Origin of the sequence: Aquibium sp. ELW1220, assembly GCF_030398385.1 — a bacterium.
GTDB lineage: Bacteria > Pseudomonadota > Alphaproteobacteria > Rhizobiales > Rhizobiaceae > Aquibium.
Genome location: NZ_JAOAOQ010000034.1, coordinates 1 through 54,540 on the forward strand (window position 1 = coordinate 1; position 54,540 = coordinate 54,540).

65 protein-coding genes and 1 tRNA gene (1 of these 66 only partly in view) are annotated in these 54,540 nt (G+C 64.5%); 54 read left to right on the forward strand and 12 right to left on the reverse strand.

Translation table 11 applies throughout. The features are described 5' to 3' along the window. From N1F91_RS23350 to N1F91_RS23365, 4 genes are all read right to left on the reverse strand, one after another. Positions 1–1,721, reverse strand: a 1,721-nt coding sequence (locus N1F91_RS23350; RefSeq protein WP_289995784.1) for an AAA family ATPase, incomplete at its 3' end; no start/stop codon positions are given. Continuing rightward, positions 1,718–1,966: a hypothetical protein gene (locus N1F91_RS23355; protein ID WP_289995785.1), complete on the reverse strand. Its 249-nt coding sequence runs from the start codon at positions 1,964–1,966 to the stop codon at positions 1,718–1,720. The genes N1F91_RS23355 and N1F91_RS23350, both read right to left, overlap by 4 nt. A 192-nt stretch (positions 1,967–2,158) precedes the next feature. Beyond that, complete coding sequence (locus N1F91_RS23360) at positions 2,159–3,079, reverse strand: ImmA/IrrE family metallo-endopeptidase (RefSeq protein WP_289995786.1); 921 nt, start codon at positions 3,077–3,079, stop codon at positions 2,159–2,161. Continuing rightward, positions 3,076–3,396 carry a helix-turn-helix transcriptional regulator gene (locus N1F91_RS23365; RefSeq protein WP_289995787.1) on the reverse strand — a complete coding sequence of 107 codons (321 nt, stop codon included), beginning with the start codon at positions 3,394–3,396 and terminating at the stop codon, positions 3,076–3,078. The genes N1F91_RS23360 and N1F91_RS23365 overlap by 4 nt, the downstream gene beginning before the upstream one ends. A 158-nt stretch (positions 3,397–3,554) precedes the next feature. On the opposite strand from N1F91_RS23365, the gene N1F91_RS23370 reads away from it, so the two are divergent. The 16 genes from N1F91_RS23370 to N1F91_RS23445 all read left to right on the forward strand — a co-directional run bounded on the left by N1F91_RS23370 (position 3,555) and on the right by N1F91_RS23445 (position 17,455). After that, the gene (locus tag N1F91_RS23370; protein WP_289995788.1) at positions 3,555–4,778 is read left to right on the forward strand and encodes a hypothetical protein; all 1,224 of its coding nucleotides are present in this window, start codon (positions 3,555–3,557) and stop codon (positions 4,776–4,778) included. A gap of 16 nt (positions 4,779–4,794) precedes the next feature. Beyond that, positions 4,795–5,700, forward strand: a complete 906-nt coding sequence (locus N1F91_RS23375) for a hypothetical protein (RefSeq protein ID WP_289995789.1) — start codon at positions 4,795–4,797, stop codon at positions 5,698–5,700. Positions 5,701–5,871: 171 nt separating this feature from the next. Next, the gene (locus tag N1F91_RS23380; protein ID WP_289995790.1) at positions 5,872–6,093 is read left to right on the forward strand and encodes a helix-turn-helix domain-containing protein; all 222 of its coding nucleotides are present in this window, start codon (positions 5,872–5,874) and stop codon (positions 6,091–6,093) included. Further along, positions 6,090–6,575 (forward strand): hypothetical protein, encoded by a 486-nt coding sequence (locus N1F91_RS23385; RefSeq protein WP_289995791.1) that lies wholly within the window; start codon positions 6,090–6,092, stop codon positions 6,573–6,575. Before N1F91_RS23380 ends, N1F91_RS23385 begins: the two co-directional genes overlap by 4 nt. Beyond that, positions 6,572–7,462 (forward strand): hypothetical protein, encoded by an 891-nt coding sequence (locus tag N1F91_RS23390; protein ID WP_289995792.1) that lies wholly within the window; start codon positions 6,572–6,574, stop codon positions 7,460–7,462. The genes N1F91_RS23385 and N1F91_RS23390 overlap by 4 nt, the downstream gene beginning before the upstream one ends. Further along, positions 7,440–7,934 carry a hypothetical protein gene (locus N1F91_RS23395; protein WP_289995794.1) on the forward strand — a complete coding sequence of 165 codons (495 nt, stop codon included), beginning with the start codon at positions 7,440–7,442 and terminating at the stop codon, positions 7,932–7,934. The genes N1F91_RS23390 and N1F91_RS23395 overlap by 23 nt, the downstream gene beginning before the upstream one ends. Continuing rightward, a complete protein-coding gene (locus N1F91_RS23400) occupies positions 7,931–8,818 on the forward strand; it encodes an ATP-binding protein (protein ID WP_289995797.1) in 888 nt (295 codons plus the stop codon). Before N1F91_RS23395 ends, N1F91_RS23400 begins: the two co-directional genes overlap by 4 nt. 16 nt (positions 8,819–8,834) lie before the next feature. Next, positions 8,835–9,566, forward strand: coding sequence for a hypothetical protein (locus N1F91_RS23405; protein WP_289995798.1), 732 nt, complete (start codon positions 8,835–8,837; stop codon positions 9,564–9,566). Between the two features lie 8 nt (positions 9,567–9,574). Next, on the forward strand, positions 9,575–11,266 hold the full coding sequence (locus tag N1F91_RS23410; RefSeq protein ID WP_289995801.1) for a DEAD/DEAH box helicase: 1,692 nt from the start codon (positions 9,575–9,577) through the stop codon (positions 11,264–11,266). A gap of 12 nt (positions 11,267–11,278) precedes the next feature. Then, positions 11,279–11,695 (forward strand): DUF6511 domain-containing protein, encoded by a 417-nt coding sequence (locus tag N1F91_RS23415; RefSeq protein ID WP_289995802.1) that lies wholly within the window; start codon positions 11,279–11,281, stop codon positions 11,693–11,695. A gap of 38 nt (positions 11,696–11,733) precedes the next feature. After that, the gene (locus N1F91_RS23420; protein ID WP_289995803.1) at positions 11,734–12,462 is read left to right on the forward strand and encodes a hypothetical protein; all 729 of its coding nucleotides are present in this window, start codon (positions 11,734–11,736) and stop codon (positions 12,460–12,462) included. Then, complete coding sequence (locus N1F91_RS23425) at positions 12,459–14,840, forward strand: AAA family ATPase (RefSeq protein WP_289995806.1); 2,382 nt, start codon at positions 12,459–12,461, stop codon at positions 14,838–14,840. Before N1F91_RS23420 ends, N1F91_RS23425 begins: the two co-directional genes overlap by 4 nt. Positions 14,841–15,309: 469 nt before the next feature. Further along, on the forward strand, positions 15,310–15,858 hold the full coding sequence (locus N1F91_RS23430; protein WP_289995809.1) for a hypothetical protein: 549 nt from the start codon (positions 15,310–15,312) through the stop codon (positions 15,856–15,858). Beyond that, positions 15,858–16,136: a DUF6378 domain-containing protein gene (locus N1F91_RS23435; protein WP_289995811.1), complete on the forward strand. Its 279-nt coding sequence runs from the start codon at positions 15,858–15,860 to the stop codon at positions 16,134–16,136. Before N1F91_RS23430 ends, N1F91_RS23435 begins: the two co-directional genes overlap by 1 nt. A gap of 3 nt (positions 16,137–16,139) precedes the next feature. Further along, positions 16,140–16,700, forward strand: coding sequence for a hypothetical protein (locus tag N1F91_RS23440; protein ID WP_289995812.1), 561 nt, complete (start codon positions 16,140–16,142; stop codon positions 16,698–16,700). Between the two features lie 182 nt (positions 16,701–16,882). Then, a complete protein-coding gene (locus tag N1F91_RS23445; RefSeq protein ID WP_289995813.1) occupies positions 16,883–17,455 on the forward strand; it encodes a hypothetical protein in 573 nt (190 codons plus the stop codon). 470 nt (positions 17,456–17,925) lie between these two features. Here N1F91_RS23445 and N1F91_RS23450 read toward each other — a convergent pair whose 3' ends face one another. Continuing rightward, entirely contained in the window at positions 17,926–18,342 is a 417-nt protein-coding gene (locus N1F91_RS23450; RefSeq protein ID WP_289995815.1) for a MerR family DNA-binding transcriptional regulator, read from the reverse strand. A gap of 212 nt (positions 18,343–18,554) precedes the next feature. On the opposite strand from N1F91_RS23450, the gene N1F91_RS23455 reads away from it, so the two are divergent. After that, positions 18,555–19,892 (forward strand): ParB N-terminal domain-containing protein, encoded by a 1,338-nt coding sequence (locus tag N1F91_RS23455; protein ID WP_289995818.1) that lies wholly within the window; start codon positions 18,555–18,557, stop codon positions 19,890–19,892. Positions 19,893–19,984: 92 nt separating this feature from the next. Here the strand turns inward: N1F91_RS23455 and N1F91_RS23460 are convergent, their stop codons facing one another. After that, positions 19,985–20,512, reverse strand: a complete 528-nt coding sequence (locus N1F91_RS23460) for a DUF3489 domain-containing protein (RefSeq protein ID WP_289995819.1) — start codon at positions 20,510–20,512, stop codon at positions 19,985–19,987. Between the two features lie 111 nt (positions 20,513–20,623). On the opposite strand from N1F91_RS23460, the gene N1F91_RS23465 reads away from it, so the two are divergent. The 10 genes from N1F91_RS23465 to N1F91_RS23510 all read left to right on the forward strand — a co-directional run bounded on the left by N1F91_RS23465 (position 20,624) and on the right by N1F91_RS23510 (position 29,741). After that, a complete protein-coding gene (locus N1F91_RS23465; protein WP_289995820.1) occupies positions 20,624–21,121 on the forward strand; it encodes a hypothetical protein in 498 nt (165 codons plus the stop codon). Beyond that, the gene (locus N1F91_RS23470; RefSeq protein ID WP_289995821.1) at positions 21,021–23,099 is read left to right on the forward strand and encodes a terminase gpA endonuclease subunit; all 2,079 of its coding nucleotides are present in this window, start codon (positions 21,021–21,023) and stop codon (positions 23,097–23,099) included. Before N1F91_RS23465 ends, N1F91_RS23470 begins: the two co-directional genes overlap by 101 nt. Positions 23,100–23,108: 9 nt before the next feature. Beyond that, complete coding sequence (locus N1F91_RS23475) at positions 23,109–24,731, forward strand: phage portal protein (protein WP_289995823.1); 1,623 nt, start codon at positions 23,109–23,111, stop codon at positions 24,729–24,731. Then, positions 24,721–24,975 carry a hypothetical protein gene (locus N1F91_RS23480; protein ID WP_289995826.1) on the forward strand — a complete coding sequence of 85 codons (255 nt, stop codon included), beginning with the start codon at positions 24,721–24,723 and terminating at the stop codon, positions 24,973–24,975. The genes N1F91_RS23475 and N1F91_RS23480 overlap by 11 nt, the downstream gene beginning before the upstream one ends. Further along, entirely contained in the window at positions 24,975–26,291 is a 1,317-nt protein-coding gene (locus tag N1F91_RS23485) for a S49 family peptidase (protein ID WP_289995828.1), read from the forward strand. The genes N1F91_RS23480 and N1F91_RS23485 overlap by 1 nt, the downstream gene beginning before the upstream one ends. A 33-nt stretch (positions 26,292–26,324) precedes the next feature. Then, on the forward strand, positions 26,325–26,696 hold the full coding sequence (locus N1F91_RS23490; RefSeq protein ID WP_289995831.1) for a head decoration protein: 372 nt from the start codon (positions 26,325–26,327) through the stop codon (positions 26,694–26,696). A 169-nt stretch (positions 26,697–26,865) separates the two neighbouring features. Beyond that, complete coding sequence (locus N1F91_RS23495) at positions 26,866–27,897, forward strand: major capsid protein (protein ID WP_289995833.1); 1,032 nt, start codon at positions 26,866–26,868, stop codon at positions 27,895–27,897. 18 nt (positions 27,898–27,915) lie between these two features. Further along, positions 27,916–28,332 carry a hypothetical protein gene (locus tag N1F91_RS23500; RefSeq protein WP_289995834.1) on the forward strand — a complete coding sequence of 139 codons (417 nt, stop codon included), beginning with the start codon at positions 27,916–27,918 and terminating at the stop codon, positions 28,330–28,332. A gap of 91 nt (positions 28,333–28,423) precedes the next feature. Then, positions 28,424–29,218 (forward strand): hypothetical protein, encoded by a 795-nt coding sequence (locus tag N1F91_RS23505; protein ID WP_289995835.1) that lies wholly within the window; start codon positions 28,424–28,426, stop codon positions 29,216–29,218. Next, complete coding sequence (locus tag N1F91_RS23510; RefSeq protein ID WP_289995836.1) at positions 29,211–29,741, forward strand: phage baseplate assembly protein V; 531 nt, start codon at positions 29,211–29,213, stop codon at positions 29,739–29,741. Before N1F91_RS23505 ends, N1F91_RS23510 begins: the two co-directional genes overlap by 8 nt. Positions 29,742–29,759: 18 nt before the next feature. Here N1F91_RS23510 and N1F91_RS23515 read toward each other — a convergent pair whose 3' ends face one another. The 4 genes from N1F91_RS23515 to N1F91_RS23530 all read right to left on the reverse strand — a co-directional run bounded on the left by N1F91_RS23515 (position 29,760) and on the right by N1F91_RS23530 (position 31,016). Continuing rightward, a complete protein-coding gene (locus N1F91_RS23515) occupies positions 29,760–30,023 on the reverse strand; it encodes a hypothetical protein (RefSeq protein WP_289995838.1) in 264 nt (87 codons plus the stop codon). Between the two features lie 115 nt (positions 30,024–30,138). Next, positions 30,139–30,214: transfer RNA gene (locus N1F91_RS23520), tRNA-Ile, on the reverse strand. A gap of 108 nt (positions 30,215–30,322) precedes the next feature. Further along, on the reverse strand, positions 30,323–30,607 hold the full coding sequence (locus N1F91_RS23525; protein ID WP_289995841.1) for a hypothetical protein: 285 nt from the start codon (positions 30,605–30,607) through the stop codon (positions 30,323–30,325). Then, complete coding sequence (locus N1F91_RS23530; protein ID WP_289995843.1) at positions 30,600–31,016, reverse strand: hypothetical protein; 417 nt, start codon at positions 31,014–31,016, stop codon at positions 30,600–30,602. Before N1F91_RS23530 ends, N1F91_RS23525 begins: the two co-directional genes overlap by 8 nt. A gap of 78 nt (positions 31,017–31,094) precedes the next feature. On the opposite strand from N1F91_RS23530, the gene N1F91_RS23535 reads away from it, so the two are divergent. The 12 genes from N1F91_RS23535 to N1F91_RS23590 all read left to right on the forward strand — a co-directional run bounded on the left by N1F91_RS23535 (position 31,095) and on the right by N1F91_RS23590 (position 42,465). Further along, the gene (locus N1F91_RS23535; protein ID WP_289995844.1) at positions 31,095–31,352 is read left to right on the forward strand and encodes a hypothetical protein; all 258 of its coding nucleotides are present in this window, start codon (positions 31,095–31,097) and stop codon (positions 31,350–31,352) included. A 23-nt stretch (positions 31,353–31,375) separates the two neighbouring features. After that, positions 31,376–31,795, forward strand: a complete 420-nt coding sequence (locus N1F91_RS23540; protein ID WP_289995845.1) for a GPW/gp25 family protein — start codon at positions 31,376–31,378, stop codon at positions 31,793–31,795. After that, entirely contained in the window at positions 31,792–32,652 is an 861-nt protein-coding gene (locus tag N1F91_RS23545) for a baseplate J/gp47 family protein (RefSeq protein WP_289995846.1), read from the forward strand. The genes N1F91_RS23540 and N1F91_RS23545 overlap by 4 nt, the downstream gene beginning before the upstream one ends. Before the next feature lie 34 nt (positions 32,653–32,686). Next, positions 32,687–33,943 carry a phage tail protein I gene (locus tag N1F91_RS23550; protein ID WP_289995847.1) on the forward strand — a complete coding sequence of 419 codons (1,257 nt, stop codon included), beginning with the start codon at positions 32,687–32,689 and terminating at the stop codon, positions 33,941–33,943. A gap of 2 nt (positions 33,944–33,945) precedes the next feature. Then, positions 33,946–36,252 (forward strand): hypothetical protein, encoded by a 2,307-nt coding sequence (locus tag N1F91_RS23555; RefSeq protein WP_289995849.1) that lies wholly within the window; start codon positions 33,946–33,948, stop codon positions 36,250–36,252. 48 nt (positions 36,253–36,300) lie between these two features. Beyond that, positions 36,301–36,471 carry a hypothetical protein gene (locus N1F91_RS23560; RefSeq protein WP_289995852.1) on the forward strand — a complete coding sequence of 57 codons (171 nt, stop codon included), beginning with the start codon at positions 36,301–36,303 and terminating at the stop codon, positions 36,469–36,471. A 4-nt stretch (positions 36,472–36,475) separates the two neighbouring features. Next, on the forward strand, positions 36,476–37,285 hold the full coding sequence (locus tag N1F91_RS23565) for a hypothetical protein (RefSeq protein WP_289995853.1): 810 nt from the start codon (positions 36,476–36,478) through the stop codon (positions 37,283–37,285). A gap of 88 nt (positions 37,286–37,373) precedes the next feature. Next, entirely contained in the window at positions 37,374–38,621 is a 1,248-nt protein-coding gene (locus tag N1F91_RS23570; protein ID WP_289995855.1) for a phage tail protein, read from the forward strand. A 28-nt stretch (positions 38,622–38,649) separates the two neighbouring features. Continuing rightward, positions 38,650–39,186, forward strand: a complete 537-nt coding sequence (locus N1F91_RS23575; RefSeq protein WP_289995857.1) for a phage major tail tube protein — start codon at positions 38,650–38,652, stop codon at positions 39,184–39,186. Positions 39,187–39,199: 13 nt separating this feature from the next. Continuing rightward, on the forward strand, positions 39,200–39,487 hold the full coding sequence (locus N1F91_RS23580; protein ID WP_289995858.1) for a phage tail assembly protein: 288 nt from the start codon (positions 39,200–39,202) through the stop codon (positions 39,485–39,487). Positions 39,488–39,670: 183 nt separating this feature from the next. Beyond that, complete coding sequence (locus N1F91_RS23585; RefSeq protein WP_289995859.1) at positions 39,671–42,043, forward strand: phage tail tape measure protein; 2,373 nt, start codon at positions 39,671–39,673, stop codon at positions 42,041–42,043. Further along, the gene (locus N1F91_RS23590) at positions 42,043–42,465 is read left to right on the forward strand and encodes a phage tail protein (protein ID WP_289995861.1); all 423 of its coding nucleotides are present in this window, start codon (positions 42,043–42,045) and stop codon (positions 42,463–42,465) included. Before N1F91_RS23585 ends, N1F91_RS23590 begins: the two co-directional genes overlap by 1 nt. Before the next feature lie 5 nt (positions 42,466–42,470). On the opposite strand, the gene N1F91_RS23595 is transcribed toward N1F91_RS23590, so the two are convergent. After that, positions 42,471–42,920 carry a nuclear transport factor 2 family protein gene (locus N1F91_RS23595; protein ID WP_289995863.1) on the reverse strand — a complete coding sequence of 150 codons (450 nt, stop codon included), beginning with the start codon at positions 42,918–42,920 and terminating at the stop codon, positions 42,471–42,473. Between the two features lie 129 nt (positions 42,921–43,049). Here N1F91_RS23595 and N1F91_RS23600 point away from each other — a divergent pair, with 129 nt between their 5' ends. Then, a complete protein-coding gene (locus N1F91_RS23600; RefSeq protein WP_289995866.1) occupies positions 43,050–43,277 on the forward strand; it encodes a tail protein X in 228 nt (75 codons plus the stop codon). 38 nt (positions 43,278–43,315) lie between these two features. Next, positions 43,316–44,308: a contractile injection system protein, VgrG/Pvc8 family gene (locus N1F91_RS23605; protein WP_289995867.1), complete on the forward strand. Its 993-nt coding sequence runs from the start codon at positions 43,316–43,318 to the stop codon at positions 44,306–44,308. Positions 44,309–44,371: 63 nt separating this feature from the next. On the opposite strand, the gene N1F91_RS23610 is transcribed toward N1F91_RS23605, so the two are convergent. Further along, entirely contained in the window at positions 44,372–44,803 is a 432-nt protein-coding gene (locus N1F91_RS23610; protein WP_289995868.1) for a hypothetical protein, read from the reverse strand. A 184-nt stretch (positions 44,804–44,987) separates the two neighbouring features. On the opposite strand from N1F91_RS23610, the gene N1F91_RS23615 reads away from it, so the two are divergent. The 13 genes from N1F91_RS23615 to N1F91_RS23675 all read left to right on the forward strand — a co-directional run. Further along, a complete protein-coding gene (locus N1F91_RS23615) occupies positions 44,988–45,332 on the forward strand; it encodes a hypothetical protein (protein WP_289995870.1) in 345 nt (114 codons plus the stop codon). After that, a complete protein-coding gene (locus N1F91_RS23620) occupies positions 45,332–45,559 on the forward strand; it encodes a hypothetical protein (protein WP_289995871.1) in 228 nt (75 codons plus the stop codon). Before N1F91_RS23615 ends, N1F91_RS23620 begins: the two co-directional genes overlap by 1 nt. Next, complete coding sequence (locus N1F91_RS23625) at positions 45,559–46,818, forward strand: hypothetical protein (protein WP_289995872.1); 1,260 nt, start codon at positions 45,559–45,561, stop codon at positions 46,816–46,818. Before N1F91_RS23620 ends, N1F91_RS23625 begins: the two co-directional genes overlap by 1 nt. 26 nt (positions 46,819–46,844) lie before the next feature. Then, entirely contained in the window at positions 46,845–47,090 is a 246-nt protein-coding gene (locus N1F91_RS23630) for a hypothetical protein (RefSeq protein WP_289995874.1), read from the forward strand. Continuing rightward, a complete protein-coding gene (locus tag N1F91_RS23635) occupies positions 47,090–47,287 on the forward strand; it encodes a hypothetical protein (protein WP_289995877.1) in 198 nt (65 codons plus the stop codon). Before N1F91_RS23630 ends, N1F91_RS23635 begins: the two co-directional genes overlap by 1 nt. A 63-nt stretch (positions 47,288–47,350) precedes the next feature. Next, positions 47,351–48,118, forward strand: a complete 768-nt coding sequence (locus tag N1F91_RS23640; protein ID WP_289995878.1) for a hypothetical protein — start codon at positions 47,351–47,353, stop codon at positions 48,116–48,118. Continuing rightward, positions 48,115–48,789, forward strand: coding sequence for a hypothetical protein (locus N1F91_RS23645; protein WP_289995881.1), 675 nt, complete (start codon positions 48,115–48,117; stop codon positions 48,787–48,789). Before N1F91_RS23640 ends, N1F91_RS23645 begins: the two co-directional genes overlap by 4 nt. A 2-nt stretch (positions 48,790–48,791) precedes the next feature. Next, entirely contained in the window at positions 48,792–49,241 is a 450-nt protein-coding gene (locus tag N1F91_RS23650; RefSeq protein WP_289995882.1) for a hypothetical protein, read from the forward strand. 397 nt (positions 49,242–49,638) lie between these two features. After that, positions 49,639–50,319, forward strand: a complete 681-nt coding sequence (locus N1F91_RS23655; RefSeq protein WP_289995884.1) for a glycoside hydrolase family 108 protein — start codon at positions 49,639–49,641, stop codon at positions 50,317–50,319. Between the two features lie 2 nt (positions 50,320–50,321). Further along, on the forward strand, positions 50,322–50,555 hold the full coding sequence (locus N1F91_RS23660) for a hypothetical protein (RefSeq protein ID WP_289995885.1): 234 nt from the start codon (positions 50,322–50,324) through the stop codon (positions 50,553–50,555). Next, the gene (locus N1F91_RS23665; protein ID WP_289995889.1) at positions 50,555–50,836 is read left to right on the forward strand and encodes a hypothetical protein; all 282 of its coding nucleotides are present in this window, start codon (positions 50,555–50,557) and stop codon (positions 50,834–50,836) included. Before N1F91_RS23660 ends, N1F91_RS23665 begins: the two co-directional genes overlap by 1 nt. Positions 50,837–51,018: 182 nt before the next feature. Continuing rightward, complete coding sequence (locus N1F91_RS23670) at positions 51,019–54,270, forward strand: caspase family protein (RefSeq protein ID WP_289995890.1); 3,252 nt, start codon at positions 51,019–51,021, stop codon at positions 54,268–54,270. A gap of 179 nt (positions 54,271–54,449) precedes the next feature. Next, on the forward strand, positions 54,450–54,540 hold the 5' portion of the coding sequence (locus N1F91_RS23675; RefSeq protein WP_289995891.1) for a hypothetical protein. The gene runs 191 nt beyond the window's last position; only the first 91 of its 282 coding nucleotides appear in the window; its start codon is at positions 54,450–54,452; its stop codon lies off the right edge, out of view.

Sequence of the window (54,540 nt, forward strand, 5' to 3'; positions counted from 1 at the left end):
GCGGCCTGCAGTTCGACGTTGAGAGAGCGGGCGCCGACGCCGCCCCGGTTCATCGGGCAGAGCACCTGGATGTCCTTGATCGGATCGAGGCCAAAGCGGCTCGGAATGCGTTTGCTGACCAGTTCCACAATCCGCAGCACGGCTTGTTCCGGGTCGGCCGCCGGGACGAAATAGAAGTCTGTTTCACCTTCAGGAGGCGCCAAATCGGGCATGCTCCCGGCGTTGATGGCATGCGCCGTGGTGATGATCTTGCTCTGCGCCGCCTGGCGGAACACCTCGGTCAGCCTTACGACGGGCACGGCGCCCGAGCCGATGATGTCGGCCAGGACCTGGCCAGGACCGACCGACGGCAGTTGGTCGATGTCGCCCACGATCAGCAGTGCGGCTGTGCTCGGCACCGCCTTCAGCAGCGACTGCATCAAGAGCACGTCGACCATCGAACTTTCGTCCACGACCAGCAGATCGCAGTCGAGCGGGTTTTCGTCGCCGCGCTTGAAGCCGGAGGCCTTCGGGTCGAACTCGAGCAGCCGGTGGATGGTTTTCGCCTCCATGCCAGTGGCTTCGGTCATGCGCTTTGCAGCGCGGCCGGTGGGAGCGCAGAGCAGGAGCTTGACGGACTTCGCCGCCAGAATGCGCAGGATCGAGTTCACGATCGTTGTCTTGCCCACGCCGGGGCCGCCGGTGATCACCGTGACCTTTGACTTGAGCGACAGGCGGACGGCGGCGGATTGGCTCGCCGCGAGCGTGAGGCCCGTCTTCTGCTCGATCCATGGCAGCGCCTTGTCGGCGTCGATTTCCGGCCAGGGCAAGGGACCTGTCTGGATCCGCTTGAGCTGCTCCGCGATGGCGCGCTCGGCGAGGTATAACCCGGTCAGGAAGATGCACTCGGCATCGCCAACCGTGTCTGCCGTCACGGTGCCTTCCGCAAGCTCCTCCAGCATGGCGCTCTCGATGAGCGCGGCGGGTACCTCCAGCAGCTTTTCCGCAAGCCCGACCAATTGCGCCCGTGGCAGGCCGCAATGGCCGTCGCCCATCGCCTCGGTCAATGCAAAGGAAATCCCGGCGCGAACGCGGATCATGGCGGTCTTCTCGACGCCGAGCTTCTCGGCGATCGTGTCGGCGGTGCGGAAGCCGATGCCGCGGATGTCCCTGGCCAGGCGGTAGGGGTTCTCGCTCATGATCTGCACGGCGTCTGTGCCATAGGTCTTGAAGATCCTGACCGCACGCGCCGTCCCCACACCATGCTGGTGGAGGAACACCATGATCTCCCGGATCACCTTCTGATCCGCCCAGCCTGCGGTGATCTTGGCGGCTCGGACCGGTCCGATGCCCTCGACCTCGCGCAGACGCGCGGGAGTGGCCTCGATGATGTCGAAGACGTCCGTCCCGAAATGCTTCACCAGGCGCTTGGCATAGACCGGCCCGATGCCCCGGATCATGCCGGAGCCGAGATACTTCTCGATGCCCTCGACGGTCGAGGGCGCAGAGGTCTTCAGAAAATGCGCTTTGAACTGCAGGCCGTGGGTGCGGTCGTTGAGCCAGATGCCCGAGGCCGTGATCCACTCGCCTGCCGAGATCATCGCAGCGTGACCGACGGTGGTCACCAGGTCGCGGTGTCCCCTGGCCTTTACGCGGAGCACGCAGAAGCCGTTGTCCGAGTTGTGGAAGGTGACCCGCTCGACGAGCCCGGCGAGAACTTCCCGCGGCGTCCCGTCCGTCATCGGTTGGTGCCTTGTCCCCGTTTTCTATCTTGCCGCGCGAGGTCTGCCATGGCCTTGCTGAAGAGATGCCGGGGGATGTTCACCAGGAAGAAGCGACGCTTCTCCGCGGGGCGATCCGGATCGTGGGCCTCGATGGCCAGCTCGACAGTTTCGTTGCTGGCATGCAGCGAGACCTTGATCTCGCTCTCATCGAAAGCCACTTCGTGGCGGCGAGCATTGTCGCCGCGGATGATCACATGAGCCATGGTCAGATCTCCTGAGCGAACCAGCCGAGCCGCACGGCAATCTAGCTCGCGTCAATTGCGATATACCAGCCAGGACTTGTGGCTGCGCTGTCCACGGTCTCTCCATGCCGAGCGCTGGAGGGGGGCGGAATGGTCGTGCACGATCCCGTGGGTACTGCACGTCGATCGCCGCAGATGGACCTTCGGAGCGCTTTAGCGAACAGCTTTGCAGTCCATGAACTTGTCGAAGGTATCGGGTGTCGGTTCCTCTTCCAGTTCCGCCAATTCCGATCGCGATGGCGCCCGGTCCGGGTAAAGCAGGAGCGAGATCGTCATCTCGTTGGTCGGCGAGAACACGGTCATTTCGCGAACGGGCTCAGACCCCAGCCAGACGCCGACCGGGTGCAGGTGACCGTGGCGGCCGGTCTCCCCGTCCACTTCCTGCGCGGCGAGAGAGGCCGGTGGCAGCTCGATCACCGACTGCCGGGCAGCGTAGTAGATGCCGGTTCTAATCAGCGGTTCGCTCGACCAGGCCCAGTCGATGAAGCCATCCTTGCCGACTACGACCATGGCCCGCTTGTCGGTGATGGTCAGCCATTTCAGGATCGCGGCGGTCAGCGACACGGCATAACGATCGGCCAGCGCGGTCATCACGTCGATGTCGACGGTGCGGTCCTTGATCTGGGCGCGGAAGTCGTCGAGCGGCATCAGCAGGTAAGAGGCGAAGGTGTTCGCCTCTGCCTCGATCCTGTTCCGGCCCTCATCCCAATCCGCCATGTTGCGGTTGGTGCAGGTCAGGCCGTTGGGGTTATTCCGGCGATGCAGAAGGTAGTGGCCCAGTTCATGGGCCAGGGTGAAGTTGCGTCGGCCTGGCGACCGGATGGTCTCGTTGAAGATGATGCCCCACTCTCCCGATCCGTGGGGGTGGGGCGTCAGCATGCCGTCGACGCCCCGGGAGAGGTTCAGCCCGCGTACCATGGTGATCGGGGCGTTTGGAAAGACCTGCCTGGAGAAATCCTGCGCCAGCGTTGCCACATCGATCGGGAAGCGCGGCAGCCCATGTGTTCCCTGGACCGCGGACAGGATCTGCGTCAGGCGAATCGCCCAGCCCTTTGGCGTCGTCGGCAGGCTCAATCCTTCTTTCCCCACATGTCGATCATCTGGCTGATCTTCTGCTGGTCCTCGACGGCCAGCTTGCTGAACTTGCGAAAGAAGGCCTCCTTCAGGACCTCATCGCCGGGTTCCTCGCTGTCGTCGAGGAGGTAGTCGGTCGTCACTTCGAGGGCCTGCGCGATGCGGGTCAGTTTTTCGCCAGACGGCTTTCGCGCGTCGCGGTTCTCGAGTTCCCAGATGTAACTCTTGCTCGACTCGGTCAGCTCGGCAAGCTTGTCGAGGGAGTATCCCTTCTCCTGGCGGTGGCGCTTGATCTTGGCGCCGAGGGACGTGGTCATCGCATCATCCTTGAGATTCCTGGTTGAGGATTCGTGTTCGCTATGCCGAACAAAATCGTAGCGCGCAAGTAGACGCGATAGCTTGTTCGGTCTATATCGAACGCCGACGTATCGCTTCTCGCTGATTCCCTCATCCCCCCGGCCAAGAAAGGGCTCCCATGACTGCCATTGCCGCGTTTCTCCGCAAGACCCCCGTCATCCGTTTGCAGGACTATTTCGAGGCCGGCGGGTTCACGTCCCTCGCAACGGTCGATTGGACACGGCCCGAGGCGGAGGTGGTCGAACCCCTGATCAAGGCGGTCGACAACATGTCCGACAACGAAAAGCAGCGCGTGGTCCTCGACGCTGGTCGTGTCGAAGCCCTGGCTGATGAGCCGGGCCAGAATGCCCTGCAGAACGTCGTCTTGAACCGAGCTGTGTTCGACTTGCTGGAGGGCGCCAACAACCGCTCGCTCTGGGTTTTCTTGAATGAACCCAATCGGTTCCGCCTGGCCGAAGAGGTACGTTACAATGACGAGCGTCGCCGCGGTCGGTCCTGGAGCGGTTTCGAGGTCCAGAAGGGTTGCGCGGTTCGCCGGGATCCGATGTCCGTTGCGGCCTTCACCAAGGCGATCCGCGACCACTTCGCGACACCCCATGTGCACGTCGACGTCTTCGACCGGCATCGTGTCATTCTGGATGACCAGGAATGTGATCTCGTCCAGGTCGCCGTCTATCGCGAGGGGCGGCCGGAAGACATGCTGGGATTCGATGCGAACAGCAGGCTGTCGCGTCGTATCGTGAAACCGGTGTTCGAGGCGGCCCTGACCTATGAGGCCGACACCGGCGTCGTCGAGGTGGTGGCCAGGACGCGTGAAGACCGGGAGGATCTGACCGCTTTCATGGCGCGCGACCTGCTCGGCATCGATTTCGATGGGAAACACATTCCCGCTCGTGAATACGATCTCAGCATGCTGCTGAAGCCGTTCGACTTTCCGACGGATGACGAAGACGGCATCATGAGCGTCACCGTGAAGGAACTGCGCCTGATGGAGATCGGCGAGCGTGGCGAGCGTATCACGCTCGAGTCCATGTCGGGCGCCGAGCGGTCGATCTGGGAGATGGCCGAGGCGCGGATCGGTCTGGACATCGGGGGCACGGGACATGTCTTGCCGATCGCGACCGAGGTGCCTGAATGGATCATCACGCGGGCCCGGTTCACGATCAAGTTCCATCCAGGTCCGCAGAGAGGGCACGGAAAATCCCTGACGCTGACCGTCACGATGCCGCATGGCTGTAACCTGAAGGACATGACCGCGCATGAGCGTCTGATCGGTGAAAAGTATCTGCGCCGCTGGGGCATCCTGACCGACACGGCCGAAATCGGGGGTCTCCTTGACTAGAGGGGCCGCGGACCTGTTGCTGCAGGTGATGGAAACCCGCACTGCCAGGGTGCAGGGGGCGACGTTGCTGCAAGTTGCGCCCCGGGCAGCTGATCAGCTGCTCGAGGCCAGGCTTCTGGTAGCAAGCGGGCGCATCCCGGTCGTTGCCGCCATGGACGACTATGAAGACGAACCGATCCCGGCCGAGTGGTGCGCGGTTCGCAAACAGCACGGTTACCACGATAGCGTCGGTCGGTGGATCCCCGTTGATTCCATGGAGATTGCCGCCTACGGCGTCGACTACCCGCTTGCCATTGCCAGGATGCTGGTGGCCTTCGAACGCTCCGGGCCGACGCGCCCGGTGCCTTTGATCGACGACCTGGTCCTGGACGTCGGAAGCATCAGGCTTGCCGGGGCAAAAGCCCCCGTTCCGGTCTGGTTTGCCAGGCGGCTCAGCGATCCTTCCGTCTGGGCCAAGGTCGAAGGTCTTTTCGAGCGCAGGCCGCCGGCAGAGAACCGCGTCGTGTTGACGTCGACGCCGGGCGACCGCGTGCCGGCGCCAACAAACAAGCGCAACCCGATCGTCAGCGTGGCGGACGTGGTCGAAGTGCCGGGCAAGCTCGCGATCTCTCCGCAAATCCTCGGGGCACGGGTCTTTCCCGGCGATGTACAGCGCCGTTTTCCGATCGAACATTCCGATGATTGCGGGATCGTGTGGCTTCGTGGTGAGGCAATCCGCTTCGCTGGCGACAAGCAGCGCCGGCTCCTCCAGATGCTGTTTGACGCCTATTGGTCCAAATCGCCAGTCTGCCGAGTGGCGGTTGTCCTCGAAGAGGCCGGCTTCGGGAGCCAGGTGAACAGCCTGAGAAAGGCGTTCGGCCGGCGCGACGACTGGCGTCGCTTCATCAAGTTCGACGATGGCAACTGCTGGATCGAACCCTGATCCGATCCTCCCGATCAAGGTGAAAGGCCGTCCGTTTGGGCGGCCTTTTTGATTTTCCGGACAGCTTTCTTCGCCAACTCCCAGTTTGCCTCCCTCCCGTCTCCCTGATGCCTCCCACGCCCTGGGCGATGGTCCTTCGCAGGCATTCGGCCAAACGCGAAGGAGACGAAGATGTCGGTGACGCATCTCAACCAGGTCGAGCTGGCGGCTCGATGGAAAATCAGCCCGCGCACGCTGGAGCGCTGGCGATGGACGGGCGAGGGGCCCGCTTTCATCAAGATCGGCGGCCGGGTCGTGTACCGCCTCGAGGAAGTCGAGGGTTACGAAAACAAGCGGCAGTGCACCAGCACGGCGAACACGTTCGCCCCGAAGCTGGTGCGAGGGGGAGCATGATGATCCCCAACCAGATCACTCTCGAAGCGCTTGCGCGTCTGCCGATTGGGGCGATCGTCGCCCTGCCCGCTGCGGAACTCGCTCGCCTTCAGCATGACGCCGATCAGGCGCTGCGCAAGTCCAAGCTCACCGTGGCCTGGCTCGATGGCGCGCTGACCCAGAAATACGCCGAGCGTGCCAGGTCGGCGCGTGCGGATGCCGAGAAGGACTTCGGTGTGGCGCGCTTCACTGATGGCGACGTCACGGTCGTGGCCGACCTGCCAAAGAAGGTCGAGTGGGACCAGCGCGACCTCGCCGATCTCGTCGAGCGCATCAAGGCCGAGGGCGAAGATCCCCGCGACTATGTCGAGGTCAGCCTCAAGGTCTCGGAGCGCAAGTACGGCTCCTGGCCGACGCATCTCCGCAAGGCCTTCGATCCCTGCCGCACCGTCCATGCCGGCAAGGAGACGTTCCAGCTGATCGTCTCAGGAGGTGATGCATGAACGCGCTCACCATCACGAACCTGGACACGTCGAGTCTTCCGCGGCTGATCGATCGCGCGGCGGCGATGCTGGCCGGTGCCAAGACCGCCGCCGAAGTGCTCGAAGCGCGTGAGGCGGCCGGGCTGGCGTATGATGTCGCCCGCCGTGCTGCCAGGCTGAAGACGGCCAAGGCCGCGCATGATGAACTGATCGCCGCCGCCCACCGCGCTCAGGCAGATGCGCTCGAGATCGAGGCCGCCGCCAAGCGTCGCCTTGCTGACGAATATGACGCGGCGCAGACCCGGGGCGAGGTCACCGGACACGGCGGAGGCAGGAATTTCAAGGTTGACGACCACAACCTTGAAACCAACCCAGGTAACCATAACCGTATCGGCGACGGCAGCGCGATCGCAACACTGGCAGATCTCGGCCTTCGCCGTGACCAGATCCACGACGCCCGCCTGATCCGCGATGCGGAGACAGCCGATCCCGGCATCGTGCGTCGCACCCTCGATGAGCGGCTTGAACGTGGCGAGGAGCCGACGCGCGCGGCCGTCCGGCGTGCCGCCGAGGCTCGGCTGGAGCGGTCCCTCGATCGGCTGAAGCGCACGCAGGAAAGCGTCCAGCGTCTCGAGGCGGAGAAGGCCGAGCCGCTGACGGCAGAGCAGCGTGCCCGGCAGGTCGCGATCTTCGGCACGATCGAGGACCGGGCGATCTGCGCGCGGATCGACGAGATCGTCGAACTCATCGGCGAGCAACCCGATGCCGCGGAGGCCGTGCGCCGCATTCCGCCCGCGTCGCGCCACGCCATCGACACCGGGCCGATCCGTCGCGCGGCGGCCTGGCTCACCGAATTCAGCACCCTTTACGAACAGGAGGCCCATCATGGGAACCATGCGTTTGAATGACGTCGTCGCCGAGATTGTCGGCAACGTGATCGCCGGCTGCATCATCAACAAGCGGCAGGCCGCCGTCGAACGCTGGGACGACATCGATGCCGATGGCCAGTATCTAGCCGGGATCGACGGTGTCGTCGGCCGGATCGATGGCCGAGCCCGTGCACTGCGGGTCAAGGCCGAGAAGGTCGCCGATACCGCGCAGGCGGAACTGCCCTTCCAGCTGCCCATCGCGGTGGCCATGGACCTCGATGGCACGACGCTGGTCGCGACACGCAGCTTGTCGCGCGAAGGTTTCAAGCGCGCCATCGCGATCCGCAGTCAGCAGATCGCCCATGACCGGCGCGCACTGCGCGAATGGCAGCAGGCGCTGAACCAGGCCGATCGCTTCTGGACGAAGCATCCCGACTGGACCTTCGGTCAGTGCCTCGATGCCATCCTCGGTGCGACGGACAAGGTGGTCGTGACGGAGAAGCTGTCATGAACAGCGCCCTCCCGATCATTCTCGCCGACCAGCGGCTCGCCGAGCGGCGCGGCATCAAGGCCGCCATCTTCGGCAAGAGCGGAATTGGCAAGACGTCGCTTCTCTGGACGCTGAACCCGGAAACGACGCTGTTTTACGATCTCGAGGCAGGCGATCTCGCCATCGAGGGCTGGAGCGGCGACACGATCCGCCCGCGTACCTGGGAGGAATGCCGCGACTTCGCCGTGTTCATCGGCGGCGCCAATCCCGCCATTCCCGATGGCCGTCCCTACAGCCAGCGTCATTACAATGAGGCCTGCGCCAGGTTTGGCGATCCGCGTGCCCTCGACAAGTACGCCACCGTCTTCGTCGACTCGATCACGGTTGCCGGTCGCCTGTGTTTCCAGTGGGCGAAGGAACAGCCCGAAGCCTTCTCCGAAAAGAGCGGCAAGCCCGACATCCGCGGCGCTTACGGCCTGCACGGCCGCGAGATGATCGGCTGGATCACGCATCTCCAGCACACGCGCATGAAGAACGTGTTCTTCGTCGGCATCCTCGACGAGAAGCTCGACGACTTCAACCGCAAGGTCTTCGTGCCGCAGATCGACGGCGCCAAGACCGGCCTCGAGCTTCCCGGCATCGTCGATGAAGTGCTGACGATGACGGAACTGGCCGACGCCGACAAGAAGCTGCACCGGGTCTTCGTCTGCCAGACGCTGAACCGGTGGGGCTATCCCGCCAAGGATCGGTCCGGCCGTCTCGACCTCGTCGAGGAAGCCCATCTCGGGCGACTGATCGCCAGGATCGGCGAGCCCGGCCGCTCTCCCCTCGAACGCCTGACCTTCAGCCGCCCGGCGCCTGTCGCTCCGGACGCTGACGCCTCTCACCCGCAAGCCAAGATCTGAAAGAGGAGACTTTCCCATGACCAACGCATGGAACGATTTCAACGACGCCCGGCAGAACGCCAACCTGATCCCCAAGGGCACGATCGCCAAGGTGCGGCTCACCATCCGCCCGGGCGGATTTGATGATCCCTCGCAGGGCTGGACCGGCGGCTATGCCAAGCGCGGCACGACTGGCGCCGTCTACATCGACGCCGAATACACCGTGCTCGAGGGGAAGTATGCCAGGCGCAAGGTCTGGTCGATGATCGGGCTCTACAGCCCGAAGGGCCCGGATTGGGGCAACATGGGCCGCAGTCTCGTGCGCGGCATTCTGAACTCGGCGCGCGGCCTCTCGGACAAGGACAACTCGCCGGAGGCGCAGAACGCTCGCCGCATCGCGGGCATCGCCGATCTCGATGGCATCGAGTTCGTGGCGCGCATCGATCTCGGCACCGACGCGAATGGCGACGAGAAGAACGACATCCGCCAGGCCGTGACCCGCGACCACAAGGACTATGCGGCCGCCGCGGGGGGGCTTGCGGCGCCGGCGAGCTACGCACCGGCTACGGGCTATGCGCCGCATCAGCCGGCCTATGCAGCCCCGGCCCAGCAACCCGCCTATGCGGCCCCGGCGGAGCAGCAAGGTTACGCACCGCATCACCACCAGCAGCCCACTCACGCCCCCCATGCCCCCCAGCAGCCCGCGCATGCCCCGCAACAGGCGGCACCGGCGCCCGTCGCCGGCGCCCGTCCGACCTGGGCGCGGTGAGGCCGGCCATGCTGTTGCGTCCCCGTCAAAACCTCTTCGTCGAGCGCAGCCTGGCTGCGCTCGACACCCACGACAACACGCTGGGTGTGGCGCCGACCGCATCGGGAAAGACCGTAATGTTGTCGGCAGTCGCGGGCCGGATGGTCGCCGGCGGCGGCAAGGCCTGCGTGCTCGCCCATCGCGATGAGCTGACGGCGCAGAACCGCGCCAAGTTTGCCCGCGTCAATCCGACGATCGGCACCTCGGTCGTCGATGCGACGACCAAGTCCTGGGACGGACAGGTCACCTTCGCCATGGTGCCGACACTGGCGCGCGAGACCACCTTGTCGGCCATGCCTGCACTCGACCTGCTGGTCATCGACGAGGCCCATCATGCGGTCGCCGACAGCTATCGCCGCATCATCGACCGGGTGCGCGAGTCCAATCCCGATGCCCGTATCTTCGGGGTTACGGCGACGCCAAACCGCGGCGACCGGAAGGGGCTGCGCGAGGTCTTCTCCAATGTTGCCGACCAGATCCGCATCGGCGAACTGATCGCCGCCGGTCATCTGGTGCGCCCGCGCAGCTTCGTCATCGACGTCGGTGTGCAGGAGGCACTGAAAAAGGTTCGCAAGACGGCGTCCGACTTCGACATGAGCGAAGTCGACGCCATCATGAACAAGCAGCCCGTCACCGACGCGGTGATCGCGCACTGGAAGGAAAAGGCCGGCGACCGGCAGACGATCGTTTTCTGCTCGACGGTCGATCATGCCGCCAATGTCGTCATGGCTTTCCGCGCGGCCGGCGTCGCTGCTGCTCTCGTCCATGGCGAGATGGGCAGCACCGAGCGCAAGCAGACGCTCAGTGCCTATGACCGCCGCGAGATCCAGGTGATCGCCAATGTCGCCGTGCTGACGGAGGGCTATGACAACCCACCCACCTCCTGCGTCGTGCTGCTGCGGCCGTCCTCCTACAAGTCGACCATGATCCAGATGGTCGGGCGGGGCCTTCGCACCGTCGATCCTGCGGAATACCCCGGTGTCGTCAAGACCGACTGCATCATTCTCGACTTCGGCACCTCGAGCCTGATCCACGGAACGCTGGAACAGGATGTCGATCTCGACGGCAACACCGTGGCCGGCGAGGCGCCGACGAAGACCTGCCCGTCCTGCAAGGGGGAGATCCCGATCGCCGTGACCGAATGCCCGCTCTGCGGCGAGGTTTTTCCGCGCAACGAACCGGAGGCGGGCGAGGGAGCCGACGTCATTCCGCTGTCGGGCTTCATGATGACCGAGATCGATCTCCTGAAGCGATCGAGCTTCGAATGGGTCGACCTGCACGGCGATGGCGCGGCCCTCGTCGCCAACGGCTTCAACGCCTGGGCGGGCGTCTTCGCCCTCAATGGCCGCAGCTACGGCATCGGCGGCGCACAGGGCAAGCGGGCAAGGCTGCTTGCCGTCGGCGAAGCGATGGTGTGCCTCGCGGCGGCCGATGACTGGCTGAACACCAACGAGACCGACGAGAGCGCGCACAAGACCAGGAACTGGCTGCGCCAGCCGGCGACGGAGCGGCAGCTCGCCTACCTGCCGGCCGGGTTCCGACACGACTTCAGCCTGACCCGCTACCAGGCCTCCGCATTGCTGACGTTCCGTTTCAACCGCGATCGGATCCGCAGCCTGGTCTTCGGCGCCGAGGAGGCCGCGCTTGCGGCGGCTGCGTGATGGAGGAGCTTCATGTCGCCATCACCCACATCCGCCAGCGCTCGCTTCAGATGTTGGCATCCGCGCTTCGAACTCTGCGCCGTCTGCCGGCAACCGACGCGTGGCTTTGGCTGGCAGGAGCCGGATCGTGTGAGCCGGCCGCGCCCGTCAGTGTGGTTCTGCTCCATCACCTGTCAGGCCTTCTTCTGGCAACGGGCGCGGAGGTCCTCCGCGATGGTTGATCTCACCGACGCGGAAAAGGCCGCCATGCGCGCCGCCATGAAGATGGTGGCCGAAATCATGGAGGAGATCGGCTGGCAGACCCGGCTGATCGACCTGACCGAGCCCCAGGTCCTCACCCTCATCGAAATCGCCATCGGCGGCTTCCAGGACGCCATGCGCGAGATCGCCGCCGCCAACGAACAACACTCACCGAAGGTACCGTTCTGATGCTGGACTTCAATCGTCGACCGAACGTCGCGGAGCTGTTGAACAGCGCTGTCGATGTTGCCCTCACCACCGAGAACGCTTCACGTCCCCGCCGCGACTATCTCGGCGGCTCGCGCATCGGCCATGCCTGCGAACGCGCCTTGCAGTTCGAGTTCGCCGGCGCGCCCAAGGATGATGGCGCCGAATTCGCGGGCCAGACGCTGCGCATCTTCGCCATGGGCCATGCGCTGGAGGATCTGGCGATCCAATGGCTGCGCGCCGCAGGCATCGATCTCTACACCCGCAAGGGCAACCGCCCCGACAGCGAGCAGTTCGGCTTCTCCGTCGCCGGCGGGCGCATCCGCGGCCATGTCGACGGCATCATCGCCGCGGCCCCCGAGGCGCTGAAGCTCGGTGTTCCCGCGCTATGGGAATGCAAGACCATGAACGCGAAGAACTGGCGGGCCTGCGTCAGGGAGGGCGTCACAAGATCGAAGCCGGTCTACGCCGCCCAGATCGCGCTCTACCAGGCCTACATGGATGCAAGCATCCCGGGACTTGCCTCCAACCCTGCGCTGTTCACCGCCATCAACAAGGACACCGCCGAGCTTCACCACGAGTTGGTAGCGTTCGACGCCGAGCTTGCCCAGCGCATGAGCGACCGGGCGGTGCGCATTCTCAGCGCCACCGATGCCGGCGAGTTGCTGCCGCGGCTCGCCCGCGAGCGCGATCACTTCGAGTGCCGCATGTGCCCTTGGGCCAACCGCTGCTGGGGGTTGCCCGCATGACGGATGAACCTGTTGACCCAGCAGACCTCCAGGATGCGCCGAAGGGGCCTTCTGCAAATGCTGATGACCGCAAGAGCGAACAGACGCCGGAGAACCTGGTCCATTTCAACCCGTGGCGCGACTTCAACGACGCTCCTTCACAGGTCGACGCGTTCGGCGACGATCCCGATCCGCAACTGATCACGGCGTTCCTCGACATGGTCTTTGGCTATTGCGAGGGCCTGGTGCCGATCCGCAGCTTCATCGACAAGGGGCAGGGCTACAACGGCCGACCGCACAACATCTGGGTCGAGGCCAACGAGGCTCTGCCGGACAAGATGGCGACCTTCGCCCACTGGGCGAGCCGCGAGGGTGCGGCCGTCTATGTGATCCCCGGCACCGTGGCCGCCGCCGGCCAGGCCGGCGCCGATCATGTCGTGCAGATGCAGACGGTCGTCGTCGATCTCGACACCGGCGACATCGCGGCCAAGCGCGCGCATCTCGAAAAGCATCTGGGTTTGCCGACCATGGTGGTCGAAAGCGGTGGCATCACGCTGGACGGCCAGCACAAGTGCCATGTCTGGTGGAAGCTGTCCGAGCCCGTCGAGGCCAGTGACATCGCCCGGGTCTGCCGGTTGCGCGGCGACATTGCCGCCAAGGTCGGCGGCGACATGCATTTCCGCTCGGCCCACCAGCCGATCCGTGTCGCCGGCAGCGTCTATTACAAGAACAGCCTGAAGACGCTGGTGCGCATCGTCGAGCCCAATGCGCAGATCGAGTTCCATCTCGACGAGTTCGCGCAGGCTGTCTCCGAGATGCCGCCGGCGCCGGGCATCTCGCTGCAGCCGAACTTCACCGCCTATGACAAGCCGGATGTCGGCGACGTGCTGGTGACGCCGGTGCGCGAGGGCGCGCAGGACGACTGGTCGCGCTTCGAGGGCGCCAGCGCTGCGATCGGTCACTTCATCCGCATGGTCCACGAGGGCCGGATGTCGAAGGACGAGGGCTGGGAAGGCATCTGCGGCTACAACGCCGCCATGCTACGCCCGCAGTGGTCGGTGGAGCGGCTGGCGCGCGAGTCCGAGCGGCTGTGGAACCGGCATGTCGAAAGGCACGGTCCGCCGCTCATCCGCCTCGACAGCGCCGCCCCGGCGCCAAACGAGATGCCCGTCTTCACGCTTGGCGCTCTCATCGACGACGACAGCCCAATGCCGCAGGACATCATCGCGCCGCGCGTGCTGACGCCCGGCGGTCTGCTGGTGCTCGGCGGCGCGCCGAAGGTCGGCAAGTCGGACCTCCTGATCTCGCTCCTGGTGCACATGGCGGCCGGCGAGCCCTTCCTCGGCTTTGCGCCGCCGCGCCCTCTGCGCATCTTTTATCTGCAGGCGGAGATCCAGTACCACTACCTGCGTGAGCGCATGAAGCAGATCGCGCTGCCGTCGGCGCTGCTGCTCAAGGCCCGCGACAATCTGGTTGCCACGCCGAAGCTGAAGATGCTGCTCGACACCGAGGGCAGCCTGCGCGTCGCCGAGGCGATCCGCCGCGCATTCCCCACCGAGCCCGTCGACATCATTTGCATCGACCCGATCCGCAATCTCTTCGACGGCGGTCCCGACGGCGGCGGCGAGAACGACAACGACGCCATGATGTTCTTCCTGAACGACCGCGTGGAGGTCCTGCGCGACCACATCAACCCCGACTGCGGCGTAATCCTGGTCCACCACACGAAGAAGCTCTCGAAGCAGCAGATCAAGGACGATCCGTTCCTGGCGCTGTCGGGCGCCAGTGCGTTGCGCGGCTTCTACACCACCGGCCTGATCCTGCACCGACCCGACGAGGACAGCTCGCAGCGCCGCCTGGAGATCGAACTGCGCAACGGGCCCGCCCTGGACGCCAAGCTGGTCGACAAGGTCAACGGCGAATGGGTCGAGATCAACCCGATGAACGAGCGTCTGGTGCGCGCCGAGGTTGGCGGGAAGTTCGATGCCGAGCGTGTCCGCAAACAGGATGTCATCCTCGGCCTTCTCCTTGATGAGGCTGCCAGGGGCCGGCTCTACACGATCAACCAGTTCGCTGAAACCTTCGAAAACGCGGCCGGACTGGGTGGGAAGGACGCGATCCGCAACCGGATCGGGGTGCAGGCCACCAAGGGCTTCATCAAGTTCCTGCGTGACGGCTCCCCCTATGGGCTTGGTGCATCGCGGTCGCGCTTTGGCTTTCTCTGCGTCGAGGGGATGGTCTTTCCGGTGGAGGGCGAGGAGGTGGATCCGGACACGGGTGAGGTGTCACCGATCAGTATTCCCGTGCTTCCCACCCACTACAAATCCGCCCAGACCGGGGCGCTGCTCGAGGTCGAGAACCCCCTTGTCTGGGTCTATCCCGATGGGGAGCGGCCATGAATACCCCGACAGAGCGATTTTCGCGGAACTTCGTGCTGGTCAGATCAGGTCAGAATCGGGGACTTGCCGCAACTGGCCCGTCACACGGCCGCAGGCCTTCGCACGATCCCGATGTAGCCAGTTTCAGCACGTTTCCGAAACTGCCCCCGCAAGATTGCGCAGGAATTGCTTCCAGTACTCGTCAACCAGTTTGGGCCGTACAGGGAGTTTTGGGCGTCCGAAACTGGAAATTATCCAATCTTCACAATGCGTTGAATGCATCAGCAATACTGGGTGGTGTGAACCCACCCCCTACGGGGGTGGGGGAGAACGCCGCAAGGCGTGTTCTCCCACTCCCACCCCCGGGGGGTTCCGCGCGCGGGGCCTCTTGCCCCCAAAATCTCAATCCGACGACGGCGGCCCCGTACCGCCAAGCACCAGACCACCGTCGTCTTCCACCAGAGCAGCCAACCCTAGAAGGAGACCGTCCATGGCTGTAGCGACTCTGCGCATTGCAAACCGCGATGCAATCCCACCCCTGGTACCGTTGGCCGAGGCCTCGGCGCGCTTCACGACCGCAACCCTCGCCCTCGATCTCGGAACCACCACCGGCTTTGCCATCCGTAACACGTCCGGGCTGATCACCAGCGGCACGGTGTCGTTCCGGCCTGGTCGCTACGAGGGCGGCGGCATGCGTTTCCTGCGCATGACCAATTGGCTGACCGCAACCGAGGAAGCCGCCGATCCGATCGGCGCCATCTTCTTCGAGGAAGTCCGTCGCCATGTCGGCACCGACGCGGCCCACGTCTATGGCGGTCTGCTGGCCGTGATGTCGTCCTGGGCCGAACTGCGTGGCGTGCCCTATCAGGGCGTGCCGGTCGGCACCATCAAGCGGTTCATCGCCGGCAAGGGCAACGCCGACAAGGCAGCCGTCATTGCCGCCGTCCGTGGTCGTGGCTTCCAGCCTGCCGATGACAACGAGGCTGACGCCATCGCAATCCTGCTCTGGGCCATCGAGACCAGGGGAGGCGTGTCGTGATGAACGCGCAAGCTCTGCTCAACGAGGCGGCCCGAGTCGTGTCGGAACGGCGTGTCGCCTATGGCGAACCGGCCTCGACCATGGCGGCGATCGCGGCCCGCTGGTCGGTGACGCTCGCCACGCCCGTGTCGGCCGCCCAGGTCGTGCTCTGCCTGATCGACCTGAAACTCGCCCGCCTGGCGCACGATCCAGCGCACCAGGACTCGATCCTCGACGTGGCCGGCTATGCCGCCGTCCTCCATGAGGTCGTCCATCAACACCAGCAGGAAGGGATCTGAGCCATGGCACGTGGACGCAAACGCAAAGCCGGCAAACGCTATCCCTGTGGCAAGCGCGTGCGCCAGGAGACGGAACGCGAGGCGATGTCTGTCGCCCTCGATGCCCGCGGCCGCCACTACGGCGTGTCGTCGAAGCGGGCCAGGGACGAGCGGCTTGGCTCGGCGCTCGGTCGGCTCGCTTTTTCGGGGCTGATCAGCGATCTGCAGTATCAGGCCGGTGTCACTTTCGCCGCGCTCTACCGCCACCACAACGTGACGGTGGGCTTGCCGATGCCGAGCCCGAGCTCTGTCGCGGGCCTGCTCATCAACGAGGGGATTTTTGGCGCCAGCCCGAGCGAACCCGTGCTGGAGGTCATCGACAAGGTGAAGCGACGGTTCGCCGAGGCCACCGCCGCACTCGACGACTGCGATCGTGAACATCGGTTGTCGTCAGGGCGCCGGCCCACGTTCCTGGTCTACCGGGTGATTTGCGCCGACGAGGACGTGCGGCACACGGACGACGACGACATCGGCAATCTGCGCGTCGCGTTGAACGCCCTGGTACGTGTATTCCGCCTGCGATGATGCTCTCTCACACGACAGCGCTACGCCACGTTTCGCGCAAGCACGAAGGACTTATCATGTTGATATGTTTTGCAAAAAGGCTTGACGATCACACGCGGCGCGGCTAAAAGTTCCGATATTGGAAGCTTGGAATTCCGCCCGGAGATGACCTCTCCGGGCGTTTCTGTTTCGGAGGCTCGCAGATGCGTGTCGTGCTACTCGACGCCGACGATGTTCGCATCCGCTTCGAGGCTGCCTGCCACCGTCTCGGCGACGGCGAAGCCCGTCGTGCCTTCTCGATGGCGCTGAACAAGGAAGGCCGCAAAGCCTTCACGCAGATGCGCCGCACTCTGAGCCGGCAGTCGTCGATCCCTCGCGGTGCGGTCAACGTGGCGATGCGTTTCAAGGGCGCCACGCGTGCCACGCTCGCCACCACCACGTCCGGCTCCGGTCGGCATCTGCCACTGTCGGTCTTCGGCGCAAAGCAGTTCTCCTACGGCGTCCGTGCAAAGGTCTGGGGCAGGGCACAGACCTACCGCTCGGCCTTCCTGGTCAACCGCTTCGGCAACGGCGTGTTCAAGCGCAAGGGCAAGGCTCGCTTCCCGATCGAGCAACTCTGGGGCCCTGCGGTCCCCGTCGAAATGTTGCGCGACGAAGCGCACGCGGCATGGACCGACCAGCACCCTCGCGTCCTGAAAGAATCTACGCGACTGATCGGGTTGATGCTGGCAGGAGCGCAGTTCGGCGCAAGCCAGCGCAGTCGAAAGGCAGCGTAGGGGGGCGGGGCTAGGAGCCCCATTGCGGGGTTGTGAGTAGCGCTGTCGCCGCTGCCCGGTTTTCGCGTGTTTTTTCCGGTTTGATTTTTCCGTTTTGTTTTGATTTCAGGGTGTCTAATACACTGAAATCGTTGATGTCGACCCCAATGAAGCGGGTTTTGAAAGGCTAGAACGCGCACTTCCGCATTTTGCCAGTTCGTTTTGATTTCAGTGGGTGCATCGCATTGAAATAATTGAAGCCGACCCCCGATTTCGCGGGGTTCAACCGCGTGTTCGCCGACCGCGTTCCATCGTCGGTGCGTTTTGATTTCGGGCCGGCTTGAACGGCCCGACGTTGCTTCGATTCGACTTTCCCGGAGCCCCTGATGATCGTCACCGACATGCCGGTCGAACGACCATGACCGCGAGCTCAATGTTACTCTCGGCGACGCGATGCTGCGGAAGACGCAGGCGAATCGGGTTTCAAACTCTCAGCCTTCGACCTCAGAGATCTTCTCGCGAAGACACAATAGGGTTCTTTCGAGCCCCTTGATTGAAGAATCGACCTCGTCGCGCTCCAGTTTGAGGAGTGCCAATTGCCTTTCGCCGATCTCGATGGCCTTCGTAATCTGAAGCCGATTTTCGCCGGCCGGTTCATATAGATCGAGGAGTTCTTTTATTTCCGCGATCGTAAGTCCGAACCGCTTGCTGTGTAGGATAACCTGCAGTCGAGCGCGATCCCGATATGAATAAAGTCTCTGTTGACCGCTGCGTAGTGGAGATAGAAGCCCTTTTTGCTCATAGTATCGTAATGCGCGATGCGTTACTTTGAATTCATTGCTTAGACCGGAAATTGTATATAAAAAGCCAATGGGCTGTTCGATCTCATCAAAATCGTTAAATTCCATATTTAGTTTTCCAGAAATGTATCGATTGTGAAATCACGGAAATTTTTACCTGGGCGCTAAATACATAGGCATTTACGGTTTTTCTATCGAGTCCATTCACTTTCGAATCCATATTGGACATAAATTCAGCGAGTTTTGCCGCAGACGGACTGGGGTAATTGGACCGGACTGTCCGATTCTGTTTCGCATCCAACTTGTTTCCGGAGCCCCTGATGATCGTCACCGACATGCCGGTCGAGCGGCTGATCCCCTATGCGCGCAATCCCCGCAACAACACGGCGGCGATCGATGCGGTGAAGGCCTCGATCGCCGAGTTCGGGTTTCGCCAGCCGATCGTCGTCGACGAGAAGATGGTGGTGATCGTCGGCCACACCAGGCTGGAGGCCGCCAAGGCGCTCGGGCTCGCGACGGTGCCGGTGCATGTCGCGGAAGGTTTGACGCCGGCGCAAGCACGCGCCTACCGGCTGATGGACAATCGCTCCCACGAAAACGCCGAATGGAACGATGAACTGCTGAAGCTCGAATTCGGTGACCTGAAGCTCGACGGTTTTGATCTCGATCTGACCGGCTTTGACGCCGATCAGCTGTCGCAGCTCCTGGCCGACGCGCCGAGCGAGGGTCTGACTGACGAGGACGATATTCCCGAAGCGCCCGCCAGGGCGGTGACGCGCCGTGGTGATCTGTGGATCCTCGGCAACCACCGCCTGCTGTGCGGTGACTCCACCAGTCCCGACGACGTCGCGCGCCTGATGAACGGCGAGCGGGCGGCGCTGTTTGCGACCGATCCGCCCTATCTCGTCGACTATGACGGCACCAACCACCCGACGAAGAAGAACGCCACGGCGCGCGCCCGGAAGATCGCCAACAAGAACTGGTCCGAGGAGTACATCGAGCAGAAGCACTGGGACGATTCCTCCCAGGGGCCGCAGTTCTACGAGGCCTTCATGCAGGTGGCCATCGACTGCGCCATCAAGGAGAACGCGGCCTGGTATTGCTGGCATGCCTCGCGCCGCCAGGCGATGCTGGAGGCGTGCTGGACCAAGTTTGACGTGCTGCATCACCAGCAGATCATCTGGGCCAAGAGCCGGCCGGTGCTGACGCGTTCGATCATGCTGTGGGCGCACGAACCCTGCCTGTTTGGCTGGCGCTCGGGCCACAAGCCGCGCGTCAACCGCGAGGGTTTCGAGAACTGGCCGACCACGGTCTGGAGCATTCCCTCGAGCGAGATCGAAACCCGCGAGCATCCGACTTCCAAACCGGTCAAGGTGTTCACGTTGCCGATGGAGTTGCACACGGTGGCGGGCGAGATCTGCTACGAGCCGTTTTCCGGCTCCGGGTCACAGCACATCGCCGGCGAGAAGACCGGCCGCCGCGTCTATGGCCTGGAATTGTCCGAAACCTTCTGCGACGTGATCATCAATCGCTGGCAGGCGTTCTCGGGAAAGGCGGCCATTCTCGATGGCGACTGCCGGAGCTTCGACGAAATCGCGCGTGAACGCCTTGGCGGTGATGCTGGCGAAGGGGAAGCCGCCGAGCAGGATGCAGCGTGATGCAGATGCGGCTTTGCGGCGGGTGCGCAGCGCCAAATGAGCGACCGCCGCCCGGAAGGACGGCGGCCATCAGCCTGTCGGAGTCGGGTGCGTCAGGCAGCAGGGAGTTTGTAGATCCGCCCTCGGATATCATCCTTGGTGGACGAGATGGTGAGGCCGAGCTTCTTCCGCAGCGTTCCCGACATCAGGCCGCGTATGCTGTGTGCCATCCACCCCGACCGCTCGGCGATCTCGGCGATGCTCGCGCCCTCGGGTCGCGAGAGCAGACCGATCATGATGTCCTGCTTGGTGACGGCGGGCGCCGGCGACCCTTGCACCGCCGGGTCGGCGGTCGGTTCGATATCTTCGTCTTTCGGCCCGTCGGTAATGCCGAGCACCTGTAACGCATTCTCCGTCGCCCGCAGGGTGACGGGACCCAGTTCCTCATCATGGCGCCAGACCGTGTGGGGCTCCGCTGCCGGAACCTCCTCGATCAGGGCACGCCGAAGCAGGCTCTTGCAGACATTGCCGACCGCGCCACCCTTGATGTGGGCGGTGACCGGGAACACCAGACGCTCGTCGCGGGCGCAGGCGGCGGCGAGGATGACGGTCTGGGTGTCGGAAAGGGGCATGGTGGTCATGGCGGGTCTCCTGATGTGGCCACGTCACACACGCTCTGAACGGCGCCAAAGCCAAGTCGGATTGCGCGCAAATCCGCGCAAATGTCGACCGGTCCCGGCACGGGAGGCATCATGGCCGAGCCATCCGGTCTGATCCCGGTCGGGCAGGCAGCCCGGCTACTGATGATTTCGGAGGAGCGCATCCGCCAGCTGGTCAAGCAGGGCTATGTGCCGAGGTCGGACAAGCGCGGCTATGTCCAGCTCGTCGGCTCCGTCCAAGGGTATCTGCGCTACCTGAAGGACGATGAACGCCGATCGGCCAAGTCGGCCGCTGACAGTCGGGTGCGCGATGCCCGGGCGCTCGAGATCGAGCTTCGGATCGCCGAGCGCACGCGCGACCTGATCCCGATCGATGATGCCCTGACCGACATGGCGGAGCTGGCCGGCATGGTGCGTTCGGAACTGGCCGGGCTTCCCGCGCGGCTGACCCGCATCATCGACGAGCGCCAGAAGATCGAAGCGGAGATAGATGGTGTCCTTTCGCGCCTTGCCGAGCGAGCCGCTCAAAAGGCTGAAGGCCTGGAGGCTGGCAGAAGCCATCCTGCGGCCGGCACGAAGGCTGACGCCTGACGAATGGGCCCGTGCCAACAGGATCTATCCGGAGACGTCCGGTCTGCCGGGACCGCGTGATCCGTCCATCACACCCTATGTCATCCCGGTGGTGCGGGCGGTTCACGCTGGTCATCACAAACGCGTCGTCATGGTCTGCGGCGCTCAGATGGGCAAGACCGACGGGCTGCTCGACATCATGGGCGCAAGGCTCGACCAGCGTCCGGCGCCGATCCTGTATGTCGGTCCGATCCGGGACTTTCTGACCGACCAGTTCGAACCGCGGCTGATGAGCCTGCTCGACGAGGCCGAGACGCTGGCTGCCAAGGTGGTGCGCGGGCGGCGGATGAAGAAGACGCTGAAGGTCGTGGCCGGTGTTCCGGTCCGCCTTGCCCATGCCGGATCGTCGGCGGCGCTGAAGTCGAGCCCGGCGGCATTAGCCCTGGTCGACGAGTATGACGAGATGCTGGCCAACGTGAAGGGCCAGGGCGATCCGCTCGGCCTGGTGGAGGCCCGCGGCGAGACCTATGCCGACTTCGTCACAGCGATCACGTCTACGCCGTCGCGTGGCCTGGTCGAGACCGAACGGGACGAAAGGAGTGGGCTGACCTTCTGGAAGGTTGGCGATCCCGATGCGGTGGAAAGCGCCATCTGGAAGCTCTGGCAGTCCGGTACGCGACATCACTTCTGCTGGCCATGCCTGCATTGCGATCGCTACTTCGTGCCGCGCTTCGAACAGATGCGCTGGCCGGAGGATGCGACCCCGGCGCAAGCCGCGAGACTGGCGCAGCTGCAATGCCCGCATTGCGGCGGCCTGCATCACGACGCCGACAAGACGGAGATGAACGCCCGCGGCCTCTATGTCGCGCCGGGCCAATGGGTCGAGGATGGCGAGGTCCGAGGCTCACCGCCGGACAATGCGGTGATCAGCTTCTGGGCGAGTGGTCTTGCCAGTCCCTTCGTGACCTGGGGCACGCGAGTCGAACGTTATGTGCGGGCACTCGCCTCGGGTGATCCCGACCAGCTGCAGACAGCCCTCAATGCCGGCTTTGGCGAATGCTACACGCCGGCCTCGGGACGCGATGCCCTCGATTGGCAGGAGATCCTGCAGCGGCGCCAGCCCTACCGGATGAAGGAGGTGCCGGACGGCGTGCTTCGGCTTGGCATGGCCGTGGATGTGCAAAAACTGTCGCTCTACTACACGATCCGCGGCTTTGGCTCGCGCGGCCGCTCCTGGCTGATCGACAGGGGGCAGTTGTTCGGGCCGACCGATGACGACGATGTCTGGAACGCGCTTGCCGATCTGATGCTGACGCCGATCGCGGGGCTTCAGATCGAGCGGGTGTTCATCGACTCGGGCTTTCGGCCCAACAAGCCGGATGGCGGCGACGAGCACAAGGTCTACGAGTTCACGCGCCGCTATTCCTGGCTGGTCTCGCCGACCAAGGGGCGGGCCACCATGTCGCCGCCCTACCGGGTGTCGAAGATCGAGGTGACGCCGAAGGGCAAGCAGGCATCCTATTCGATCAACCTGGTGTGGCTGTCGACGGACTTCTTCAAGTCGCTGCTGGTCTCGCGGATCAGGACGCCGCTCGACCAGCCGGGCTCCTTCATCGTGCCGGACGATATCGACGAGGATTACGCCAGGCAGCTCGTCTCGGAGGTGCGCGTCGTCGATGGCGCGACCGGCAAGCCGCAATGGGTGCAACGCTCGCGGCAGAACCACTTTCTCGACTGTGAGGCGTTGGCCATGGCGATCGGCTATTCGCTGAACGTCCAGCGCATTCCCGACGGTGTTTTGCGCGACCGAACGGACGCGGGGCAGCTTGGGTCGCGGGACGCCCACGTCGGTGCCGACGTGGACATTGACCCTGACACAGACGCGGTAGACGGAGCGGTCGAGACGCCACCGATCAGAACCGCCGCGGGCATGGCTGTTGCGGCAGCACCCGATCTGCGGGCGCGCTTTGCCGGGCTCTCCTCGAGGCTGAACAGGTGATCCATGGGCATGATGAACCGCGTCCGGGACTGGCTGGCGCCGGTGCGTGGCCGGCCCGTATCACCACCGACGGTCCGCGCTGACTTCATGCGCGGCAATCGCGGCGTCGTGTTCGGCGGCTGGCGGCCGGCGCTGCGCGATGCAGCCGACGATGTCGGCGCCTCGTGGGATCTGGCCGCCGCGCGCACCATCGACCTGATCCAGAATTCCGGCTGGATGGCGGGCGCACTCGATCAGGCAGTGGCAAGCACGGTCGGCACCGGCCTTCGCCTGAAAGCCATGCCGGAGAATGACGTCTTCGGCATGAGCAATGCGGAGGCCGAGCAATGGGCGCAGCTGGTCGAACAGCGGTTCGGGCTGTGGGCCGAACGGCCCTATGAGTGCGACATCGAGGGGAGGCGGTCGTTTGCCCTGATGCAGGCCGGCGCCTTCCGCTCCTGGTTTGCCACCGGCGAGATCTGGGCGGAACTGCCTTGGCGCGAACGGCCGGGGGGTCGATACGGCACCAAGGTTCGGCTCGTTCCTGCGCACCGCGTGTCGCGGCGAACCGACAGTCTGCGCCGTGTGGTCCAGGGCGTGCGCATGAATGGCGACGGCATGCCGGTGTCCTACCTGGTCGGCCGCAAGGATCCGGTCACCGGCCTGACGCAGGAGACGGAAGTTCAGGCCCGCGATGGGTTAGGCCGCATTCGCGTCGTCCACGTCTTTGACGGCCTGCCCGGCCAGGTGCGCGGCATCAGCCCGCTGACGCCGGCCCTGCAGGTGGCCCGCCAGTTCGACCAGCTGTCGGATGCGACGCTGACGGCGGCGATCCTGCAGACGGTGTTTGCCGCATCGATCACATCGGACGAACCGACCGAGGAGGTGCTGGCAGGACTGCTCACCCCACAGGAACAGGCGCGGCTGTCGGCCGGCGGCATCTCGCCATGGGATGCCTATATCCAGGCTCAGGCGGGCTGGTACGACAACGCCGCCATCAATCTCGGCATCAATGGCCGGATTGCGCATCTGTTTCCGGGCCAAAAACTCGAACTGCACCGCGCCCAGCATCCGCATTCCGACTATCGCGACTTTGCAGCCCATCTCCTGCGCGAGCTCGCCCGCTGCATGGGACTGACCTACGAGAGTGCGACGGCCGACTACACCAATGCCACCTATTCGTCGGTGCGCATGGCGACCGGCGAGATTTTTCAGATCACGCTCTACCGCCGCGCCCACATCGTCGCGCCGTTCTGCAATGCCGTCTACGAGGCCTGGCTCGAAGAAGAGATCGCGCGCGGCGGCATTCCGTTTCCAGGTGGGCTCGACGGGTTCGTGACCCATCGCGCGGCGGCCTCGCGGGCCATCTGGCGCGGTGCGCCCAAGCCGCAGGCCGACGATCTGAAGACCGCCAAGGCGCACGAGATCTGGTGCCGGCTTGGCGTGATGACGGACGCCTCGATTGCCGAGGATCTCGGCTACGACATCGAGGATGTCTATGCGCAGCGCGCAAGGGAGAAGGCGCTGCGCCAGACCTACGGCCTGCCGGACGCGCAGCATCAGGGGATCACGACGCCTGCCGGCGACGATCCGAACGCCGGGGGCGATGCCGAGGAAGACGTAGCACCTTCGGAGGCACGCGATGACCGTTGACGAAAGCGACCCGTGTGCCGCGGCCGCCACCCTGCGCAAGGTCTATTACGACCTGATCGCGGGACAGGGCGCGATGATGGTGACGTTCAAGGCGGGATCGTCGGGTGTGGAGCGGTCGGTGACGTTCCACAGGGCGCAGCCTGACCGGCTTCTCAGCGTCATCCGTGGCTTCGAGCAGAAATGCGCGCTGTCCGAGGGCCAACGGCCGCGCCGGCATGCGATCGCGACAGGAGGGGGCATCTGATGCAACCGCCCGACATCATGCCGGCGGCCGAGGGTCCGACGCTTGCGCATCTGGCGTCACGCGTCCTGAAACGGCCGCTGCTCCTGCACCCCGACAAGGCGGCCATCGTGCTGCATGTGCTGCAGGGCCGGATCGGCGTGGAGCAGTTCGCACCACTCTCGCCCGACGCCAATCGCTTCATGGGCAGTCGCATCGGCGAGGACGGCCGGCAGCGGACTTATGCGATCGTCAGCGGCGTGGCGACGATCCCGATCGTCGGCTCGCTGGTCAATCGCGGCGCCTGGATCGGCGCGAGTTCCGGTCTCGTCTCCTATGAGGGCCTGAGCAAGCAGTTGTCGGACGCCGCAACCGATCCGGAGGTTTCGGCGATCCTGCTCGACATCGACAGTCCGGGCGGCGAGGCGAGCGGCATGTTCACGCTGGCCGCGCAGATCGCGCAGGTCGCGCAGACCATGCCGGTGACAGCCTTCGTAAACGACATGGCGGCATCGGCTGCCTATGGCCTGGCCAGTGCCGCCCGAGAGATCGTGGTATCCGCGACCTCGATCGTTGGATCGGTCGGCGTGGTGCTGACCCATCTCGATCGCTCCGGCGAAATGGAGCGCAAGGGGGTGAAGGCAACCCTCATCCATGCCGGCCGCCATAAGGTCGACGGACATCCATTCGGACCGCTGCCCGAGGCCGTGCATGCCGATCTGCAGGCGGAGGTGACGAAGGTCTACGACCAGTTCGTGGCCGTCGTCGCCGCCAACCGGTCCGGGATGAGCGATCAGGCCGTCCGGGCAACGGAAGCGCGGACCTATCTTGGTCAGGACTCCATCGACGTCGGCCTCGCCGACCGGATCGCGACGCTCGACGCGGTTCTCGCCGAACTGTCCAAATGGGCCCGCGGGGCCACCAGCACAAGGAGAGGTTTTGCCATGAGCAAGCCAGTCGAGACCGCCCCGATGGCCATCGCAGGCATCAGTCAGGCCGATCACAACGCCGCCGTCGAAGCGGCCCGCGCCGAGGGAATGAGGGCCGGCAGGGCCGAAGCAACGGCGCGTATCAGGAGCATTCTCGGCTGCGAGGAAGCCAAGGGCCGTGAGGCGCAGGCCATGGTGCTGGCGCTGGATACGGCAATGAGTGCCGAAGATACGGCCAAGGTGCTGGCGGCGTCGCCGAAGGCTTCCAGCGGCGTGGCGTCGATTGCCGAGCGCGCGGCGGGCCAGGCGGAAATGGGGGCCAATGCCGGCAGCATTCGCATCGATGCCACCGAGCGTGTCGCCAGCGGCTGGGCCCGGGCCATCGCCAACGCCAACCAGCGCTTCGCCTGACGCGTGGCACTCAAACCATAGGGAAACATGATCATGACGGTTCTGACCGAACCCCGCCATCCCGGCGAATTCCTGATGAGCGAGGCCAATGGCCAGCGCTCGCGCGAGACCATCACCGTGGCCAGCGGCGCCGGCGTCATCGCGCCCGGCTCCGTGCTCGGCAAGATCACCGCGTCGGGCAAATATCTGGTCTCTGCCATCGGGGCCGTGGATGGGAGCCAGACGGCCGCAGCCGTTTCGCTTAATGGCTGTGACGCCACCTCTGCCGACCAAAAGATCGCGGCGATCCTGCGTGACGCCGAAATCAACGGCAACATCCTCACCTTCCACGCCGATCGTGATCAGCCCGCCGAACGGGCCGCAGCCAGGGCCGACCTTGCCGCCGTCGGCATCATCGTGCGCTGATCGCCATCCAGCGCTGAACTCCCGCTTCCGGGCGGCAGTCCACTTTCATGATCGCCGAGCGTCGTAGCACGTCGGCAATCGACCGCAGCCCAACCCAATCCGCACTTGTGATCCCGGACGCATGCCCTTGCGTCCGTCGCTCTGTCGTGTGCGCTGACAGGAGACCACCATGTCCATTCTGAACATCTTCAGCCAAGACGCCTTCTCCGTCATGCGCCTCACCGACGCGCTGCGCGAGATCAAATACACCCCCTCGCGCATCGGCCAGATGGGGCTGTTCCAGGTGACCAGCATCGACACGCTCGACATCGCAATCGAGAAGGACAAGCAGCAAAACCGCATGCTGGTCGCGGCAAGTCCTCGCGGCGGTCCGGGCCAGACGTTCGATAAGTCCAAGCGCGCCGTGCGCATGCTCAAGGTGCCGCACTTCCAGGTCGATGACGCCATCTATGCCGACGAGGTGCAGCAGGTGCGCGCCTTCGGCCAGGAAATCGCGGTCGAGCGCCTGCAGGCCAAGATCGCCGACCGGGCGGCCGAAGCCTCGCAGTTCTTCGCGCTGACCGAGGAGTATCACCGCCTCAACATCCTCAAGACCGGCCAGTTGCTGGACGCGGATGGCTCGGTCCTATTCGACTACTTCTCCGAGTTCGGCGAAAGCCAGCAGGCCGAGATCGACTTCGACCTCGACAATGCCAATCCGGCCGAGGGCGCCTTGCGCAAGAAGTGCGCCGGCGTCGTGCGGCAGATGGCCGGCATTCTCGACGGGTTGCCCTATTCCGGGATCCTCGCCTTCTGCGGCGACGCCTTCTTCGACGATCTCGTCGCCCACAAGGAGGTGCGCGAGACCTACAAGGGATATGCCGAGGCGGCCAATCTGCGCGCCGCCTATATCAACACCGGATCCTCGGGCATCTACGGCACCTTCGACTTCGGCGGCATCACCTGGGCCAACTACCGAGGCGGCGACAATGTCGGCATCGCCACCGACAAGTGCCATCTGTTTCCGATGGGCGTGCCTGGCCTTTTTCGAACCGTCTACGGCCCCGCCGACTACATCGAGACGGTCAACACGCCTGGCCAGCGGCTTTATGGGAAGCAGTGGGAGATGCAGAACGGCAAGGGCGTGAACCTCGAGTTCCAGATGAACGCGCTGCAGTACTGCACGCGCCCGAGGGTGCTGATCCCCGGCAAGCGGACCTGATCGCTGGGGGACTGATCCATGACTTCGCCGTTTGACGCGTTGGATGCTTCGTTGTCGGCTGCAACGGTGCAGGCCTTTGGTGAGCGGGTGGTGCTTCGGCCGCGCGTGTCCTCGCAATATGCGGAGCGGGCAGCGGATGAGGATCGCCATCTGCAGGCGGTCACCGGCGTCTTCTCGGCCGGCCCAGCCGAAAGTTCGCTCAAGGGGTCTGCCAGTTCGGGCGACTTCGCCGGCACGACGAGGCTCGCCACGATGACGGCCGCGTTCTGGATCGCCGCCGATACGGCAGCAAGTCTCTCGGCGCGTCCCGTGAAGGGCGACACGATCACGCTGATCGGTCGTGATGGCTGCCCGGTCTATACGATCGCCCGCGTGGAGCCCTCCGATCGCGGCGACCTGAACTTCATCCTGGTGCGTGAGGATCAGCCGTCGTGAGTCTTGCCCGTCTTGCCATGCGGATCACGCGTTTGGTGTCCTGCGGCCGGGCCGATCTCAACCTTCTTCTGGTCGGGAAGGATGTTGCATTATGAGTTTGGCCCGTCTTGCCATGCGGATCGCTGCCGCGCGTGCCCTGAGGGGTGCGACGCTTGCCGGCGACCGCGTCTTCGACAGCGCCATCGATCCGATCGACCAGACCATCGCCGAGACCCGCCAACCGATCCTGGTCGTCATGACCGACGATCATGAGGCCGATATCACGGGCAGGGACTTGACCTATGGCGATGCCCGTTGCGATCTGGTGATCGAGGCTGCCATCGCTGCGCGGGTGGAGATTCCGGCAACGGATGGTGACGGCAATGCCACGACGATCGCCATTCCGCATACCGACGAGGGCATGGAGCTGGTGCTCGACATGATCGAGTATCAGGTCGTTGCCGCCCTGACACGCGAACGCACCGACTGGTCGCGGGTCTGGATGAAGCTGGTGCCACGGATCAGCAAGCGGCTGTCGCGGCGCGGGGCATCGGCCGAGAACGGCGTGCGCTTTGCCGCCCGCCAGATCGTGATTACTTGCGATCTGATCGAGCCGCCCGTGGCTGGCGCAAATATCCAGGCCGGCACCGCCTGGGATGATGTGCTGACGGTAATGTCGGCGGACGCGGTGCTTGTTCCGGTCGCAAACATGCTGCGCGCCGAGATCGAGGGCGAGCCGGCGTCCGACTGGCAGCGTGCCGCCAACATGCTGGGCATCACCATGGACACGGCCGAGGGGCTCGGTATCGGGCAGGTCTTTGACGAGGACGGCAATCCGGTCGAATTGACCGGCATCGTCCTGGATCCGGACGCAGGCGAGGCCTTCACGGTGACCAATCATGCGTGAGATCGTCGAACTGGCCGCCCGCATCGCCGAACTGGAGCGCCGTTTCGCCGGCACGATCCGACATGGCACGGTGGCGGAGGTGGACCCGGCCAAGGGTCGCGCGCGGCTCGATCTCGGCGAAAGCACCGCAGGCGGCCGGTTCCTGTCGCCATGGGTGCCGTATTCGCAAGTCGCGGGCGCCCTGAAGGCGCACATCCCGCCAACGGTCGGCCAGCAACTGACGCTGGTCGCGCCCGGCGGCGACTGGCAACAGGCCGTGGCCGTGCCGCTTGCCTTCTCCGACAAGAACCCGTCGCCCTCGGATGCCGGAGACCGGAACGTCATCACCTACGGCAATGTCACGCTGACGCTGGCCGACGATCTGGTGACCATCGCTGTCGGCGGCGTTTCGTTCGAGGTCACCGGCTCCGGCATCGAGATCACCGGCGGCACGATTCGTCACGATGGCAGGAACATCGGCTCGAGCCACATCCATGGTGGCGTGACGCCGGGCGCGGGCACGACCGACGTGCCGGCGAACTGAGAAGCTGGCCGTCAAGAGTCACCGCCCGTCCTTTGCCCGACGGTAGCTCGCGCCGATATCGCCGCTCGCCATCGTGTTCGGGGAATATGTCAGCGACACGTCTCGGCCGCCGCAACCATCGCAGCGCAGGCGGGGGATCAGGTCGGGCGCCATGGCGGGCGCGTCGGGACCGAGGCGCTCGCGCAGAACGGAGAGGTCGAGCTGGCGGTTGTGATGGCAGGCGTTGCAAGACGCGTGCAGCGTCATGTGATCGTCGATCAGTTTCTGCACCGTCCAGGCCATGGCGGTAGCATAGGCATGGCCGCACCCGAAGTCAGCCGCTCAGTTCGCGCCGTTGCTGCCTTGCAATCATCACATGCAGCGGTTCGGGACCGGCGCGATCGAGTGTGGGAAAAAATGGTGGGCCGGGAGGGACTCGAACCCCCAACCAAGCGGTTATGAGCCGCCGGCTCTGACCATTGAGCTACCGGCCCTATCAGGCGGTTGGTCCTGAAAGAGGCATTTTACGCCATCACGATGGACATCGCGGTGCCTGGGTTTTCTGGTACTACAGTCCCACCATGTCCGCCTTGGGAAGCGGCCTATGCCGATACCGACAACAGTACGAGCTTGTCCAGTTCCTTGTGCAGGCTGGCTTTGATCGCCTTGGCCTTCTCGCCGAAGAATCCGGACAGGGCGAACTCGACCTTGATGCCGCCTGTGGTTTGACGGAAGCTATAGGCGCTGAAATTGCCATCGGCTTCCCAGTCGATTAGATTGATCGTGCTGGCGGCACCCTCATTGCTGTCATTCGGGGAATCTCGAGGGGCCAACCGGGTACCAATCCCCGGGCCGCCAGTATCTTCCCGAGCGCTGCCGTCAATCATACTCATTTCCGTCCGATTTCAACAGGTCGCAAATGAGGTGCTCTGCCGTCTCGTGGAGATAATCCATCATCTCGCGATACAATAGCTGGAATTCTGCATCCACGACATTCACGAAATGGGTTCTCTGGACCCTGACGACGACCGTGGTGTAGCTATGCCGCGAGCATCGGTAGGGGGTGATGCCGTGTTTGCGGCAGACCGCGAAGAACAGCCGTACCGCCCACGCATCCGGCAACGAAAACTGAAGCTCGATCGTCGGCTCCTCGTTGCGTTTCGGACTCTGGTCGTTCTGCGCCTTGAGGCGTTCGATCGCGGGGGCAGTCGCTGCTGCTCCCCCGTCAGTCCCCGCGCTGGCGAACAGCGCTTCTACCCTCCTCAGGCGTTCGTAGATGTCGCTTTGCGATGCCATGATAGTCCCCGTGACCGTCGGAGGCCAGAGCCGGTCCGCGACACCAATTCAAGCGGAGATAGATCCAAAAGAAGACCCATGCCACGCTATGCGATCACCGAACGCGCCGGCTGCTTTGTCGCCGGTCACACAAATACCGGCGTCGGCACAGTGCTGACGCTGACCGAAAAACAGGCCGAACACGAGGTGCGGCTTGGAACGCTGGTCAGTGTCGACCTGCCGGCGAAGGCGGTCGACGCTGAGGATGCGCCACAGGTCGCGATCCAGACGAAGGGAAAAAGGGCAGTATCAGCGCGCGCGATAGCGGCGTCCGTGACCACCGACGCGTCCGATTAACGCATACGCGAAGGCCCTGACCGATGGCAACGCTCCAGGAACCATCTATCGGCCTCGATGCCGCGACCGGGGGGACGATCACCGGCTGGGATCATGTCGAACAGAGCCTGCGCGACATCTTCTTCACCCAGTTCGGCACGCGCATCATGCGGGAATGGTACGGCTCCTTCGTGCCCAACCTGCTCGGACAGAACATCACGCCAAAGGACGTCACCCCGTTCTTCGTCGCGGTTACCTCGGCGATCGAGCAGTGGGAGCCGCGTTACCGGGTCACCCGGATTGAGATCGTCAAGGTGACGCGCGAAGGCCGGCTGCACTTCTTCCTCGACGGCGAATACCGCCCGCGCGCTGTGTTCGGTGATTTGACCGCCGTCGGTGCGCGGCGGGTTGACGCCTACGCCAACCCGGACGGCATCCTGATCGAGCGGAGGCAGAGCGCTTGAGCCGGTTCACCGCCATCGACCTGTCGGCCATGACGCCGCCCGATATCGTCGAGACGCTGGACTACGAGGCGATCGTCACCGAGATGCGCGATGATCTGGTCGCGCGGTTCCCCGCCATCGTCGGGGTGATTGATCTGGAGAGCGAGCCTGCGCGCAAGCTGATCGAGGCCTTTGCCTATCGCGAGCTGCTGCTGCGGGCGCGGATCAACGACAGCGCCCGCGCGGTGTTGCTGGCCTCGTCCTACGGTTCGAACCTCGACCATCTCGGCGCACTGTTTGCGACGGCGCGGCAGGAGGATGAGACGGACGAGCGGTTTCGCCGCCGCATCCAGCTGGCGCCAGAGGCTTTCTCTGTGGCGGGGCCGAAGGGCGCATACCAGTATCTCGCACTGACCGTGGCGCCGTGGGCGCGCGATGTCAGCGCGGTGATGACGGCGCCGGGCACCGTGCGGGTGACGATGCTGAAGGAGGGGATCGATCCGGTTCCGACGCCGGCCGAACTGCAGTCCGTGCTGATCGCGCTGCGTGATGACGCGGTCCGGCCGCTGACTGATGTGGTGCAGGTGCTTGGGGCTCAGGTTGTGCCCGTCACGATCGACGCGAAGCTGACGCTCTATCCCGGCCCGGACGGAACGCTGGTGCAGAGCCGTGCGACCGCTGCCCTGTCCGAATGGCTCGAGCGCAACCGGATGCTCGGGATGAACCTGCGCCGCTCGGCGATCTTTGCCCGGCTGCATCAGGAGGGAGTTCATTCGGTCGAGCTCCTCGCGCCAGCCGAGGACGTGGTCCTGGACGAGAACCAGGTCTACGCGATCACCGCGCCGACCGTGACCGTCCAGACCACCCGGGACCAGTAGGTCGCCGAACCGTTTCGTAAGTCAGGACTGACCCATGACCCGCGACACGCTGCTTCCTCAGAACCGCACGGCGTTCGAAGAAGCGGCGGACCTGACCGGTGCGCGCAGTGCCGACCTGCCGCTCGATGTACCAAAGCTGGTGCGACCGTTTGAGGTGCCCGCACCCTTCCTGCCGTGGGTCGCGTGGGGGCTCTCGGTCGATTTCTGGGAGAAGGAATGGCCGGAGGACAAGCATCGGCTGATGCTGGCGCGATCGCTGCGCATGCATGCGCGCAAGGGCACGGCCACGGCAATCGCCGAGGCGGTTAGGATCATGGGGGGCGATCTGCGCCGCTTCATCGTCCCGCCCGCCAAAACGCACCTCTCGCCTGCGTTCACGCCAGCCGAGCGGGAGGCGTATCTCGCGCTGTTTGCGCAGTTGCGTGTCTATCCCTTCGTCGCGCGCGGCCGGACGGGACCCTTCGGCTGCTTCCTGTCGGTGAAGCGCATGCTCGGCTGGACACTACTCGGACCGATCCGTCCGGTCAGCACGAATGCCTCCCGCTACACGCGGACAGCGAAGCTGTGGGACCGCGGCGTGGAGACGACGCTGACGGTCCGGGAGGGGAAGCTGGAGACCGTCGGCCTGCTCGGCGCGACGGCCTATGACGAGGTGATCCTCGGCCCAAAAGCCACGAGGGCGATCCACCTCGACGCACCGCCTCGAGCACGCGGCTTTCTCGTCGATGATCAGGGCGTCGCGCAGCGGATGATCCGCATCCCGCGCGATGCCAGCTACGAGTTCCGTCTCGGGCGCGAGACTTACACGACGGTCTGGCCACAGGCCCAGCTGATCGACGTGCGGCCGCAATTCGTCACCGAGATTCACTCGGGCCAGAAGGGTGCCGTCCATGCCGGCGGTGGGAGCCGGATCGCGGGCGGATTCCTGCCACCGACGATCGCTTGGCGGCATCTCTTCGAGCGCTGGCACATCCATGATCCCGATCGCATCCCGATCGAGCGCTGCAGATCGATGCATCTCGGGAACACCCGTCTCGGCATGCCGGCCTACCATGCCGAGGCCAGCATCCGGCTGCCAGGCCGCCGGCCGTGGCGCATCGCGGGCCGCTTCGTGCAGGGCTTCGTCCTCTCAACGTCGAAGAAGCCGATCGCGGACGCGCGACACGCGGTGCGGATCACAAAGTCGCTGCGCGACAAGATCCTCATCGACACCAAAACCCATCGCGCCATCCGCGCCGGCGATCGACTAAAAATCGGCCAGGCCGCCGTCGGCGGATACATCGAGGTCTGAACATGGAACGCATCGTCATCTATCGCGACCGGCAGGAGCTTCAGTCGGGCGATTTGAACAGCACGCAGGAGTTCGCACGCACCTCGCTCGATCATATCGTCAGGGATGCCGTCGAGCCGGGCCGCGGCTATGTCGGCTTTGCCGTAACCAAGACCGCAGCGACCGAGGTGACGCTGTCTCCCGGTCGGCTTTACGCCAATGGCGCCGTTCATGACCGCAACGAGAACGTGGTGATCGACCTGTTCAACGCGCTGCCCTTCCTGACCAGGCGCCGCGTCGCCATCGTCACCTTCGGTCAGTCGGTCGACACCGACGTGCAGCCGCGCGACTTCCTGATCGATGCCGAGGCCGGCACCACCGAGCCGCAGTCGGTGGCGATGGAGAACCTGCGCCGCGCCGAGGTCTCGACGGTGGCCGGCGTCGAGGGACCGGACCCAAGCTATCCGACGACGGATGCCAACGTGACGGTCATCGCCTACCTGCTGCTTGACACCACCGGTGTCACCGGCATCGAGCATTGGGCGCCGACCCAGCTCCCGAACCTTCGCGCGGTAGCAAACCGCGTCACCGCGCTGGAGAATTGGCGTGGCCAGATCAGCGGCCAGGTCGACACGCTGCGCACCGACCTCTCGGCACTGGCGGACCGGTTTCTCGCCGTGGCACTCAAGAACGAGATCGTCGACCTGACGCAGCAGCTCGACGAGTTGCGCCAGCGGGTCTTCGAGCCCGGCGCCTACATCTACTATGGCACCGATCATTTCCTGAACGAGGAAGGCACCGATACCGATCATCCCGACTATGACGCGGTGGTGGGCGAGGGCATTCGTTTTGCCATCGCCGGAACACAGACCTCGCCGCTTTCGCTGCTCAATCCCAACAACGTCTTCATCCAGAACGCGTCCGGCTTCGTCCTGCCGAAGTTTTCCCATGGCCTGCGCATGGATCTCACCGGCTACACCGGCGAGACGCGGATGGCGCAGTACACCTTCGAGACGACCGAGGTACGGCAGCTGACCCGAACCCGCGAGCGCCGCCGCTTTGGCTCGACGCGCACGGTCTGCACCAACTCGACCTGGTGGCGGCAGGGCCAGTTCGACATGGTCCTTGGCGTGTTCCAGCGCGATGGCGAGACCTGGCAGGTCACCAATGGCCTGCCCGACACCATGCCGAACGGCCAGCGCATCCCGAATGGCAATGTGCACTGGGTGCGGCTCACCCAGTTCTGGATCGACGTCTATCTGGAGCCCTATTGGGACCGCGTGGCGTCGACGGCCACGATCAACGGCCAGCAGGTCGCACAGACGTTTCTGAACAGCCAGGACGGCTGGCTCTCACAGGTCGGCCTGTTCTTCTCGCGCAAGGCAGCCTCTGGCGACGTGACGCTGATGGTCTGCGAGACCGAGTTCGGCATGCCGAACCTGAACCGGGTGCTCTCGCGCACCACCATCCCGGTGGCTGACATTCTGGTCGGCGCCAATTCTGGCGGTGCGGGCCTGCCTTCGCTGATCGAGACCAAGGTGGCGATCGCGCCGACCTACCTGGTGGCGGGAAGGCGCTATGCGATCGTGGCGGTCACGACCGGCGATCACTATGTCGCAATGACCAACAGCGACAATGGCGTGGTGCAGGGCACCTTCTTCGTCTCGACGGACGGCGCCTTCTTTGCCGGCAATCTCGTCGATGACCTGAAGATGCGCCTCTACTTCGCGAAGTTCGAGCGCACCCGGGTCTCGATCGAGATGACGGCGCTGCAGCTTGCCGGTGGCATCCTCGACATCGACATCCTGAACGAGGCGATCACCCCGCCCGCCTGCCGCACCGACTTCGAGGTGCAGGTCAACGGTGCATGGGTGCCGCTCGACGGGGCGCCGAACGGGCCGAACCTGACCGGGCTGCCGGCGATCCTGCCGCTGCGCGTGACGCTGACCGGCACCACCGACCTGATGCCGGGCCTCGGGCTGACCGGCTCACAGGCGATCGTCAGTCGCACGAAGACGACGTTCACATGGGTAGGCAAGACGCGAACGCTGGGTTCGGCGACGACCAGCGTCAAGGTGGTGACCGACCTGCAGGCCTTCGACGAGGCCGAGCACGACGCGACGGTGACGCTGCTCACTGGCGTGGCTCTGGATGGCACCGAGACCGCCGATGTGATCGAGGACGTTGTTCTGGTCGACGGCACCGTTCGCCGGACCTCGATCTTCAACGTCACCAGCGTGACCACCTATGCGGTGAAGATCGTCGGCTCGACCGTCTCGGCGGCGAGCACGTTTCATGTCGCGGAACTGATCGAGTTCGCCCAGTCCTGATCTGGGCCCAGTCCCCGCCTGATCCGATTCCATCAAGGAGACGCCGTGATGGCAAAAACACCCTCGCACTACCGGATCACGGTGAACCGGCACATCGAGTTCGCCGCCACACGCTTCCGTCCGGGCGCGCGCTACACGATCAAGTCCTCGGTCTACGACGCGCTGAAGGCGGAACATCCCGAGGCGATCGCGTCGGCGAGCCCGATCCGGATGGAGTGATGCCATGGTGGTGCGCTTCGAGGACCTTCGGGTCCGCGACAGCCAGGACCTCGACCGGGACTTCTTCAATCGCCGCTATCGGCTGATCGTCGAGAGCCTGAACGAGCTGGCCGGGCAGATCACGTCGATCGCGACGGCGTCCGACAACCTCGTGGTGCTGGGTCTGACCCGCGTGAACGAGGTTCTCGGCCCCGCTCTCGCGCAGGTCAGTGCCGCGGCTGAAAGCGGCTTCCTGGTGGCGACGTCCGCGTCGCCGCTGACCGTCTCTGTCGGCCTGGAGACCACGATCGTCATCAATGACACGGCCGCCCGGGCGCTGTTTGCACCGACGCCCTATGTGATCCTCTCGCGGGCGGCTGAGGGCGCGATCGACGATTGGGCGTTGCTCGAGGTGCAGGCCTACAGCCGCGAGACCGGCGCACTCGCATTCAAGGTGGCGGCGATCAGCGGCAACATCGGCGGTGCCCAGCATGACGACTGGGTGATCTCGGCGAGCGCCGGTCTTGCAAAGTCGATCCTGGAGGCGGCATCCAGTGTCACGGAGACGCTGGCACTGGCACAGCAGGCGGCCCAGAACGCGGCCGATGCAGCCGAGACCGCCGAGGCGGTCCTGGCATCGGGTCCGGTTTCCTCGGTCAATGGCCAGACCGGCGCCGTGGCGCTCGGCATCGGCGACATACCGAACCTGACGACGTCCCTTGCTGCCAAGGCCGACAGCAACCACGGTCACAGCATCGGCCAGGTCTCCAACCTGCAGACGACGCTGACCAGCCTTCAGACGCAGATCTCGAACATGGACGGCGGCGCCTACTGAAGGGCGCTTACCACTCCACCACCCAACCCAGCACGGCGCTCGCGGACTTCCATACGCGGCGGCGATCATTTCATTGCGGAGACACGCCATGTCCGATCCGACCTTCGGCATTTCCATCACGCGCATCGACACCGAACCGCGTCCCGCCGTGTGGAGCGACATGGCGGTCGTTGGCATCATCGGCACCGCGCCCGATGGCGACGCGCTCGTGTTCCCGCTCGACACGCCGGTGTTCCTCTATTCCGACGATGCAACGAAGCTGACGGCCCTTGGCGCCTCGGGCACGCTCAAGGACGCCATCACCCTGATCAACGCCCAGCTCGGCGAGTTCCAGGTCGCAGCGAAGATCGTGGTTGTGCGTGTGGCGGAGGGCGTGGATGTCGACGAGACAATCGCCAACATCGTCGGCGACGGCATTGCGACCGGCCTGAACGCCTTTCTCGACGCCGGTCCGCTGCTCGGCGTCATCCCGCGACTGATCTGCGCGCCCGGCCATACCAGCCAGCGCGCCGTGGGCGAGGCCAATGCCGTCTGCGCGGCACTGCCGGCGATCTGCGCCAGGCTGCTTGCCCATGCCGTCGTCGATGGCCCGGCCACGAACAGCCAGGATGCAATCGACTGGCGCGAGACGATCAGCTCCGATCGCCTGATCCCGGTTGATCCCGCGGTCAAGATGCTGGTCGGCGGTGTTGCGACCGTCGTTCCGCTGTCGCCCGCCGTGATTGGCATCGGCGTGCGCCGCGACCACGAGAAGCAGGGCCGGCCGTTCCACAGCTGGGCGAACCAGGCCGTACAGGGCATCGTCGGCCCGTCGCGCCCGATCAGCTTTTCGTTGACCGATGGCGCCACCGAGGGCCAGACGCTGCTGTCGAACAACATCGGCGTGCTCTTGCGCGGCGAACTCGGCGTCGAGACCGCCATTGCCTCTGGCGGCTATGTCTTCGTCGGCACCGACAATGCCGGGGAGGACGAGCTCTGGCGCTTCTACAACGTCACGCGCGGTCGCGACTATATCCACCTGATGCTGCTCAGAACGCTGCGGTTCTATCTCGGCCGGTTCAACCTGACCGGCCAGACGATCCAGGCGGTGCAGAACACCATGGTCATGGCGCTGCGCGACCTGAAGGCCGACAACGACATCCTGGGCTTCGAGGTGAAGTTCACCCGCGACCAGAACTCGCCGGAGGAACTGCGGCTTGGCCGCTTCACCGTCAGCTTCGCAGCTGAAGAAGCGCCGGTCCTGCGCTATCTCGGCATCCAGTCCTCCCGCTACCGCCCAGCCCTCGACGCCTTGCTTGGCGATCTGATCTCGCAGGTCGGCGCTGTGACCGGCTGACCGTCCACCTCGACAAGGAGAGGCTCGCATGAGCACGATCTACATCATGGAAGCCGCGAACCTGTTTTGCGGCGATCACGATCCGACGGCCTCAAAACATCTGACGCTGACGGAGTTGCAGCTTCCGGCCTTGCAGGAGATGTACCAGGACCACCATGCCGGCGGCTCGCGCGTGCAGATCGAGGTTGCCGTTGGCATCCAGAAGCTGGAGCCGACCTTCAAGCTCGCCGGCTGGGATCCCGATCTTCTCACCCGGTTCGGCCTCGGTTCGAGCAGGGCCAGCGTCTTCACCGCCTATGGCGTGGTGCGCGACAAGCGTACCGGTGTCGCCCACGAGGCCAAGGCGATCATGGAAGGTCGTCTCGGCAAGGTCGAGGCCGACACGTTTCAGCGCGGCGAGATGATGGGTCACGGCTACGCCATCAACGAGGTCATGCACTACGAGCTCTGGTTTGCCGACCGCGAGAAGCTTTACTGGGATTTCTATTCTACCGACTGGCGGCTCGATGGCGTGTCCCAAAACGATGACGAGCGGCGCCTCCTGCGCATTCCGACCACCGGCTGAGAAGGAACACATCATGACAAGGACAGTCACGATCAGGCTGCGTGAGCCGATTGAGCAGGGTGGCATGGTGATCGCGGAGGTCACGGTGCGCAGCCCGAAGGTGCGCGATCTGCGCGCCATCGACGCCGAGGCTGGCAAGGACGCATCCGAGTTCGACAAGGGCATCGTCATGGCAGCGCTTCTGACCGGCATTCCGGTCGAGGCGGTCGAGGAGATGGGGGCAGCGGACTTCGCAGCCGTCTCGGAGGCGGTCGCGGGTTTCATGCAGGCGGGGGCAGCACCGGCCAGTGGCGCGGCCTAGTTGCCGATGTGGCGCATGTGCTCGCCACGCCGCTCACCGCCTTTAACGACATGGACTGGGCCGAGCTGCTGCGCTGGCACGAAGAGGCCCGCCGCCTCAGCGGTGCCAGGCGTTGATGATCTCCAGGACCGTGCCGGACGGAAGCATTTGGACCGAAAGCTGGACAGGTGGAGATAAACGATCATGGCAAGCCTGACGTCGCAGCTGATCGTCTCGGTGGTCGACAATGTTTCGGATGCAGCCAAGCGGATTGGCGGCAGCCTGACCGGCATCTCGCGGACCATCCGCGACACGAACGCGCAGCAGCTGACGCTGTCGGATCGTGTCGATGCCGCCATCACCCGCAACAACCGCGCGCTCGAATCGGCTCGCGGCCGCATGGCCGAAAGCATCGGCACCTTCTATGCGCTGCGTGCCGCCATCTCCGCGCCGATCGAAAGCGCGAAGGCCTTCGAGAGCACATTGGCAGACCTCGGCGCTAAGGGCGATCTGTCGGCCGGACAGTTGGCCAGCATCGGATCGGCAGCGCGCCAGACTGGGGAACAGGTCAACCAGTTCGCCTCGAGCATCGTGCAGGCGCAGGACTTTCTGGTCGGCATGGGCCTCGACGTCGAGCGCTCCACGAAGGCCATGCCTGCGATTGGCAAGGCCGCCACCGCGACCAAGGCCAGCATCATCGATCTGTCGAAGGCCGGCTTTGCCGCCATGTCGAACCTGGGCGTCGCCGCCGAGGATCTTGGCCAGGCGATGGACGTGATGGCGCTTGCCGGCAAGGAGGGCGGTTTTGAGTTGCGCGACATGGCGCAATACCTGCCCTCGATCACGGCGCTCGCCTCGGCGAAGGGCATGAGCGGCATGGGTGGGTTGTCGGATATCGCGGCAGCCTTGCAGATCGTGCGCCGTGGCGCCGGCGACAGTGCCGAGGCTGCCACCAACTTCATGAACGTGCTGCAGAAGATCAACGCCAATGATGCTGCAGCAAAATTCGCCAAGGCCGGCATCGACATCAACCAGGTGCTGAAGGACGCCGTCGCCAATGGCGCGAGCCCGCTCGAGGCAGCACTCAAGTCCATCAACCGGTACATCGACGGCGACATGTCGAAGCTCGGCACGCTGTTTGCAGACGCGCAGGTTCAAAAAGGCCTGATCCCCCTCCTGAATGGTATGCAGGACTATATCGCGCTGCGCGACAAGGCTGGAGGTGCTGCCGGCATCATCGACGCCGACTTCGCGCGCATGATGGACACGGCGGCCGAAAAGGCAAAAGCCTTCGAGATCGCGATGCAGAACCTGAAGACCGGTGTCGGCACCGCTTTGATCGACGCCATCGGCCAGATCAACACGGCGCTGCTGCCGCTCGTCCAGACGCTTGGCGATCTGGTCGACCGGCATCCGAAGGTCACGGCGGCCCTGTTGGGGATTGCGGGAGGCTTTGTTGCGCTCAAGGCCGCGGTCAACGCGGGCCAGTTCCTGGCGCTGACCGCGCGTGGCGGCGTGCTTGCAGCACTCTCCTTCTCGATCAACACGGTCGGCGCGAGCCTGCTGCGGCTCAAGGGCGGCGCATCGGAGATGATCCGGCTGCAATCCGCGCTGGCGGCCATGCAGGGGATCAACATGACGGGTTGGCAGAGCTTCGCGGCTGGCCTGCGTGGCATGGCGCTCGCGGTTCCGGGCGTGTCGGGGCTTTCTGCTGTCCTCACGGGAATCGTCGCCGCCATCGGCGCGATCTCGGCGCCGCTCTGGCTGGCCATCGCGGCCGCGGTCCTGGCGGTTGGTGCGGCCTGGAGATACTGGGACCGCATCGCGGCCATCATTGGCGGCGTCGCATCCGCGATCGGGGAACGCTTGCGGCCGGTTTTCGGCTGGCTGGGCGAGAAGCTGGACTTCATGGCGCCGGCTCTGTCGGCGACCAGCGATGCCTTTGGCGCGCTGGGGAGTGCTCTGGGCGTTGTGGTCGATGCCGTCGGTGCCTTCTTCGGCTCCGGCCTCTTCAGCCAGGAGGTTATGACGGAGGAAGACAAGGCGCGCATCGCGCAAAGTGCCGCCGACATGACCAACCGCATCCTCGACGGGTTCGGTGGACTGGTCACCGGTCTCTACCAGGTTGGCGCCGATGCCATTCAGGCGCTCTGGGACGGCATGAAGTCGGTCTTCGACAGCCTGATCGCCTGGGTCAACGGCAAGGTCTCCGCGCTCACCGCGCCGCTCACCGGCATTGCCAACCGCGTCAGGAACATGTTCGGCGGCGGGTCGGCTTCGGGCGAGGACGGCTCAACGCCAGCCCGTGCCGCCGGTGGCCCGATCTCGCGCGGCGCGACCTACATGGTCGGCGAGAAGGGGCCCGAACTGATCACCGCGTCACGCTCCGGCTACGTCAATCCGAATGGCAGCGGTACGTCGGGTCCGACCATCACCGTGGCGCCGAGCTTTACCTTCAACGCCATGAGTGCCGCCGATGCCGGTCTCATCGAGGCGCAGGTGCGCCGCACGCTTCAAAACGAGGTGCAGGAGATGTTCCGCGGCGTCTACGCCGATGCAGGCATGAGGTTTGCGTGATGCTGATGATGATCGGACCCGTGCGCTTCGAGATCGCACCGCTGAACGCCACCGGCATCGGACATGCCCATGAGGCGGGCTTTGCCGAGAAGCCGGTCCTCGGCACCATGCCACCGCTGGAGTTCATCGGTGCTGGCCCAGAAAGCTGGACGATCGCCGCAAAGCTCTTCCCCCAAAAATTCGGCGGCATGGGCGATCTGGAACGGCTCGCCCAGGCCCGCGCATCCGGCCTGCCGCAATACATGATGCGCGGCGACGGCTCGCTGATGGGCTGGGTCGTCATCACTCAGGTGTCCGAGAAGTGGTCCTATCTCGACGCCAGGGGACTTGGCCGCGTCATCGACGTGACCATCGCCGTGCAGCGATGCCAGGGACCCTCGTCGGGTGCATACTTCTCCATCCTGTCGGGCCTCTTCTCCTGATGCACTCAGCCAATCTGAGCGAAGTTCGCATGCGCGACGATCAGCCAGCGATCCCCTTCCTTGCGGAAGACCGAGAGGCGCGGCGCGACGGCCTCCACAGGCTGCCCGCCGATCGTTTGCTCGGTGGTGATCGAATAGCTCGTCACGATGATGCCCCCATGACCCGTGGACTTGAGACTGCTGATTGCCGGCCTCACCTTGTGGTTTGGCAGGGCGCCGAGATAGCTCATCTTGTCGTAGCTCTTCCCATCCGATCGCAGGATCTGGAACTCGGGGGCCAGCACCCGATCGGCCTTTGCAGGATCGCCAGAGAACAGCGCGTCGAGAAAGCTGTCGATGGCCGCCTGTGCATCGGATTCCGACACTGACGCCGCAGCCGGTGCTGTCCGCGACGCGGCTGCAAGCCCCGACATGCCTGCCATGAGGCCAAGCATCACGATTCGCCGATCAGTCATGACATTTTCTCTCCCCAAGCTTCTCGCACAAGGAACATTCCTCGCAGTGTCGCCAAAGACGTGAGCAAATCCAGGGGGCATGTCAATGGCCAGAAGCGCACAGATTCCAGTTCGGGTAGAAGGCTCTGGATGAGCACGATCACCGAAACCGTAACCGTGGAAGGCGACGCGCTCACCCTCTCGGTGATCGTCTGGCGCCGGTTCAAGCGGCCGATGCCGGGTTTGGTCGAGGCGATCCTCGATGCCAATCCGGGTCTCGCCGATCTCGGGCCGATCCTGCCGCTCGGCACCGTGTTCGAGATGCCGGTGCCGGTCGCGCGGGACCATCAGGTGCTCGATCCGATCAGGCTCTGGTAGCGCGCGCCACGGGGCAATCTGGCAAGGATCTTCAGGCCATGTCGAAGCGCGCCATCGTCTCGGTCACCGTGGCCGGGTCCAACATCACGTCGACTCTGCTGCCGGTGCTGATCAGTCTCTCCGTCTCCGACAAGGTCGGCACCCATGCCGATACCGCGACACTTGCGATCGACGACAGCAACGGCCGGATCATCCTGCCCCAGATTGGAGCGCCGGTGACCATCGCGCTAGGCTGGGCCGGGGCCGGTGTCCGCGTCGTCTTCGAGGGTACGGTCGACGAGGTCAAGTCGTCGGGCAGCCGTGGGGCAGGGCGCATGCTCACCATCACGGCCAAGGGCGTCGATACCACGGCACCGCCCAAGCAGGGCCAGCAGCGGCATTTCGACGACAGCAGGATCGAGGACATCCTGACAGAGGCCGGGAAGGTGGCTGGTATCACCAGCGTCGAGGTCGATCCCGAGCTTGGCTCGATCAGGCGCGCCTATGTCGACATGCGCGACGAGAGTTTCGTTCATCTGGGCGAGCGGCTCGCCCGCGAGATCGGCGGCAATTTTCGCATCCAGGGAACGCGAGCCATGCTGTCGAAGCGCGACGGCAACTACACCGCTGCCGTCACCGCGACCTGGGGCGTCAACCTGCACGCCTGGGACATCGCCCCGCAACTCGGACGCACCAACTTCTCGGCGATCCGTACCCGCTGGTACGACACAGCGAATGCGGAATGGAAGACCGTCGAGACCGCGACCGGCCTCGACGTCGACGCCACTTATGCCGACCGCCTGCCAAGGGCCGGCGAGGACGAGGCCAACCAGCAGAACGCCTCCGACCAGGCGACCACGAAGCGCGACAAGGGAGGCGGATCGGTCACGATCGAAGGCAACACTGAAGCCATCCCCGATGGGCTCTGCATCATCCTCGGCGCGAGGCCTGGCATCGACGGCGACTACCGGATTGACAGCGTGACCCACACCTTCAGCCGCGGCGCTGGCTTCGTCTCGCAAGTCTCACTCAAGCAGCCCGGGATCGGCTGAACGGCGGTGGAGCCATGACGGTCAAAGGGGCAGGGAGTTCAAGCTGACGCTGTTGTCGATGGGTCAGTGCAGCGGTCTGAAGCCTTTCGCCATCGCTTCGTGGCACAGGCGTCCGACTTCCAGGCCAGCCTCCTTGACCGAGGCAAAGGATCGAACCGTCAGACGTACCCTGCCGCCCTTCGAGCCCGTCAGGACTTCGACGATAAAGCAGCCAAACAGGTCTCTGCTTACGTCAGCGCGCCAGACGCGAATGGCGGCCAGGCCTTGGAACGCCTGTTCGAGGTAAACGGGTTCGTAAAGGCCGTCATCATCGCTGCGTGGAGACCGACACCTTTCGCGAAAGGCCGAAATCGAAACTACGTTGTCCAGGCGGTCAGGTCGCCGGGCGGGTCTGGCAACCGCAAAGGCGACGGGTCCGGCGCGGGACAGGGATGGTTCGGTCATGGCCTCGGTCATCTGATCGGATTGCGCAATCACGGCACGGTATTTCGCCAACGACAGCCGCCGTCGAACGGTCCGCTGCGGAAGGTTAACGCTTCGTTAATTTATGAACTGGCAGGTCGATCAGAACGGTCCAGGAGCCCCGTAAACGCATCCATTCCGGTGCCTTCGCGCGACCCTGGGTCAAACGCAGCGTCTCGGTCCACCAGAAGAACTGAGCTAAATGGGGGAAACTCCGGTGACCGTCGAGATCAGCGAGGGCCCGGCGATCGTCGCCGGCTATGAATACCGGCTGCAGGTCGAGGCGAACAGTCCGGCATTTCCGGAGGGTTGCACGCTTGCCGCCCAGCTTCGAGCCAGGGTCAGCGATGCGACGGTGATTGCCACGCTGACGACGGAGAATGGCGGGCTGGTGCGCAAGTCCGACACGGTGGTCGAGATCGTGATTGCGCCGGAGGCCGGTGCGGGTCTTTCCGCCGGCAGCGTCGTCCTCGACATGGTGCGCACCGATCTCGTGCCGCCGAGACACTTGCAGTTCACCCTCGAGATCCCGGTCGTGCGGCCAGTGACCAGGGGCCTGTGATGACTGACGGGATCAGGATCGCAGACCACACCGGCCCGATCCGGGTGCGCGTCCTGTCGAGCGAGCCAGTGAAAGCACGTGTCCTGGCAGCACCCGTCTCGGTGCGCGTGCTCGGGACGCCCGGACCAAAGGGTGATGGCGGGCCGCCAGGCGACAAGGGCGACCCGGGCGAGCCCGGCATCACCATCCTTCCGACCGACACGCCCATCAATGGAGGCTTCTTCTGATGGCCAACACGATCCAGTTCAAGCGCCGCGTTTCCGGCAATGCCGGCGCGCCGGCGGCACTGAAGTCCGGCGAGGTCGCCCACAATGAGGTCGACGACATCCTTTATGTCGGCAAGGGCGACGATGGCGCGGGCAACGCGACCTCTATTCTGCCGCTGGCCGGTAAGGGCGGTTTTGTCGATCTGTCGAGCGCCCAGTCGGTTGCGGGAAAGAAGACATTTGCCACCGTGCCGGCCTCGTCGCAGGATGCGGCGGCCGCGGCGGACCTGGTGCGCAAGTCGCAGTTCGACAGCGGGCTTGGAGCCAAGGCCAACACCTCGCACAGCCACGCCATCTCCGACGTCACCGGGCTTCAGACCGCGCTGGACGGCAAGGCGGCGTCCTCGCACACGCATCCGGCCTCCCAGATCAGCGACAGCACGCTCGCCGGCCGCGCACTGCTGACGGCTGCCGATGCCGCCGCCCAGCGCACCTCGCTTGGTCTTGGATCGGCGGCGCTCGACGACGCCAGCGACTTTGCAGCCTCTGTTCACGGCCATACCGTTGCTGACGTCACCGGCTTGCAGTCGGCCCTCGATGCGAAGGCCCCGCTGGCCTCACCGGCGCTGACCGGCGCGCCGACCGCGCCGACGCCGGCCGTAAACGACAATTCGACGAAGATCGCCACCACCGCCTATGTCCAGGCCGAGATCGCCGGTCTCGACAGTGGCGACATGCACAAGGCGACCTACGACACCGACAATGACGGCAAGGTCGATGCCGCCGAACTGGCCGATGCGGTGCCATGGACGGGTATCACCGGCAAGCCGGCGACCTTTGCGCCGTCTTCGCACAGCCATCCGATCGCCGAGGTGACGAACCTTCAGACGACGCTTGATGCCAAGGCGGCGCTGGCGTCTCCGGCGCTGACCGGAACGCCGACGGCGCCAACAGCTGCGGGCGGCACCAACACCACCCAGATCGCCACCACCGCCTTCGTGGCCGCCGCCGTGTCGGCACTTGTCGGCGGTGCGCCGGGTGCGCTCGACACGCTGAACGAACTGGCGGCCGCCCTTGGCGACGATGCCAATTTCGCTACGACCATCACCAATGGGCTGGCCGAGAAACTCGCCAAGGCCTCGAACCTTTCCGACCTGACCGATGTCGCGGCTGCCAGGAGCAATCTCGGGCTCGCCTCCATGGCAACGCAGGCCGCGAGCAATGTCGCGATCACCGGCGGCGCGATCACCGGCATCGCCTTTGACTGCGGCACGTTCTGATCACCGGTTGAGGGAGTCTTGCGCCCATGGCGATCTCGCTCACCATCAAGCGCGGGTCGCGCGCCGAGATCGATGCCGCGGCCCTGGTCAACGGTCTTGCCGCCGGTGAGCCCTATCTCATCACCGACGAGAACCGCATCGCCATCGGCCTGTCGGCGTCGACCTTCGAGGTCTTCGCCAAGTTCTCCGAGATCGGCGGCAGTGGCGATCTCGACTACGGGCTGGTCTCGTCCTCGCCGTCGAGTGCGGCCGACTACGGGAGCATCGCCTGATGGCCCAGCAGGTCCAGTTCCGCCGCGGCTCGACCGCCGAGCATGCAAGCTTCACCGGCGCCCCCGGCGAGATCACCGTCGACACCACGAAGAAGACCGCCGTGATCCATGACGGGACGACGGCCGGCGGCACGCCGCTCGCCCGCGAATCCCATGATCACCCGGCGACTGACACGATCGACGGCGGTACCTACTGACCGTCGTGGCTAGTCGGCGTCACCGATCGATCTCTCCCCGCCTCATCGTTGAAGGGACGGCCCATGCCGATCAAGCTGAAGCGCTCCGCGGTCGCCGGCAAGGCGCCGCTGACCACCGATCTGGAACTGGGGGAGCTTGCCGTCAACACACATGATGGCAGGCTCTACCTGAAGAAGAACGACGGCACAGAGGCTATCGTCGAGGTCACGGGTCTCGACGACGCCCGGCATGGATCCCGAACGGGCGGTACCCTGCACGCCGCTGCCACAACGTCCGTCGCCGGCTTCCTCTCGTCGGCCGACAAGCTCAAGCTCGACGGCGTGTCGAGCGGTGCCGACGTGACCGCAGCGGCGATCCATGGCGCTTCGGCAAAGACCACGCCGGTCGATGCCGACACCATCGGCCTGATCGACAGCGCCGCCGCGAGCGTTCTGAAGAAACTCTCCTGGGCCAACCTGAAGGCGACGCTCAAGGGGTATTTCGACACGCTCTTTGTCGCGCTCTCCGGCAGCGCCCTGACAGGCGGGTTCACCGCAACCGCAGTTGACGACGGCACGAAGTCGAGCGGCACCTACACGCCGACCCCTGTCGGCGGCAATTTCCGTCGTGCGGTCAATGGCGGTGCCCACGCATTCGCGGCCCCGACGGCGTCTGGCGACTACACGATGATCGTCCAGTACAGCAACAACGCCTCGGCCGGCGCGATCACGCTGACGGGATTCACGAAGACCAGTGGCGATGCCTTCACCACGGTCAACGGCGACGATTTCCTCGTCTTCATCACCAAGGTCCACGGCTTCGCTCACGCGCAGGTGGTCAAGCTGCAATGACATTCCCAAACCCGCACATCATGCCCTTCAGGGGCGGCATCGAGTTTGTCGGCGTTTCGGCCGGATCGGCAGGCGACGGCGCACCGAACGCGGCTCCCCTCACACTCCCCGCCGGCACCCTGCCGGGGGACACGGCGGTCTTCGCGGTCCGCACCGATGACGCCTCCAACCGGCCGATCATCCCCACGGGCTGGACCGAGTACGCCAGGTCGGGCGATCACGCCTGCGGCGGCAAGGTTCTCACTGCGGGGGATATCTCCTCGCCTCCCAACCTCATGTCCGGTTCCGACGCCAACGCCTGGGTCTGCATCGTTTTCCGCGGAGTGAACAACGCAGCCGGCTTCGACGTCACGTCGCAGAACAAGACCGCCAGCGGGACACAGTACTACACCAACGAGACGATTTCGTGCGGGGCCGAGACCGTCCCGCTGGTCGCCATGGGCTTCGTCGGCGGCAAGGGCGACAGCGCGGGCACGGTTGCCGGTCTCCCGGTTCTAGACATGGACGGGCGGGAAGACGGCTCCTACGGTGTCTTCAACAGCAGTGACGACGCTCGCTTCGCCGTCGTGTTCGCGATCATGAACGACAACCGGCAGAACGTGACCGTCGATGCAAACGGCTTTGGATCGCAGCGCGTCAGTTCCTGTGAACTCTATCTGAAAGCGAGCTGACCATGGGCCTGCTTGTCCTCAACCACAACGGCACTTTCGTTCGGCACGTCTCGACGGGCGGCTGGTTCGAACTGCCGGACGGTCGCAGGGTTTCTCCCGCCTACGCAGGCTGGCAGAGCGGCGACGGCTACGCGCTGGCCCCTTATGTGGCGCCAGTCCCACCAGCACCGACCCCGGAACAGGTACGCGCCGAGCAGATCGAGGCGGTCAAGGCCGAGGCCATGCGCCGCATCCTGGCCATCTGCCCCGAATGGAAGCAGCGCAACCTGACGGCACAGGCGGCGATCCTGGCCGAGAAGGGCCGCGCCAGCTGGACGGCGGACGAACTGGCGGCCTGGGATGCCGGCAAGGCGATCTGGGACCGGATCGCCGCGGTACGAATGCGCTCCGATGCCATCGAAGCCATGGTCCCGATCCCGGCTGACTTCACCGACGATCAGCATTGGGCCTGATCAACCGCCACGTCTACAGGCAAGGGCGGTCGGTGCAAGTGCGGGGCGTAGCTCGCACCGACCTGACCACACAGTGCACCGGGTGGTGGGCCGTGCACCGTGGCAGTTGCTTCTTAACTCGGTCGCGCCGAAGCCGATCGGGCCAGCGAGTCGGTATTGGCTGGCAGAGCGGTCGGCGCGAGCGGGGGGAGTTGCTCGCACCGACCTGACCACTCCGCAAGGGGGAGGTGCTTCGTGGCTGACGAATCATAGCACGACCGTGGCGAAACCGCGCCGGTCAGCAAGTCGGTATTGGCTGGCCGATAAAAACCGTCCTTCGGTTCTCCGCTGAATATCCTGCACACCGGCGCCGAACCCGAACTCTCGAACAACCCTGACCAACTAAACGAGGTATCCCGTGGACAGCAATTTCCAGCGGGCGCTTTCGCGCGTCCTCAAACATGAGGGTGGCTATGTCGACCATCCCAAAGACCCTGGCGGCGCGACCAACAAGGGCGTCACCATTGCCACTTTCCGCCGCTACGTGAAGCCAAACGGCACGAAGGCGGACCTGCGCGCCATCACCGGCGAGCAGGTCGCCACCGTCTACTACAAGCACTACTGGGCCGCTGTTCATGCCAATGAGCTTCCCGCCGGCGTGGACTACGCCGTGTTCGATCTTGCGGTGAACTCCGGGCCATCCCGGGCCGCACGATTCCTGCAGCGCGTGGTAGGCGCAACTGAGGACGGTCGCATCGGACCGGCGACGCTGGCGGCGGTCAGAAAGGCCGATCCGACCGAATTGATCGCAAGACTCTGCGACGCGCGGCTTGTCTGGCTGAAGACGCTCAAGACCTGGCCGACCTTCGGCAAAGGCTGGGAGCGGCGTGTCACCGAGGTCAGGCACGACGCCATTCTCGACGCGGCTGACGATACCTTTGAGAAGGTCGTGGTCGAGGATGCGGTCATCACCGACCGGGCACCGGCATCGAGCCCCCAGACGCCGAGGACTTCCCAGCTCGGCATCCTCGCCGTGGCAATCATCGGCGCCATCCTCATGGCGCTCTCCCAACTCTGGAACTGGATCACAGGAGGCTGACCATGCTGCAATCCATCCTGAAATACGTCCTTCCTCGCTCCCTCACCTGGTGGGTCGGCGCCGCATCGCTCGCTACCGGCACTGGTCAGATCATCGCACCGTACGCCACGGCACTCGGACAGGTCGGAGAGATCATCTCCATGCTGAACGGGGCTGGCAGCGCTCCCACGCCCGCCACGCTGATCGTGCTCGGACTTGGCCTGATCGGGCTGCGCAGGAAGCTGAAGCAGGGCTGATGGCCGACATCGATGAAAACCGCCTCGACCGCATTGAGACCAAGCTCGACAAGATGGCCGAGGCGCTTGTCGTGCTGGTGCGCATCGAGGAGCGCACCAGCACACTCTTCAAACGTCTCGATGCCAGCGACGCGCGGATGAACGGCATTTCCACGCGCGTCACCGATCTGGAGAAGACCAGCGACCGGCGCGGTGTGACGTTCGGGCTGGTCGACCGGCTGTTCTGGATCGCGGTCACCGCCGCCGTCGGCATCGGCGCCTGGTGGTTACGGGGAGGGTGAAGCGACATCTGTGACCCGGCACAGGAGGTTGCAGCAGAGATAATCCGCTTAAGATTACGTGCCTTGAAACCCCCATCAGTATCATCGACAATCAACATGTCAGGCTCGTCACCGTAGCCGTCCGACAAACTCGGCACGCCATTGAGGTTGGTGCCCGTTCCGAACGATACGGAGTGAACGATATGTCGCTGATTTTCCGTTTGCTCTTATCGATGTTCCTGACCGCCGCGGTCGCATCTACGGCTCTAGCCGATGGCGCATGCACGCTGGCTTCCGATCCGGCAACGGGGGCTGACTTTGTCACTGCCGAGGCTGAAGAACCCGTCGCCGGAAGCGATTTTGTGTTGACATGGGAAAGGCCGCTACTCGAGGCTGGCGCTTGCGAAGGCGCCGTCTGGCTCGTTCTGGCAACCCCAAACGAGGCCCGATTCTCGGGCGATGGCTTCATGGCGTTAGCGAGCGGAGAACCGGCGCCGCAAGAGCTGGGATTTGCTGCCGACCGCATGCGTCTGTTCATTCCGCTTCATGCGGTGGACGATGACCACGGGACGATCACGATCGGCCCTTTCGTCATCGGTTCGTTCGAAATTGATTGGGCACTCTTCCATCAATCCGAAGCGGAACGTGCGGCGCGGATCAGCCCGATCATGATTGCCGAAGGACGTCTTGATCTGGAAGTGGAGCCCGGACGGCCGAGGGTCGTTGTGCAGGACCTGTTTTCGACACAGACTCCGCTGGAGCGGATACGCAGCAACTCCGGTCGCTTCATTCTCGAAGTGTTCGACGGGCATTACCGGGTCAATGACGCGCTCAGTGGCGCCCTCATTCATGCCGGTTATGGGAACGAACCGAACTTCTCCCCGACATCACGGTTTCTTCACGTTCTCGGCCAGGGGATCGATCTGGGGCTCGAAGTCCCTGTCTTTGACGACTTGACCGTTATCGACCTGTTTTCGGAGCAAGTGGTTCTACGCACTGCGACGCCAGGGCGAGAGCTCTTGAAGTCGCTGCACTGGTCGCCGGGTGACAGCTTCCTGGCGATTTCGGCCGCCACCTGGGGCGAGATCGGCTTCAAGGAGATGCTAACGGATCGCTCTATCGTGTTTCACGGTGTTACCTTTGCGCGCCAGAACACCGCAGAGGAGACCGGGTTCGTGGACATAGATCCCGACGCGGCCACCGCGCGCATGGGGCACGGGCGTTTGGGCGAGGGCTTGTTCGCGCCGCCGCTGAAACTCAGTCTCGTCGGCCAGAAGAACACCCAGCCTTTTCGGTCGGAGGCTGATCCGTCGATACCCGAAGGCTGGCGCATGGATCTTGGCAGCGCTAACGGACGGAGTTGGAGACACCATGCCGAATGGCTCGATGGGCCTGTGCGTGGTGATGTGGTCTCACATGAACTACTGGGCGATGGGGTTCCACGCCGGGATCCCTTCGGCGATGCAGATCGACGGGGCGCGGTTTCATTGTTTCGGCCCCGCTCGGGTGCGCAAAGCGACAGCCGTTTCGTGGCGCGCATGGCAGATGTCGGCATCGACGTTGCGCTGGTGAGCGACTATCGCCGATCAGTCCTGGGTGCCCCCGGCGATGATGTTTCCAGTCTCCTGCGGTTCGATCCGGCTGAGCCCTTGGTCGAGGCAGGCTTCATTGAGCCGCAGTCGGCCGATACTGTGAGATTCTCGTTCATCGACGCCTATCTCACCCATGATCCGAATTCGTTGGAGTGTTGGTCCTCGGAGGTGCGGAGCTGGGCGTTTGCGTCAGTCGGTGCCGTCGAACAGTTCATCCAGATCCTTTGCATCGAGGGTTCGGCTTCCGTGAAATCCGGAAGCCTTTCGCGGACGCGTTTAATAGGCGGCGACGCGGAAACGGAGATCCTCGTCGGCACCTACATGCGCGATGCCGGGCTCGTCGACATGGCGGGAAAGTCGGTGACCTTTGACGTTTCGAACGAGGTGCAGATATTCCGTCTTGCCGGCGGCTTGAGCGCCATCGTGTCTCGGGACGGTGCAATGGTTGTCCTGGAAGCGGAGCGCGCGCGAGTAGTGGGACAGATCCAGCGCGAGGGGTTCCACGATCAGATCGTCCTCGTTTCGCTCACCGCCGACCGCCGCCATCTCGTTGTTGCGGAGATCAACGGCCGATTTCAGATTTTTCCGACAGGGGGTGGCGATCCCGTTCTGGAAGGTCGTTACCTGGACGACGAGATCGTCATCTTCGATCGCGATTTCCAGTTTGACGGCACTCCGGAGGGAGCCCGCCATGCCCATCTGAAATTTTATGGTGACCGGTATCTCTATACGCTCGATCAGTTCGCTGATCGGCTCCGACGTCCAGGCCTGATGCCATCACGTCTCACCACATCTGGAGAGGCTGCCAACCCGTCGCCTGGTAAAGCACCCTTTTCCGTTCCGCTTCCGCCGCGGATCGAACATGTCGGCGGCGGACTCGGCGATGCGGTATACCCGGGCGAAACTGAATTGCGGGTACGTGTTCATGCAAGGAACGGTCTGCGTTCCATCGTCCTCTATAGGGACGGCATCGCCATCGAAGAAAGAGAGGGCGACGGTGAAGACCTTTCCGAACTGGCGTTCGAACTGAAGCCGCTTCCTGAAACGCGAAGCTTCGCCTTGCTTGCAACCGACAGCGATGGGGTCAGGAGTCAAGCCTGGGTTGAATCAACGTCACGACCGCCTGGGCCTCGGCCAAGTGGCCGTTTGGTGGTGGTGGCACTGGGAACGGATCGTTACGACGATCCGGCAATCCCCGACCTGCGCTATGCTGTGAGTGATGCCCGTTCCATGGTCGAGCGCCTGGGAACCGCGAAATCCCCTTACTACAATTCAATCGAGACTTACCTCGTCGCTGATGCAGTCGACCTGGATGGAGAAATCCGGAACAGACTTCATACGCTCGTCACAGACTTGTCCGATCGGGACACGCTTTTCCTTCACATCGCTGGCCATGGTGTGCTCGGATCCGACGGTCAACTCTACCTCGCCGGTCGCCGTTCCCGGTTCGCTGATCTCTCCGGCACAGCTATCGCATGGAGGGAGATCGTAGGCATACTGGAACGCAGTCGAGGCCGCGTTGTCGTCTTCCTGGATGTCTGTCATTCGGGTGCTGCCGGCGGCGCGACCAACGACGTGGCTGTCGATGATCTTGCCTTAGCCAGCGGTGCACCGATCGTCGTTCTGGCGGCTTCCAAAGGCAGACAGTCCAGTCTGGAAGCAGCGAGATTTGGCGGTGGCCTGTTTACCAGCGCGCTGCTGGATGTCCTCGTGGGAGAGCGGCACGGCCAGCAAGTGCCCGTTGTCCGTGATCTGTTCCAGACCTATTCAGCCCTGAAGCCGCACGTCGTTGACGTCTCGGGTGGAAAGCAGACACCTTGGATCGCACGGAGCGGAATGGTCGGATTGATTCCGCTCTTCTGACCGCTGCTTCCCTCTGCCAGATGTGGTGACTTTGCTGCCAGAGGGCACGCCACAGCACTCGGGCAGGTCGGAGAAATCATCTCCATACTCAACGGTGCCGGCAACGCTCCTACCCCAGCCACGCTGATCGTGCTCGGGCTTGGCCTGATCGGGCTGCGCAGGAAGCTGGAGCAGGGCTGATGGCCGACATCGATGAAACCCGCCTCGACCGCATCGAGACGAAGCTCGACAAGATGGCCGAGGCGCTCATCGTACTGGTGCGTATCGAGG

Excerpts from the sequence above, each read along its gene's own strand:
- N1F91_RS23515 (WP_289995838.1), bottom strand. The coding sequence starts at position 30,023 with ATGGCCTGGACGGTGCAGAAACTGATCGACGATCACATGACGCTGCAC.
- N1F91_RS23425 (WP_289995806.1), top strand. The coding sequence starts at position 12,459 with ATGACGGATGAACCTGTTGACCCAGCAGACCTCCAGGATGCGCCGAAG.
- N1F91_RS23440 (WP_289995812.1), top strand. The coding sequence starts at position 16,140 with ATGGCACGTGGACGCAAACGCAAAGCCGGCAAACGCTATCCCTGTGGC.
- N1F91_RS23395 (WP_289995794.1), top strand. The coding sequence starts at position 7,440 with ATGGGAACCATGCGTTTGAATGACGTCGTCGCCGAGATTGTCGGCAAC.
- N1F91_RS23530 (WP_289995843.1), bottom strand. The coding sequence starts at position 31,016 with ATGGCATCGCAAAGCGACATCTACGAACGCCTGAGGAGGGTAGAAGCG.
- N1F91_RS23485 (WP_289995828.1), top strand. The coding sequence starts at position 24,975 with ATGCAACCGCCCGACATCATGCCGGCGGCCGAGGGTCCGACGCTTGCG.
- N1F91_RS23635 (WP_289995877.1), top strand. The coding sequence starts at position 47,090 with ATGGCCCAGCAGGTCCAGTTCCGCCGCGGCTCGACCGCCGAGCATGCA.
- N1F91_RS23405 (WP_289995798.1), top strand. The coding sequence starts at position 8,835 with ATGACCAACGCATGGAACGATTTCAACGACGCCCGGCAGAACGCCAAC.
- N1F91_RS23550 (WP_289995847.1), top strand. The coding sequence starts at position 32,687 with ATGACCCGCGACACGCTGCTTCCTCAGAACCGCACGGCGTTCGAAGAA.
- N1F91_RS23535 (WP_289995844.1), top strand. The coding sequence starts at position 31,095 with ATGCCACGCTATGCGATCACCGAACGCGCCGGCTGCTTTGTCGCCGGT.
- N1F91_RS23460 (WP_289995819.1), bottom strand. The coding sequence starts at position 20,512 with ATGACCACCATGCCCCTTTCCGACACCCAGACCGTCATCCTCGCCGCC.
- N1F91_RS23525 (WP_289995841.1), bottom strand. The coding sequence starts at position 30,607 with ATGATTGACGGCAGCGCTCGGGAAGATACTGGCGGCCCGGGGATTGGT.
- N1F91_RS23625 (WP_289995872.1), top strand. The coding sequence starts at position 45,559 with ATGGCCAACACGATCCAGTTCAAGCGCCGCGTTTCCGGCAATGCCGGC.
- N1F91_RS23365 (WP_289995787.1), bottom strand. The coding sequence starts at position 3,396 with ATGACCACGTCCCTCGGCGCCAAGATCAAGCGCCACCGCCAGGAGAAG.
- N1F91_RS23605 (WP_289995867.1), top strand. The coding sequence starts at position 43,316 with ATGTCGAAGCGCGCCATCGTCTCGGTCACCGTGGCCGGGTCCAACATC.
- N1F91_RS23450 (WP_289995815.1), bottom strand. The coding sequence starts at position 18,342 with ATGGAATTTAACGATTTTGATGAGATCGAACAGCCCATTGGCTTTTTA.
- N1F91_RS23670 (WP_289995890.1), top strand. The coding sequence starts at position 51,019 with ATGTCGCTGATTTTCCGTTTGCTCTTATCGATGTTCCTGACCGCCGCG.
- N1F91_RS23600 (WP_289995866.1), top strand. The coding sequence starts at position 43,050 with ATGAGCACGATCACCGAAACCGTAACCGTGGAAGGCGACGCGCTCACC.
- N1F91_RS23435 (WP_289995811.1), top strand. The coding sequence starts at position 15,858 with ATGAACGCGCAAGCTCTGCTCAACGAGGCGGCCCGAGTCGTGTCGGAA.
- N1F91_RS23560 (WP_289995852.1), top strand. The coding sequence starts at position 36,301 with ATGGCAAAAACACCCTCGCACTACCGGATCACGGTGAACCGGCACATC.
- N1F91_RS23575 (WP_289995857.1), top strand. The coding sequence starts at position 38,650 with ATGAGCACGATCTACATCATGGAAGCCGCGAACCTGTTTTGCGGCGAT.
- N1F91_RS23505 (WP_289995835.1), top strand. The coding sequence starts at position 28,424 with ATGAGTTTGGCCCGTCTTGCCATGCGGATCGCTGCCGCGCGTGCCCTG.
- N1F91_RS23660 (WP_289995885.1), top strand. The coding sequence starts at position 50,322 with ATGCTGCAATCCATCCTGAAATACGTCCTTCCTCGCTCCCTCACCTGG.
- N1F91_RS23470 (WP_289995821.1), top strand. The coding sequence starts at position 21,021 with ATGGTGTCCTTTCGCGCCTTGCCGAGCGAGCCGCTCAAAAGGCTGAAG.
- N1F91_RS23595 (WP_289995863.1), bottom strand. The coding sequence starts at position 42,920 with ATGACTGATCGGCGAATCGTGATGCTTGGCCTCATGGCAGGCATGTCG.
- N1F91_RS23445 (WP_289995813.1), top strand. The coding sequence starts at position 16,883 with ATGCGTGTCGTGCTACTCGACGCCGACGATGTTCGCATCCGCTTCGAG.
- N1F91_RS23495 (WP_289995833.1), top strand. The coding sequence starts at position 26,866 with ATGTCCATTCTGAACATCTTCAGCCAAGACGCCTTCTCCGTCATGCGC.
- N1F91_RS23650 (WP_289995882.1), top strand. The coding sequence starts at position 48,792 with ATGGGCCTGCTTGTCCTCAACCACAACGGCACTTTCGTTCGGCACGTC.
- N1F91_RS23555 (WP_289995849.1), top strand. The coding sequence starts at position 33,946 with ATGGAACGCATCGTCATCTATCGCGACCGGCAGGAGCTTCAGTCGGGC.
- N1F91_RS23480 (WP_289995826.1), top strand. The coding sequence starts at position 24,721 with ATGACCGTTGACGAAAGCGACCCGTGTGCCGCGGCCGCCACCCTGCGC.
- N1F91_RS23500 (WP_289995834.1), top strand. The coding sequence starts at position 27,916 with ATGACTTCGCCGTTTGACGCGTTGGATGCTTCGTTGTCGGCTGCAACG.
- N1F91_RS23510 (WP_289995836.1), top strand. The coding sequence starts at position 29,211 with ATGCGTGAGATCGTCGAACTGGCCGCCCGCATCGCCGAACTGGAGCGC.
- N1F91_RS23490 (WP_289995831.1), top strand. The coding sequence starts at position 26,325 with ATGACGGTTCTGACCGAACCCCGCCATCCCGGCGAATTCCTGATGAGC.
- N1F91_RS23570 (WP_289995855.1), top strand. The coding sequence starts at position 37,374 with ATGTCCGATCCGACCTTCGGCATTTCCATCACGCGCATCGACACCGAA.
- N1F91_RS23390 (WP_289995792.1), top strand. The coding sequence starts at position 6,572 with ATGAACGCGCTCACCATCACGAACCTGGACACGTCGAGTCTTCCGCGG.
- N1F91_RS23380 (WP_289995790.1), top strand. The coding sequence starts at position 5,872 with ATGTCGGTGACGCATCTCAACCAGGTCGAGCTGGCGGCTCGATGGAAA.
- N1F91_RS23465 (WP_289995820.1), top strand. The coding sequence starts at position 20,624 with ATGGCCGAGCCATCCGGTCTGATCCCGGTCGGGCAGGCAGCCCGGCTA.
- N1F91_RS23385 (WP_289995791.1), top strand. The coding sequence starts at position 6,090 with ATGATGATCCCCAACCAGATCACTCTCGAAGCGCTTGCGCGTCTGCCG.
- N1F91_RS23370 (WP_289995788.1), top strand. The coding sequence starts at position 3,555 with ATGACTGCCATTGCCGCGTTTCTCCGCAAGACCCCCGTCATCCGTTTG.
- N1F91_RS23620 (WP_289995871.1), top strand. The coding sequence starts at position 45,332 with ATGACTGACGGGATCAGGATCGCAGACCACACCGGCCCGATCCGGGTG.
- N1F91_RS23630 (WP_289995874.1), top strand. The coding sequence starts at position 46,845 with ATGGCGATCTCGCTCACCATCAAGCGCGGGTCGCGCGCCGAGATCGAT.
- N1F91_RS23590 (WP_289995861.1), top strand. The coding sequence starts at position 42,043 with ATGCTGATGATGATCGGACCCGTGCGCTTCGAGATCGCACCGCTGAAC.
- N1F91_RS23400 (WP_289995797.1), top strand. The coding sequence starts at position 7,931 with ATGAACAGCGCCCTCCCGATCATTCTCGCCGACCAGCGGCTCGCCGAG.
- N1F91_RS23585 (WP_289995859.1), top strand. The coding sequence starts at position 39,671 with ATGGCAAGCCTGACGTCGCAGCTGATCGTCTCGGTGGTCGACAATGTT.
- N1F91_RS23540 (WP_289995845.1), top strand. The coding sequence starts at position 31,376 with ATGGCAACGCTCCAGGAACCATCTATCGGCCTCGATGCCGCGACCGGG.
- N1F91_RS23430 (WP_289995809.1), top strand. The coding sequence starts at position 15,310 with ATGGCTGTAGCGACTCTGCGCATTGCAAACCGCGATGCAATCCCACCC.
- N1F91_RS23415 (WP_289995802.1), top strand. The coding sequence starts at position 11,279 with ATGTCGCCATCACCCACATCCGCCAGCGCTCGCTTCAGATGTTGGCAT.
- N1F91_RS23665 (WP_289995889.1), top strand. The coding sequence starts at position 50,555 with ATGGCCGACATCGATGAAAACCGCCTCGACCGCATTGAGACCAAGCTC.
- N1F91_RS23455 (WP_289995818.1), top strand. The coding sequence starts at position 18,555 with ATGATCGTCACCGACATGCCGGTCGAGCGGCTGATCCCCTATGCGCGC.
- N1F91_RS23355 (WP_289995785.1), bottom strand. The coding sequence starts at position 1,966 with ATGGCTCATGTGATCATCCGCGGCGACAATGCTCGCCGCCACGAAGTG.
- N1F91_RS23580 (WP_289995858.1), top strand. The coding sequence starts at position 39,200 with ATGACAAGGACAGTCACGATCAGGCTGCGTGAGCCGATTGAGCAGGGT.
- N1F91_RS23410 (WP_289995801.1), top strand. The coding sequence starts at position 9,575 with ATGCTGTTGCGTCCCCGTCAAAACCTCTTCGTCGAGCGCAGCCTGGCT.
- N1F91_RS23475 (WP_289995823.1), top strand. The coding sequence starts at position 23,109 with ATGATGAACCGCGTCCGGGACTGGCTGGCGCCGGTGCGTGGCCGGCCC.
- N1F91_RS23565 (WP_289995853.1), top strand. The coding sequence starts at position 36,476 with ATGGTGGTGCGCTTCGAGGACCTTCGGGTCCGCGACAGCCAGGACCTC.
- N1F91_RS23645 (WP_289995881.1), top strand. The coding sequence starts at position 48,115 with ATGACATTCCCAAACCCGCACATCATGCCCTTCAGGGGCGGCATCGAG.
- N1F91_RS23640 (WP_289995878.1), top strand. The coding sequence starts at position 47,351 with ATGCCGATCAAGCTGAAGCGCTCCGCGGTCGCCGGCAAGGCGCCGCTG.